The sequence below is a fragment of the uncultured Corynebacterium sp. genome, assembly GCF_902489365.1.
Classification (GTDB): Bacteria; Actinomycetota; Actinomycetes; order Mycobacteriales; family Mycobacteriaceae; genus Corynebacterium.
On the sequence record NZ_CABTZR010000015.1, the window covers coordinates 1 to 42,611 of the forward strand.

A 42,611-nucleotide genomic window follows, 5' to 3' on the forward strand; every position below is an offset into this window, starting at 1 on the left:
TCTGCGTCGACAACCACGTCGACATCAAAATAACCGCCACCGGGGCACAAATCGCCGCCTACACACTCACCGAAGAAAAGATCTATTACAACAAGAAAGACAACGAACTCAACCCCCAACGGGGCAACTAAAAACTAAAAATCTCGAGACACCGACCGGAACGATGTCTCGAGACTTCACAGTTGTACCCCGTACGGGATTTGAACCCGTGTTACCGGCGTGAGAGGCCGGCGTCCTAGGCCGCTAGACGAACGGGGCTCGCTTAGCTGTCCGTTGCGGACTTGCTAAACACTATAGGATCCCCGAAAGGTTGCACAAATCGGCACGTAGAAGCACCTTTTACACAGATAAAATCCCGAACCTCGTTGCCGCTTTCGGCTGCGATGGAAACATGGGCTCTCAAGGCCTAGGCGCGGATCGAATCAGTGGTTATTCCGCTGGCGTGCCGTGGGCAGCTGGGGCCGGAGCACTCGTTAGTCATCGCTAGAGGTTCGGGAGGACACGTGCGCTAACAGCATGTGGTGCAAGGCTCCTACTTCGCTCGAGTGTTGGCTTTAAGAAGTTGTGGATTATGGCGATGCCGCCTAGTACTATCTGCTAGAGTCGCGTCGGCGATAGTGATGATTTTCAGCTTCCGCCATCCGCTCTCCTTTCTGTCGGGAATGCGTTGTATCTGCAGTGTATGACCAGAAAAGGCATACCGGTAGGACTTAGACCAATTGGGAACTGGTTCACCCCCTGGTACTCCTCCACCCCTCCCGACTACCTCGCCGAAGACGCAAGCCGGTATGGGGTAGAACCAGACCACTCCGGGGCAAGAGCTATTCGCACTCCTTTACTTGCCGCCATTGCAAGCGTTAAGCTTGCACTAGTTGCAAATAAGGAAGGCAAGTTATGAGCCACGAACTCAAAGTCATTGAAGAGGTTCAACAACGTACAGCCTGGAAGCAGAGCGAGTGGGCGGTAGCACTTGTAGCGCTCGGCATCGGCAGCAGCCTCGCAATCTCTAAGCTGTCGTGGTGGTACACCCTCGCAATCCTCATACCAACCTTCATTCTCGGCTACCTCCTCAAGGACAAAGTCGCGAACCCTTTTGTTCGCCCCAATCCCAACAAGGGGCCAAGGAACGATCGCGCCACGTGGTCACGCGTACTGCTTCCCGCCGCAATGATTTTCTCCACCACGCCGACACCTGATACATGGCCTTGGATGATCACCAGCGGGGTCGTCGTTTCCGCAGCGACGGCTTGGATGCTCTACGAGAACCGCAACGCGGCCATAAAGGGCTCCAATGCCTAAGGACGTACCCAACCAATCCCCTGAGCTGGATCCAGTTATCCACCCGATTAACCGCCTCAGAATCTGTGCCACGCTCTACTCCGCCGGTGCCACCGACGGTCGGCAGATGAAGTACAGCACGCTCGCCGAGTTGACCGGGCTTCCCGCCGATACGCTTTCCAAGCAGCTAAAGCACCTCGAAGGCCACGGCTACATTAGCCGCACCAGAGAGTACGGTTCTACCCGCGCCAAGGACGCCGTGTGGGTCACGCTTACTGAGGCGGGCACACAGGCTTACGTGCAGCACGTAGAGGCGCTCAGAGCTATGACTGAGGGACTATAGACTTCGCAGCCACTGCGTGATGCGATCCACTAGCTGAGGAAACTCGGTATAGCCGTCATCTTCAAGGAAATGTCCCGCGTCGTGGATAGTGATGGGCGCGGCCGAGAGGGCGTCGGCAAGCTGCTGCGTGAGGGCGGGGTCAACCAGGACATCGTTAGTGGACACGAAGACCTCTGTGTGAGCGATGTGGGGTTTGACAGCAGGCACGTCGACGCGGGCCTGGCCAATGAATTCGTCAAGCTCTGGGATGACGCGAAGCTTGTCCACAAACCCCGAGACGATGAAGAGCCCAGGAAGCTCCCACTCGCCCTCCAAGGCCGTGAGATAGTGCAGCAGCGCGGTGCCGCCCAGGCTATGCGTGATGATGCAGGTATTAGCGTTCGGACGCTCAATATCGTTGCGTATCGCCTCTACCCACTCATCAAGCTTCGGTGCGTTCGGTTCCGGCAGCGCGATGGTGTGAACGGTGTGGCCATCGGCGGTCAACAGGCGCTCGAGCCACGGGAACCAGTGACTGTCAGGGCTGGCTTGGTATCCATGAACAATGTAGAAGTGCATGGCCGCCAATCATACGAAAAAGAGCGACAAGCTCATCGTGCTTGCCACTCTGTGGTGGTACCCCGTACGGGATTTGAACCCGTGTTACCGGCGTGAGAGGCCGGCGTCCTAGGCCGCTAGACGAACGGGGCTTAGAACTGTGACGACGTACTGTAACGTGCAGTGCCACGTTACATCGCTATCACTGCTGGCCTACCAGGACTCGAACCTAGAATGACGGTACCAGAAACCGTTGTGTTGCCAATTACACCATAGGCCATTATTGCTGTGAACTAGCTCGGGGCTTTAACCCCTCGCTGCTCGCTGCAACGGTTTATTACTATATCCAGCACTACCGATACACACAAATCGCCAGGCCAGAAAGCATTTTCGGGGCGTTAGGAGTGACACCTAACGCCCCGAAATTACAGCTCTGTGAGACTGCCCAGGAAGACTACTCAGCGCTCCACGGCGTGAGTGCCTGCGCAGCCTTAAGGCGAGCCAGAGTGGACTCCTTGCCCAGCAGCTCCATGGACTCAAACAGCGGCGGGGAGACCTGCTGACCAGAGATAGCTACGCGCAGGGCGCCGTAGGCCTTGCGGGGCTTGAGGCCGAGGTCGTCGATAAGCGCGGCGGAGAGCACCTTCTCAATCTCCTCCGTCTTCCACTCCCCGAGCTCCTCCAGCTTGGCAATGGAAACCTCCAGCGGCTGCACCGCATCCTCCTTGAGGTTCTTCCGGGCTGCCTTCTCATCCAGCTCCAGTTCGGCATCCGGCGTGGTCAGGAAGGACATGAGGCCATAGGCATCGGATAGCGTCTTGATGCGGGTCTGCACTAGATCTGCAGCAAAAGCGAACTTCTCCTCCGGATAGTCGGCCGGGAAGTCGGTGTATTCGGTGAGGTAGTCGCGCAGGCGCTGCGCAAAGTCTGCTGGCTCCAGCAAGCGAATGTGATCCGCATTGATGGCCTCCAGCTTCTTCTGGTCGAAGCGAGCTGGGTTACCCAACACGTCGTGAACGTCGAAGTTGGCGATGAGCTCGTCAACGGAGAAGATGTCCTGGTCCGCAGACAGGGACCAGCCCAACAGCGACAGGTAGTTGAGCATGCCCTCCGGGATGATGCCGTTGTCGCGGTGATTGAACAGGTTGGACTGCGGGTCACGCTTGGACAGCTTCTTGTTGCCCTCACCCATCACGAAGGGCAGGTGGCCAAACTCCGGAGTCTGCTTAGCAATCCCCAACTCAATGAGTGCCTCATAGAGGGCAAGCTGGCGCGGCGTGGAGGACAGCAGGTCCTCGCCACGCAGGACGTGGGTCACGCCCATCAGCGCGTCATCAACCGGGTTAACCAAGGTGTAGAGCGGCGCACCGTTCGAGCGTGCCACGACGTAGTCCGGCTGGGTCTCCGATTTGAAGGTCATTTCGCCGCGCACCAGATCGGTCCAGGACCAATCCTTGTCCGGCATGCGCAGGCGCCACACCGGCTTGCGGCCTTCCGCCTCGAAGGCGTCAATCTGTTCCTGAGTGAGGTCGCGGTCGAAGTTGTCGTAGCCTAGCTGCGGGTCGCGGCCGGCTGCCTTGTGGCGCTCCTGCACCTCTTCGTTGGTGGAGTAAGCCGGATAGACATAGCCGCCATCCTTCAGTTTCTGCAGGACGTCGGCGTAGATGTCCATGCGCTGCGACTGGCGGTAAGGCTCGTCCGGGCCACCGACGTTGACGCCTTCATCCCAGCCGAGGCCAAGCCAGTTCAGGGAGTCGATGATGGCCTGGTAGGACTCCTCGGAGTCACGGGCGGCATCAGTGTCTTCAATGCGGAAGATCAGCGTACCGCCAGTGTGGCGGGCATAAGCCCAGTTGAACAGAGCCGTGCGGACCATACCCACGTGGGGCGTGCCGGTAGGTGAAGGGCAAAAACGGACGCGGACGTCGGATGTTTTTTCAGTCATGCCCACCATCGTAGTTCAGCGCCGCATCGCCGCACCGCCCGCCCCACTTGGGGGTAGTTGAACTCCGTTTCCACTAAGGCTGAGCAGCGCCTTTCCCCCACGCTTAACGGTATTGGTTTCCATTACCTATAGTGAAAAATCTCGATCAAGAACTGAAGAAAGGTCTCCCATCGTGCTTCGTACCCGCTACGCGGCTCTGCTTACGTGCGCCGCACTCCTCGCCTCTCCCGCCACCGCCGTTGCCGGTCCCGACGACGGCAAGCACGTGTCCACCCAAACGCACATCGACTCCCCCAAGGCATTTTGGGAGGGTAATTCTCTGACTCTCAAAAGCCATTCCGCAGAAAGCAACCACGACTTAGCCGACACCGTCACCTGGGTGGGCAAAGGCTGGGACCAGAACGGAACCAACCAATACCAGTTCACGGTCCCTGAGGACCCTGCACTTTCCTTCCTCGGAAAGGCTGGCACGACCTACTACATGGCACCCGCCCGCGTACAGGGCAGCCTGGACCCAGTATGGATGGGCTTCGGTGCGGACACCGAGCTGCCTGTCGATGACTTCCGCGACAACATCGCTTCTCTCGACCTCCTCAGCGTTGATGGCCCCGGCGAGGTAGAGATGTTTGGCTACTACCCCGGCCCCGGCGGCCTGCAGCGCTTCTTCGGAACCACCGAGGGTGCCCCGCATTCTGCCTGGCTGACGAGCGGCACGCACACCCACAACTACACCGTCTTCACCAAGCCTGGGCGCTACCAGCTGACCTACCGCACCACCGCTCGCGACAAGGACGGCAAGCTCATCGCTTCCGCACCAACCACCACCTCCATCCAGGTGGGCGGTCAGCGTCCGGCTGCCGATCCAACACCGTCACTCAAGGAGCGGTTCGACAAGGCCACCGCGGGAAATGCCAGCGCACAGGACTACCGGTTGACCATCACTCCGAAGAAGTCCGGAGACAAGGACGGGGATGAGCGCCTCTCCTCCATCGACTTCACCGGCGGCAGCAACGGCACGCTCACGCTGCTGATCGACGGCTACTTCCTCACCGATCTGCCCGTGAAAGACGGTCAAGCGCACTTCGATGAGTTCCTAGGCCCAGAGTCCTCAACGATCCAGGCTGTCTACACCCCAGAGGACGGCAGCCCACGCTGGATCACCGAGGAGCTCGCCTACTCCGAGAACGCAGAGCTTTCCACCACCTCGAAGAAGTCAGCGGAGTCCTGGGCAGAGACCACCAACCCCCGCCAGCTCTCCTCCGATCAAGAGGTCTCGGTATCTAACCCGGAGCTGTCCGCGCGGGCCGTTCCGGAGGGCGAGGGCGCAACGCGCATCATCGTGGAGGCCGCCGATAAGAAGCTCGAAGGCTACGTCCATGGTGGCTTCTTCAGCAAGGGCAGCGAGCTTCCCGACGTGGAATTCGACGGAGTCATCACCCACGGCCGCGCGGAGTTTGTGGCCGGCGCAGACGCAAGCTTCAACGGCACTACCGTGCGCCTGGATATCCTTCCGCACCCGAGCATCAAGCAAGATTCCGGCAGTATCACGCTCACCGAAAACTTCTCCTTTGGGCAGAAGTACGAGGGCCGCGGCGCACTCGGCACAACCTCCAAGGCTCCCTCCACCAGCCCGGACAATAACACCAAGCCAGAGTCAGGAAAATACACCGGTACGTGCGTTGACAAGGCGGTGCTCGACCATGGCCATGTCGATATCGCTGTCACTCGTGACGGCGATACGTTCCGTACCCGGCTCAAGGATGAGACGGCCATCGTAGACAAGAAGACCGTCGAGCGCCCGCTTGATGACGTTGTCTTCGCCATCCACAACAACGCCCTGCGCCCCCGCCCGGAGGCGCTCAAGGGCAAAGACTTCAACTACCTGGGCGAGGATAAGTTCTTCCTGCTCCCCCAAACCCAAGAGCAGAGCATCATCTGGCCGGGTTATAACACCCAGGCGCTTGACTACCAGGACTACAAAGACGGCACGGTCACCCTCAACATCAAGCCCGTTGAGATGCCCGACGGCGCACAGGTGGGCCTGTTCACCACCGAAGGGTTGGGCAAGGGCTTTACTCCCTTGATCAATTCCGCCGAAGGTGACTACTCCATAGAAACCACCTTCGCCTCTCACACCCACACCAACTGGGCGTTTACGAAGCCGGGCATGTACAAGCTCGAGGTCAGCTACTCGGCCACCACTACAGATGGCAAGCAGATCACCTCTGAGCCCCAGACGCTCACCGTGGCCGCCGGCGACGCCGCGATCAAGGACTGCGTGAGCGCGAAGGGCGGAAACAAGGGCGAGGGCAACGACAAGCCTGGCAGCACCAAGCCGAACGACAACAAATCCAGCAGCGAGAAGGACATGAAGTCCTCTATGCCCAAGCTCGAGGGTTTGTGGGGCCTCGTGCTTCCCGTTGTCTTGGCCATCGTGTTTCAAGGTTTCCTCAACTTCTACAACAACCACCGCGGCCAGATTGAGTCTCGCCTCAACGGCCTGCTTCATCGCTAGAAAGGACATAGCGTGCACCGCACCACAGAGCTGCACAGAGTCACTGCTGCCCTCTGCGCCATCGCCGTGGCGCTGGCAGTCGTCTTCACGGGCCATCCGGCCCCGGCCCGCGCCGATGGCGAGGTTTTCGACACCGGACACGTTGACGCCTTTTATGTCTCCGCCCCCGGCGGTGAGCTCACCTTGTCGATGAAGGAAGACATCACCGGTAGCGGTGTCGTCCGCCCTGGCAACGATGTCGCCCTCAAAGTGGCCGAAGAGGCCTGGAGCGAGGCCACAGAGGGCATCGATGGGATTGGCGTACCGACGTATTACCTCCCCCAGACCCAGGACAGTTCGCTGCTCTGGCCGGGATGGGATACGCAAGCTGCACAATCGGCTGGCTACACAGACGTCAACTTCGAGTTCGTTGAGGTCACCGGCCCCGGTGATATCTTCGTCTTCGAAACGGCAGGCTTCGGCGATATCCAGCCTGTCACCGACGCCGGCGCGCTGGACCTAGTGTCCGGGGATGTCATCAACCAAGCCTACCCGGCACATCGGCACGTCAACTGGGCTTTTAGCGAGCCCGGTATCTACACCATGACGGTGCAGGCAGAATCCAACGGGGACACGAGTAACCAGGTCACCTATACCTGGGATGTCGGTGACGGTGACGCCGCACCCCAGGAGTCCGGCGACGGGGAACACGACACTGATGATGGTGATGGCGGTGCTGAAGACAGCGACGAAGCGCTGGGCGACGCCTCCCCTGAGCACCCTGCTGTCTCCAACTCCGGATCACGCTCTGGAGCTGGAAACGCTGGAGGAAATACCCGCGGTTCGGCATCCACTGCCGGAACCAAGAACGAGAAACAACGGGCAAGCAGCAAGGAGAGTAAAGACCGCTCCGAGCGCAAGGAAAGGAAGGAGCGCAAGCCTGCCCGCGCAGCCGACAAAGCCACGCCAGCCGCGGAGAACGTGGACACGGTCGCTGCTGCCGGCTATTACGACAGCGGGCAAAACCTACTGCCGTGGGGCATCGGAATCTTGGGCCTCGGCATGCTCGTGCTAGGCCTAGCCCTAGCACGTCTCGCACTCCTTAAGGGTCGCGACTAATGCCGCACGGAGTACGCACCCGGACGCCCCACATCGCGCTGCTCTCGGCGGTACTTATCAGCGCGTCCACGCTCAGTGGTTGCGCGAGCACCACCAGCGGGGACGATGCGAAGCTCAAGGTGGTGGCGACGACGCCGATTCTCGGGGACGTCGCCAAGCACGTGGCCGGGGACGATGCCGCGGTGACCACGTTGATTCCCGCGGGCAAGGACCCACACACCTTTGAGCCGAGCTTGCGCTCGGTGCGAGATGTCGCCAACGCGGATGTGCTGCTGGCCAATGGTTTTCTCCTCGAGCCGCAGAACCTGCTGAAGACGCTGCGGGAATCATCGGATGTGCCGGTCACCGAGGTAGCGGACCAAGCGTCCACGCGCGGGGCCCGTCTCGTGCCGTTGGTGGAAAACGTTGTTCTCGATGCCGTGTGGCTGGGGCTGCGCGTGCGCAATGCCCCGCCGGGTACAACGAGCGTCGACATGCGCCTGCTCGATGCCGAGGGGCCAGGCGATGTTGCGGCCTACGTCGTATCCACATTTGGCACGCCCGAAGCACTCTTCAACACGGCTGATGGTCGGGATGAACGCGACGATTCCACAACGCTGCCAGCCAACGCCCACACACACGTCTCGTGGGCTTTCACCAAGCCGGGCATATACCGTCTCACTTTTGGCGCAACGGATAGCTCACCGCAGGAATTCACGGTGGCCGTGGGCGTACAGCCACCTGATGGAATGACTTCCCTGGATGCGGGCCACGTAGATATCACCGCGGACCTGTCCACGGGCGAGCTCGACTTGGAGGATCAAGGCGAAGGTTTCGACCCGCGCGCCACGGCGTTGAGCATTCCCAACTCCACCCTGCAGCAGATACCACCGGACCCGGCCTACCGCTTCCTGGGGCGCTCGGGTGAAGAGACCTACCTGCTGCCTCAGGCTGTCCTGGGCAAGCACATCCATGGCGAGGTTGACCCGCACCTGTGGCACAACGCGGCCAACGGCATCAGCTATGCCGAGGTCATCGCCGAGCAACTGGCCTTGGCGGATCCATCCCACGGCGCGGAGTATCGGGAGCGCGCTCAGATCTACATCGAGCAGTTGCACGACGCGGACGCGGAGGTGCGGCGGCTCATCGAAGACATCCCGGAGCGCAATCGGCACTTGGTCACACCTCATCACGGCTATGCCTACCTGAAACAAGGTTATGGACTTGACATTGCAGGATTCGTCACCCCCAACCCGGCCATCGAGCCTTCACCGCGGGACGTCATCGCCCTGCGCCGCACGCTGGAGAATCTCCAACTGCCCGCGGTCTTCGTCGAACCTACCCAACAGGCCAGCGCCGATGTCATCCGTGAGGCTGCCGAATCCCTAGGGATCGCGGTGTGCCCCATCTACGGCGACACTCTCGATGACACCGTCCCCACGTATCTCGACCTCCTGCGATTCAACGCACACTCACTCAATCGCTGCTTAGGCAGCACCACGAAGGAAACTCATGTCTAATCGCACCATCCACACACTAGGCACGTCCCTGGCGGCAACGCTGACCGCTGCGGCGCTGGCTTTCGCGCCGGTGACTGCTTCGGCCGGTGATCTGGCCCAGGTTGTGAGCGCCGATGAAGAGGTAGCCGCACCTGGGACAGAGGCCACCATCGACCACGGTCACGTGGACCTCGGGCTACTGCTTGTCGACGGGCAGGCCCAGTTCCTCGCCCGCGACGATTCGGCAGCCACGCCGGTATGGCGTGATCCTGCTGACGTGGTCTTCGACGTCGGCGACAATGCCCAGCTCACCCTTCCGGAGGACAAAGCCTTTTCCTTTGTCGGCGCCGAGCCTGGATCGCAGGTGTGGGTCGTTCCCCAAACCGAACAAGCCGACGTGCCCTGGCTGGGCTGGAATACCCAGGCGCCTTCCTTAGAAGAAAACGTCGAACGCGGAGTAACTATGGAGTTCCTTGGACACCAGGGGCCGGGCGAATTCTCCCTCTTCCTACAGAACGGCGGCTTCGAAGAACCGCAGCTGCTGTGGTCCACCGCGACCGAGGCCGCGGACGGTTTCTGGGTGGACCTGGGCACGCACACGCACGCCAACTGGGTCTTCACCGAACCCGGCATCCACCAGGTTCGGGTCCGCATGAGCGGTGAGGGCGCGGGCGAAAGCGCGGGCAGCGAGGTGGCAGCCGAGGCCACGTTGACCTTCGCCGTCGGTGCAGGCACCGACGGCGCGCAGGCACACGCCGCACAATGGGATCCGAGCGCCGAGTTCTCAGATGCCTCGGCGGGCACCGCGGTTCCGGTGTGGGTCTGGGCGCTCGCCGGCGCGGGCCTACTCGTCCTCGTCGGGGCTGTGTTCGCGGTGCTACGCGCGAAAGGCGGGCGCCGTGGCTAATCCCTTCATCTCAATCAACGACCTAGCAGTGTCGCTCTCTGGCCGCCGAGTCATCGACGGCGCATGCTTCGACGTCGACCCCGGCGAGTTTATTGGACTTCTCGGACCGAACGGGGCCGGTAAGACCACGCTGATGCGCGCCGTCCTGGGGCTGGTCCCCTTCACCGGCACCATCGACGTCACCACCTCGTTGGGATACGTCCCGCAACGCCACGACGTGGAGTGGGACTTCCCCATCAGCGTGGCCAAGGCGGTGCTCAGCGGGCGCACGGGAATGGTGGGCTGGTTCCGGCGGCCGGGCCGTGCTGACAAGCAGGCTGCCCGCCGCGCCATCGAGTTGACCAACTTGGAAGAGTTCGCACAGCGCCCCATCGCGCAACTGTCCGGCGGCCAACGCCAGCGCGTCCTCATCGCCCGCGCTCTGGCCTGCGAGCCCGAGGTGCTGCTTCTCGACGAGCCCTTTACCGGCCTCGACGCTCCCAACACCGAGGAGCTACTCACTCTTTTCCAGAATCTCACCGACCAGGGAAGCAGCGTGGTCATGTCCACGCACAACCTCTCCGAGGCCGCGCATTCGTGTTCGCGCCTCGTGCTCTTTAACCGGGGGATCGTCGCGGACGGGCCCGCGGAAGCCCTGCGCCTGACCCCGCAGCCGTGGAGCGAGACCTTCGGGGTATCGGCCTCTTCACCGCTGCTCTCTGCGATTGGGGTGGCGGCATGATCGACATTTCGCTTGTTGAGTTCTTCCAGGACCTGGCCAATCCGCACCTGGACTTTTTGGCCCGCGCGGTCGGCATCTCCATCCTCGCGGCGATCGTGTGCGGGGTGGTGGGGTGCTACGTCGTGCTGCGCGGCATGGCCTTTATCGGCGATGCCGTCTCCCACGCGGTGTTCCCGGGGCTGGCTATCGCTTTCGTGCTCCAGGGCTCAGTGCTGCTCGGCGGCGCCGTGGCGGGCTGCACCGTCGCCGTGCTCATCGCATGCTTCTCCCAGCGGCGCACGGTCCGCGAGGACTCCGTCATCGGTATCTTCTTCGCCGCATCCTTTGCGCTGGGCATGGTCATTATCTCCCGGGTGGAGGGCTATACGGCCTCGCTCACGAGCTTCCTCTTCGGATCGCTGACGGGTGTCTCCCGTGCCGATCTCTACACCGCGTTCGCCGTCACGGTGCTCATCGTTGGGGCCGTGGTCTTGCTCGGCCCCCAGCTCACCGCCACGTGCCTGGACAAAGAGACTGCCCGCGCGATGGGGCTGCCCGTCTTTGCTCTGGACATCGTCCTCTACCTCTGCGTCACCGGCGCGGTGGTCATCTCTGTGGGCACCATCGGCAACGTCCTCGTGCTCGCCTTACTCATTACCCCAGCGGCCACGGCGCGGCTGCTCTGTGACTCGCTGGGGTCGATGATGATCGCCTCCGCGGCCATCGGTTCGCTCGGCAGCTTCTTCGGCATCTATCTGGCGTGGGCCATCGATCTTCCCGCTGGGGCGACCATCGTGCTGCTGCTTACTGTTTGCTTCCTCGCGGCGTGGGCGCTGTCCCCTCTTCTGCATTCTCGTCGTGCCACGGCGTCCTCCCCGCACCCCTCTGATTCAAAGGAGTCCCTGTCCGCATGAATATCCGTCCCCTCACCTTGACCGCTGCCGCCGCTATCGCCCTGAGCTCGCCGACGATGATTGCTTCTGCAGCGCCCGCTGTCGCCGCGGAGCGCGCAAGCGAGTCCTCCTGCGATGCCAGCTCTCTGCATGCCTTTAGCCGCGGGCACCAGGACCTCGCGCTGGTGGGAGATTCTGGCAACATCTCCTTTATCGCCCGCGACGATGAGTCCGGCAAGGACTACGACTCTGGCGAGTTCTACATAGAGGTCGGCAGCAACGCCGCCTTCGATGAGTCAGCCGGAAGCGATATCCCGTCGAGTGGTTGGCAGATCCCCCAAACCCAAGACCCGGCCATCCCCTGGCTTGGTTTCAACACCAGCTACCTCGACCCGGCAACCGCTGAGGGCGCTACCCTGTCGCTGACGCTGCACAGCGCACCGGAAGGCGGACGTATGGTCGGTTTCCAAAACTCCCTGGGTGCAGCACCCACCGTCCTCTTTGACTCGGAAGACCCAGACATCACCTGGAACTACCCCGATCATTTCCACAGCCACACCGGGATCATTTTCACCGAGCCAGGCGCCTATGCCGCAACCTTCACGTTTACGCTCAACGACGGCGCGGAGCATTCCATCGACGTGCCCTTCCTCGTAGGTGGATCAGACTCTGACGAGCTGTGTCAACTGGACTGGGGTGCCAGTGCCGGTGCTGGACAGGGCTCTGGTTCGGGCAGCGCGAAGAACCGTCCGCAGAAGTTGGCCAAGGAGATCAACGACACCTCCAAGTCCATCGCTCAATTAGACAAGACGATGGATAAAACCTTCAAGGAGGCCGAGACCGTCCTCAACGGTGGCAAGCCCTCCGCGGCGAGAGACGCCAAAGACTCGAAGCAGTCTGAGCGCTCCGCGCGAAGTACCGAAAAGAAGCCCGCCGCAGATGCTTCTGAAAGAAGCCAACGTCCTGAGACGCAGGGCCAGCGCGCCCCTCAGAACGGACCATCCCACACTGTGGAACAACAGAGAGATTCCACACATCGGAACACCTCGAACGGGCGCTCTGCTACTCGTGCGAAAGAGTCCGAGAGTACCGCTGCGCCCAAGAAGGAACGAAGCACCAAGCATGCCGCCGCGGCGCAGCGCCCCGCCCCGGGCACGGAGGAACAGCAGGCTGGAAGCGCAAACATCCAGGCTATGAGCTATGGCGCACCGATGGCCGGCTTCTGGGCGGGCTTCCTTGCGGGCATGGGTTCCCTTGCTCTTCTCCTCGGTATTGGGCTGTTCATCGCTGTGCAGTTCTTCCGCCCGCGCAACCGCGACTAGTCCCCTAAGGGCGGGCACCCCGCATAAGGAGTGGATCTGGTTTCGGTAAGAAGGAAAGAAGGAACTAGAGTTATTCCTTATGTGTGAAAACAGACCCTCCACCGCCCCCGACTTCCTCCTGTCCCGCGCGACTGGGTCTGTGCGTACCCAAGGTTCGGCTGCGACCTTCAGCGATGTCGATGCCGCCGTAGCCCAGCTGCGTGCGGGCACAGTTCCGATGATCGTCGGCGCGCTTCCCTTCCACAAGGGAGATCCGGCCGCCTTGACAGTCCCGCGCAGCATTATCCGCGAGGACGGACCGCTCGAGCCGCACGCCTACTACCGCAGCGGCACGCTCAACGCGCGGGTTACCGGTTTCGATCCGGAACCGGAGGAACACCTGCGCCGCATTGAAGCAGCCATCGCCACCATCGAAGCCTCCAAGCTGGACAAGGTAGTCCTCGCCCGCGCCGTTGACATTGAGTTCAACGCCCCTGTCGATCCGCTCCTCGTCGCCGCGCGGCTGATCGACCTGTCCTCCCATCGCGATGGTTTCATCACCGACCTCACCCCGGCGGGACGACCCGGAGCGATGCTCGTGGGCTCTTCCCCGGAGGTGCTCATCAAGAAGCAGGGTTCAACGGTCACGGCCTTCCCCCTGGCCGGATCCGCGCCCCGGCAGGCGGATAAAGCACGCGACATCATGGCAGGTCAGGACCTGCACAATTCCGAGAAGGATTTGCGCGAGCATGCCTTCGTCGTGGACCATATCCGCCGGATTCTGCAGCCGCTGTGCGCGACCCTTGACGCCCCCACCACCCCGCAGCTGACCTCCACGAACGAGATGTGGCATCTGGGAACCCCGATTGCGGGAACACTGAAGAATTCGGACATCACCGCGCTCGAACTCGCGGAGCTGGTCTACCCCACCCCCGCTATCTGCGGCACCCCCACCGAAGCTGCGCAGGCGCTCATCGAAACTGCTGAGACCGACCGCGGCTTCTACGCCGGAGCAGTTGGCTGGTGCGATGATTCCGGTGACGGCGAATACATGGTGGCCATCCGCTGCGCAGAGGTCGCGGGCGATGGCCTGTCCGCCCGCGCGTGGGCGGGCGGAGGAATCGTTGTGGATTCCGACCCGACGGCCGAGCTTCAGGAAACCACGGCGAAGCTGCGCACTATCCTCCGCGCGCTCAACCTCTAGAGCAGCGCCTAAGCGCGCTCAATCGGGTTGGTCAGGCTGCCCACACCAGGGATCTCAATTTCGATGGTATCGCCCGGAACCATCGGGGCCGTACCCGCCGGGGAGCCGGTGGTGATGACATCGCCCGGCAGCAGGGTGTAGGACTGCGAGATCTCAGCGATAACATCGCCCATCTTCACAATCATCTGGTCGGTGTTGGAGTCCTGCTTCTGCTCGCGCTGGCCATCGTGCGTGAGGTACGCGTTGATCTTCTGATCGTCAAGATTGATGCAGTCCAGGTCCGTCTCAATCCACGGGCCCAGCGGGCAGAAGGTGTCGATGCCCTTCGCGCGTGCCCACTGGCCATCCTGGAACTGCAGGTCACGCGAAGAAACATCGTTACAAATGGTGTAGCCGACGACGTGGTCGCGCCACTTCTCTGGGTCGATATTCTTCGAGACCTTGGAGATCACCACGGCGAGCTCGCCCTCGAACTCCACGTTGGTGGCGAACTCCGGAATCTTGATGGGCGCACCCGGGCCAATGACCGCGGTGGAAGGCTTGATGAAGATCGTCGGCGGCAGGTGCTCGGCAGACTCCTTGAAGACCTCCGCCACGTGGTCGGCGTAGTTGCGGCCGAGCGCTACGACCTTGGTCGGCAGGGTCGGCGCCAGCAAGCGCGCCTCACTCAGCGGCCACTCGCGGCCAGTGGGCTCCGGTGGCGTAAACGGGGTGCCGGAAATTTCCTTGGCCACCAGCTGATCCAGCGGGGCGTCGGCGGGACCATCGATGATGGCAAAACAGATACCTTCGGTGTGAGCAATTCGTCCTAAACGCATAACGGCCATACTACTCGCAAGGATTTTTAACTCACGATCAGGGGTCTGCAGTAAAGGTTGCAAAGAAAGCATTGTCTATCTCAGCGCTGGACGACGTCCCCCAGGGTCACCGCTCGCGTGCTCCCCCGCTGCGCTAGGTATAGCTCTGCGCAAGCCAGGGCGTCGCTGAGCGCATTGTGGCTACCATAGCGCGGCAGACCATAGCGCTCACGGACGCGGGGAAGGCGTAGGTCCTCGCCGCGCGGGTAGGTGCCCATGCGCTCCATGTGGCGCCGCTCCAACGCAAAGGTATCCACCACGCTCAGCCGCGGGCGCTCTCCGAACACCGCGCGGGATGCCGCCTCAATGAATCCCACCTCCAGCGCTGCGAAATGCGCGAGCAACGCGCGTCCCTGCACCGCCTGGCGCAACTGCTCCATAGCGCTCTCCAACTTCTCGCCGGCATCGATGACGTTTTGAGTCAGCAGGTGGACATGCGCGTCGTCGGCCACCTGCGCGCCGCGCACCACGATATATCCAGCACCAGATAAATCGATGGTGTTCCCATCAACCGGAACCCAGCCGATAGAGACAATCTTGCCCGTGCGGGGGTTAAGGCTGGTCGTCTCCATGTCCACGGCCAGCAAGCCCACGTCATCAAGGCATGTGGTGCGCGGGGGCGCGCCCCAATCCGCCCGACGGCTCCAGCGATTCCACATCTAGATATTCCTCACTGGGTACTTGGTCGCGAGGGCATTCTGCATCGACTTGATCGCCCGGAAGGCATCGCGCAGGTGCTCGCGTTCCATGCGCCCCAGGCCCTTGGGGTCGATGTTGTAATTGGGCTGCTGACCCTCGCGCAGCTGGTGGGCTTGGTGTTGGAAGGAGAGGGAGCGTAGGTAGTCGAAGGCGTCGAGAAGCTCCTGCGCTCCCTGTTGGCTCACCGCGTTACCGGCGGCTTCCCTGAGACGCTGGCGGGTATCCACCACCGTCGAACCGGAAGCCAAGGCGAAGAGCCGGGCCATCTGCACGATTCCCGCAGTACCGCCCTTCTTGATGTCGAGGGTGTTGGCGTAATCGCCATCGCGCTCCACCACCAGCCCCCGGAAGAAGGTTAGCGGCGGCTCGCGGCGCGCTGCCAAGCTGGCCAGGTGCGCGTGCAGGCGCGTTGCCCCTTTACCCATTTCTACGGCAGCAGTGTGGACTTCCCGGCCCAGCTCCTCGCTGCCATAGAGCACACGGAAATCGAAGAAGATTTGCGCGTTGAGCAGCGCCTCCGGTTGGGGCTCTCGGATCCACCTGCGGAAGGTGTCGATCCAGTGGGTCCGGGCCATCCGCCATTCTTCGTTCATCGCCATCATGTTGCCGGGGCAGAGAACTTGGCCGGCGTCGGCAAGCCCCTCGCAGACGAAGGAGCTGAGCTGTGCAAAGTAGTTGCCGTGTACCGCGGCATCGTAGTCATCAGCAAGGACCAGAGCATTGTCCTGATCCGAGGCGAGCGCCATCTCCCGTCGGCCCTGCGAACCAACGGCCACGAAGGCATACTCGACTGGCGGAGGTCCAAGTTCCTCCTCGGCCAGCGTGCACAGTCGGCGGGCCACGGCATCGGCGGCGAGCGTGACCAGGCTGGAGGCTTCCGCCGGGGTGGAGCCACGCTCCACGTAACGCCCGGCCAAGCGCGTGGCTTCCTGAAAAGCCCCACGAAGCTCAGCGGCACTGCTGCGCCGTGAGAGGTCCGCGGTGAGGTAGAGCGGGTCGTTATGGAGCAGACGCGTAACGTCCGACTGCGTGACGATGCCCTGCAATGCGCCCTCGGTGACCACCGGCAGGTGGTGGATACCTCGCTCGGCCATGTGCAGCAGCGCCTCCATGGCGGGGGCATCGGCAGATACCGTCAGCGGGTTGGGCGTCATGATCTCCCCTACCGCCTGGCCGGGATCGCGGTGAACGGCGAGCACGCGCGAGCGCAGATCGCGGTCCGTCACGATGCCTTTAAGGCGGGTGCCGTTCTGGTTCCCAGGCTCCACGACGAGGAGCGAGGACACACTCCGGTCTGTCATCATCCCAGCGGCTTGCGCGATCGTTGTGGTGGGCGGAGCGGTGAGCACGTCGGTGCGGATAAGGTCCTGCAGCGGCGTGCGGAGAACATCCGTCGGTGCGGAATCGGACTGCTCCCGGGCTGCTGCCCGGATCTGGCGCGACTTGGCCGAAAAGAACCGTGCGATGTCTGGGTTGCGGTGGGCGCACTCGCTAAAAGCTTGCTGTGGCAGGGTGAATACCAGACTGTCTTCGACCGCGATCATCTCGTAGACGGAAACCGGCTCACCCTGCAGCGTGGAATAGCCGAAGGTCAGCCCAGGTTCGCGACGATCGAGGAGGACGCCATCCTCCCCCAGGACATCTATTGCCCCAGTGCGGATGATGTGTAGGAACGCGTTTTCTTCCCCGAGCCTGACGGGGATGTCCCCGCGGCGCAGGTAGATCATGCTCAGTTGTGAGGACAGCGCGGTGAGCTCTTCCTCCGGTAGGCGGGAGAAAGGCTCGTGCTGTGCGAGGAAACTAGTGACCTCGTCTATTTCGACGCTCATGCGCCAACCATACAGTGCTAGGCGCTCAGCGCGGAGGCGATTCGGTCACCAATTTCGGTGGTCTTCGGCTGCGCGTCCCCGCGGGAGGAGACGTCGGCAGCAACGGCCTCTTCGATGCGCACAGCGTTGTCCTCGTCACCGAGGTGGCGCAGTAGCATCGCTGCCGAGAGGATCGCCGCGGTCGGATCCGCAATCCCCTTGCCCGCGATGTCCGGGGCAGAGCCGTGGACCGGCTCGAACATGGAGGGGTTAGCACCGGAGGCGTCAATGTTTCCGGAGGCGGCCAAGCCGATGCCACCGGTGACAGCACCGGCCAGGTCAGTCAGGATGTCACCGAAGAGGTTATCGGTCACGATGACGTCGTAGCGAGCGGGATCGGTGACCATGTAGATGGTGGCGGCATCGATATGGTTGTAGTCCACGGTGACCTCCGGGAACTCCTGTGCCACCTCGTTCACAGTGCGCTGCCACAGCCCACCGGCGTTGACCAAAACATTGGTCTTGTGCACCAGCGTGACATGCTTGCGGCGGGACATCGCACGCTCGAAGGCATCGCGCACCACGCGCTCAACGCCGTAGCGGGTGTTCTGGGAAACCTCCGAAGCCACCTCGTGCTCGGTGCCCTCGCGCAGCGTGCCTCCGTTGCCGCAGTACAGGCCTTCGGTGCCTTCACGAACGACGACAAAGTCGATATCGCCCGGGTTCGCCAGCGGCGAGGTAGAAGTCGGGTACAGCTTGGAGGGACGCAGGTTAACATGGTGATCGAGCGCAAAACGCATCTTCAGCAGCAGGCCGCGCTCCAAGACGCCGGGCGGAACCTCACCGGGGGCGCCAATCGCACCAAGCAGGATGGCGTCGTGCTCGCGCAGGGAGGCCAGGTCGGCGTCGGTAAGCAGCTCTCCGTTGCGCAGGTAGCGTCGAGCACCTAGGTCATAGTCGGTCACCTCAATGTCCTCGCGCACCGCGCGCAGAACCTTGAGCGCCTCCGCGGTTACCTCGGGGCCAATGCCGTCGCCGCCTATCACTGCAAGTTTCATTTTGTGGGATTCCTTTCTCACATATTGGATACTTGTGAGAGTACCACCCTCATGCCTTCCATGAAGCCGAAACCCCCTGAAGAACCAAGGCTGGCTCTGCAGGGGGCGGTGGGCTCCACTGAGGTGCGGTGTGGATTAGGCATCCAAATCGAGCTGGTGGCAGGTAGCCCCCAGCGCCGCGTTGATCTCCTCAACGAGCTCCTCCGGTACCTCACGCTCGACGCGCAGAATAAGCACAGCGTCAGAGGCGTCCTTACCCTGGGTCAAGGCGGCGGCGACAATGTTGATGCCGGCAGCGCCCAGCTTGGTGCCCACTGTGCCCAACGCACCCGGGGCGTCCTTGTAGGAGAAGAAGAGGTTGCGGCCGGTAGCGCGCATATCGACGCCGCGACCGTTGATGCGGATAATCTTCTCCACCCCGTCGATGCCGGTCAGGGCACCGGTCAACTGCGATACCTTACCGTTGGGGCCAATCACCCTGACGCGGACCGAGGAGCGGTGGCCCTTCGATTCGACGTTGGTCTTCACGTCCACGGTCACGCCACGGCTTTCGGCGATCTTCATTGCGTTGACGAAGGTGACCGCCTCCGAGACCACGCCGGAAAACAGTCCACGGACAGCGGACAGACCAAGAGCCGAGACGTCCTCGTTGGCCAGCTCACCGCAGGCCTCGACCTCCACGGCAACCGGCGCTGCATCCAGCAGGTTGCCGGCTACCAAGCCCAGCTTGCGGGTCAGGTCCAACCAGCCGGCGACTTCCTCGCCGACCCGGCCGCCTTCAACGTTGACGGCATCCGCGACGAACTCACCGGCCAGTGCCTTCAAAACGGAGGCGGCGACGTCGGTACCGGCGCGATCCTGCGCTTCGACCGTGGATGCGCCCAAGTGCGGGGATACGGTAACTTGCGGAAGCTCAAACAGCGGGGAATCGGTGCAGGGCTCTGAAGCATAGACGTCGAAGCCTGCGCCGCGGTGGTGGCCGGACTTGATGGAGGCAGCTAGCGCTGCTTCATCGACGAGACCGCCGCGGGCAGCATTGATGATGATCTGGCCCTTCTTGGCCTGCGCCAAAAGCTCGGCATCGAACATGCCGGCGGTCTCCGGGGTCTTGGGCAGGTGGATCGTCACAAAGTCAGAGCGGGACATGAGCTCCTCAAGGCTCACCAGCTCCACACCCAGCGCTGCCGCACGGGCCGGGTTGGCATAAGGATCGTGCGCGATGATGGTGGTCTCAAAGGCCGCCAGGCGCTGGGCAAAGAGCTGGCCGATGTGTCCGAAGCCCACAATGCCGATGGTCTTGCCATACACCTCGACGCCCTTGAAGGACGAGCGCTTCCACTCGCCTTGGCGAAGAGACTGATCCGCCGCCGGCACCTGGCGCGCGGTGGCCAGAAGCAGGGCGATGGCCTGCTCGCAGGCGGAGTGGATGTTGGAGGTCGGCGCGTTGACGACCATGACTCCGCGCTCGGTGGCGGCTGGGATGTCAACATTGTCCAAGCCAACGCCAGCACGGCCGACGATCTTCAGGTTCTCTGCGGCGGCCAAAACCTCCGCGTCCACGGTCGTGGCGGAGCGGACGAGGAGCGCATCGGCCTCAGGCACTGCGGCGAGAAGTTCCTCGCGGTTTGGGCCATCAACCCAGCGAACCTCAACGGTGTCACCGAGGGCATCAACAGTGGATTCGGCAAGCTTATCGGCGATAAGTACGACCGGCTTCGACATAACTTCCTTTACTAGTCAGAATTGGAGATGCCGAGAAGTGTAGTTTATTCTTTCCAGCCCTGAGTGATTTTATGCGTGAATTCTGTCACTGAACCGAATTCTGGTCCGAGGGCCACGATAGGCCCCTCCGACAGCCCTGCCGTTAACGCCGCGCCGGCCTTCGTCGCCGACGGATCCGGATCGGTCATGACGAACACCGTGCCACCGTAGGCAGTGGCGTTAACCACGTTGGCTAGAGGGCTTTCCGCGGTCGCCACAATGACCGGCGCCATTTGTGCGTCGCGGCGCGCCTGGGCTGGAATAGCCGGCATCTTTTCCTTCGTTATGTGCTGCGGCAGGGGCTCCCAGGCGGCCTTGAGCTCCGTCTTCGTGGAGGAATCCAAGTGCGCAATGTTGTCAACCATGCGCTCACGTTTCATGACCACCTTCGATGTGAAGCGAAAAGCGGTGTACTCCCCCAGTGCCTTAGTGTTTCCTGGGTCGTGGATAACCTCACGTTGCCCGTTCTGGCTAGCCCACGGAACGTTACCGATAACGAGGAGCTGGTCTACGTCGAGATCAGCGAGCAGCTGTGAAATCTGCGGGCGAATCGACGCATCATACGTCACCATGGGCACGCGCTGGGACACGCTCAACGTCGCCGCGCGCAGGGCCGCGGCGTCCGTCTCTTCGGCAAGGATCAGAGTATTGCTCTCCTTGAAGAACAAGCGCGCAGAGTCAATGCCCCAGCGGTCCCCCACCACGGTGACCTCGTTGGCGAATTGGGGGTCGATAAGCCGCAAGCGGTTCTCCTCGCTCGCGCGGGCTAGGTCGATGTCCGCTTCGGGGATGGCGGTGATGTCCTGCGTGAGGATCGGCTCGCCCCGCCCCAGCGAGGAACAGCCTGCAGCGCCCAGGCCCGTCATGGCTAACAGCGCTGCGACGGATAGGGCTGGCATCCCTGCCAGCGGTGAAACCTTAGCGCACAAAGGCCTGCGGGCCCTCCTCGCCGCCGGAAAGGTTCGCCTCATCCACGTCGCGCACCACCTGCTTATTGAGTGCGTATTCGACGATGCCGACAAAGCGCTCGCGGCGATCGGCGAAGAACTGGTGCGCGGTCTTCGCAGTCAGCAGCTCCGGTTCTAAGTCGTGGGAGGCCAACACACTATCGAATTCGGCATCCTCCATGATCGACTTCGACTGCACGCGCGGCAGATAGCGCTCCGGCGAATGCCCGTCCAGGACTACCTCAGTGCGCTTGCCCATCGGCGTGCGGTTGAGCACGGAGTTTGCCAACACGCCGCTGATACCGTGGCGCTCACACCAGCGGAGCGGAAAGACGGGGAAGAAGCCCGGCTGCAGCTCCTCGAAGCTATGACGATTGAAGGCGCGCCCCGTCCGCCAATCTTTAGCGCCGCGGGCCATGAGCAGAGCGTAAAGGCCGTGCCATACGCCGTCGTTCTCCCCCACGGACAGCAAGCGGGACTCGCGGAAGGAAGCATCGCGCACCGTCTTCGGGACGTCCTCGGTATCGCCGGCGACCCAGGAGGTCACCTCGTCAACATCACGGGCAGCGCGCAACTTGACGGCCGAGGAACCGTAGAGCTCACCAAAGACACCGCTCCAGAACCACTGGTTGAGGCGGTCCCAGGATTCCTGGCTGGATAGCACGCCCTTCTTCTCAGCCAGACGTGCCAAGATGACCGCCAGCGGGATGATCTGCTCGGAATAGGGAACCTGCTCCAGGGACAGGATGCAGCGCTCAGCCAAGAACTCGGCGACCTCACGGAAGGTAATCACGAGGGTCTCCGCGGCCTTGCGGTATTCAGCGAGCGTCAGTTGCAGGATGTCCTCCCGCTGACCACCGGCATTGCCCTTCTCCCCCGACACCAGCAAAGACACGGCCGAGAGAAACTCGTTGCGGCCAATGCCATCGAGCGCCGGGAAAGAACGCAGCTGCTTCTCGACGGCCGCCCAATCCTCCGCCAGGTGGAAGTCCGGGTCCTCGGAGGCAAAGACAGCCGTGAGCAGATCGAAGACATCCATCTGCAGACCAGCGGAGTTTACCTGCGCAAAGATCGAGCCGATGCCGGCGCTTGCTGTCTCCCGGGACAGGCGGATCATCGGCACGGTGTAACCAGACAGTGGGCGCAGAATGCGGTTGTTGAAGGCTGCAACCACATCACGGGTGGCACCATCGTTGGCGGCTGCGAGCTCGAAGAGCATGCTGGTGCCTTCCTCGCTCAGCAGGGCTGAGACCGGGATGCAGCACTCCTCGATTGCGGCCTCGCGGGTGTTCAAGGAACCTTCGATATCCGGCGCGAAGTGGGAGCGCAGCTCGCCATGCTGGTTGACGGCGAAAACGGCCTCGTCCGGCATGATGTCCTCCGAGGTCGCTATGCGCAGGTCCACGTAGTACTTGCGGGAGACCTTCTTGGAACGAAAATCAGTGGTATCGACGAAGCCCTCGCCGCGGAAGCAGTGATACAAGGTGGTAAGGCGCTGCTGCCCATCAAGCAAGAGCAGGCCCGGGTTCACCCCGGTATCCGGAGCACCAGCCAATGGGCGGGGGCGGAAGCGCATGGTTTCGTTGCGGGTATCCAAGGCCATGAATGCGCCGAGCGGGTAGCCGCGCAAGACGGTGACGATCAGCGATCTAATGCGGTCCTCATCCCAGGCATAGGAGCGCTGGAAATCTGGAAGCTGAATATCACCGCGATCGATACGAGCGAAAAGGTCATTAAGGTCATAGCTTGGCGTAGAGAAACCCATGGCCTCGAGCCTACCGCCAAATGTGGGAACGTGCCCGTTTGTGCGCGAACATCACATTGCGGGCACGAAGACCTGGGTAACGAAAACTCCCGCCAGCCGGTGGCCAGCGGGATTGCTCAGATCCAGTGCGATTTAGGCAGTTGCGTCCAGCGGATTCTTTACCCAGCTCATGAGATCGCGCAGCTTCTCACCGGTCTTCTCGATCTCGTGATCGTTGTAGCTGGCGCGCAGCTCCTCCAGCTCCTTGTTGCCGCCCTCAACGTTGGCGATCAGGCGCTTGGTGAAGGTTCCGTCCTGAATGTCGGACAGGATGTCCTTCATGCGCTTCTTGGTGTCGGCGTCGATGACGCGCGGACCAGAAATGTAGCCGCCGAACTCTGCGGTATCGGAGACCGAGTAGTTCATGTTCTTAATGCCGCCCTCGAACATGAGGTCAACAATGAGCTTCAGCTCGTGCAGGCATTCGAAATAGGCCATCTCCGGCTCATAACCGGCTTCCACCAGCACCTCGAAACCGACCTTCACGAGCTCCTCGGTGCCACCGCACAAAACGGCCTGCTCACCGAAGAGGTCGGTGACGGTCTCGGCCTCGAAGGTGGTCGGGATAACGCCAGCGCGGGCACCGCCGATGGCTGCGGCATAAGACAGGGTCAGCTCGCGGCCCTCGCCCTTCGGATCCTGCTCGGTAGCGATCAGGCAGGGCACGCCCTTGCCATCGACAAACTGGCGGCGGACCAGGTGGCCCGGCCCCTTCGGCGCAACCATACCGATGGTGATGTTCTCCGCCGGCTTGATCAGTTCGAAGTGAATGTTGAGGCCATGGCCGAAGAACAGAGCGTTGCCGTCCTCCAGGTTCGGCTCAATGTCCTCGGTGAAGATGGTCGCCTGGGACGTATCAGGGGCTAGCAGCATGATAACGTCAGCCCACTTGGAAGCCTCAGCGTTGCTCAGGACCTTAAAGCCCGCCTCTTCCGCCTTCTCGCGGGACTTGGAACCCTCGCGCAGGCCGATCGCCACCTCAACGCCAGAGTCACGCAGGTTCATTGCGTGGGCGTGGCCCTGGGAGCCATAGCCAATGATGGCGACCTTGCGGCCCTGGATGATGGACAGGTCGGCATCGGAATCGTACAGAGTCTCAATAGCCATGTTCTTGTTCCTTCTCTCTGTGGTTCGTCGTCACTACTCAGCGAATAGTGACGTGGTCTACTGAATTTGTATCACATTTTGGGACACAATGTCCACAATGTGAGATTATTTATTTGCTCGGTGCCATCGCCTTCGGGCCACGCCCCAGCGCGACGTTTCCGGACTGCACTAGCTCACGAATACCGAAGGGCTCGAGGACGTCGAGAAGCGCCTGCAGCTTGCCGGGCGTTCCGGTAGCCTCGACCACCACGGACTCCGGCGATACATCCACGATGCGCGCGCGGAAGATGTTCACCGCATCGACCACCTGGGGGCGGTTGGAGTTATCCGCAGCCACCTTGACCAGCATGATGGAGCGCGCAATCGTGTTCTCTTCCTCGAGCTCAACCACTTTGAGCACCGGGACGATTTTGTTGAGCTGCTTCGTCACCTGCTCGATGATGACCTCGGAGGCATCCACGACGATGGTCAGGCGGTTAATGCCCTCCGTCTCGGTCCGAGCGGACACCAGCGAAATGAGGTTATAGCCACGGCGGGTGAACATGCCGGTCACGCGGGAGATGATGCCCTCAATATCCTGAACCCGAACGGAGAGGATGTGTCGGGTGATGTCGTCTTTAGCCATTATTTTCGGCCTCCTCGAGAGATTCGTGGATGTCGGCCGGTTCCTCGGCCGCTGACTCATTGTCATCAAACAGCGGGCGCAAGCCCAGGGCGTACTGGATTTCCTCATTCGAGGCACCACCGCCAATCATCGGCCACACCTGGGCGTCATGCCCGACGATGAAGTCAATGACCACCGGACGGTCATTAATTGAGCGCGCACGCTCAATAGCGGGGCCAATTTCTTCTGCCGTGGTTACGCGAATGGACTCGCAGCCCAGGGCCTCGCTGAGCTTGACGAAGTCGGGGACGTACTCATCGTGCTCACGCAGCTTGGTATTCGAATATTTATTGTCATAGAACAGCGTCTGCCACTGGCGCACCATGCCCAAGTTGCCGTTGTTAATGACAGCCACCTTGATGGGGAATCCCTCCACCGCAGCGGTGGTGAGTTCCTGGTTGGTCATCTGGAAGCAGCCATCGCCGTCAATCGCCCAGACTTCACGCTCCGGGCAGGCGGCCTTAGCACCTAGCGCTGCAGGTACGGCGTAGCCCATCGTGCCGGCGCCACCGGAGTTGATCCAGCTGCGCGGGTGCTCGAAGTCAAGGAACTGCGCCGACCACATCTGGTGCTGGCCCACGCCCGCACAGTAGATGGCCTCCGGGCCAACAATGGAGCTGAGTTGCTGAATAACCTCTTGCGGGTTGAGCAGGCCGTCCGACGTCGGCTCGAAACCGCGCGGGTAGCGGCGCTGCAAATCTCCCAAGTACTCCATCCAGTCGCCGAGGTTCGGAACGTCCAACTCCGCATCGTTGGCATAAGCCTTGGTCAGGCGAAGGAGCACCTCGCGCGCATCACCCACGATGGGGACGGCAACCTCACGGATCTTGCCGATCTCGGCCGGGTCGATGTCAGCGTGGATGACCTCGGCGTTCGGAGCAAAGGTATCGGTATCACCGGTCACGCGGTCATCGAAACGCGCGCCCACGGCGATAATAAGATCCGCACGCTGCAGCGCCGCCACCGCCGGCACCGTACCGTGCATTCCGGGCATGCCCATGTGCTGCGGATGGTTATCCGGGAAGGCACCGAGCGCCATAAGCGTGGTCACCACCGGGATGCCGGTCAACTCAGCAAACTCGCGCAGCTCGCGGGAAGCCTCGGCCTTGATGACGCCGCCGCCAACGTAGAGCACCGGACGTTCGGCGCGCGCGATGCGCTGGACAGCCTGGGTGATCTGGCGCGGGTGCGGGGTCGTGGTGGGCTTATAACCCGGCAGGTCCGGCATCACCGGGCCGGAGTACTCCATCAGGGCGTTCTGGACGTCCTTCGGGATATCCACGAGGACCGGGCCCGGCCGTCCGGTGGAAGCTAGGTGGAAGGCGGCAGCAATAGCTCCCGGGATGTCCTCTGCATTGGTGACGATGAAGTTATGCTTCGTAATCGGCATGGTCACACCGCGGATATCGGCCTCTTGGAAGGCGTCGGTGCCCAGCAAGGAGCTGCCCACCTGACCGGTGATGGCCACGACCGGAACGGAGTCCAGGTTGGCGTCCGCCAGCGGGGTCACCAGGTTGGTGGCACCTGGACCGGAGGTAGCAATCATGACGCCGACTTTTCCGGATGCTTGGGCATAGCCTTCGGCTGCGTGACCGGCCCCCTGCTCGTGGCGGGTGAGCACGTGGCGCAACTTCGTTGATTCGAAGAGGGCGTCGTAAAGCGGAAGCACGGCGCCACCCGGAATGCCGAAGACCAGCTCGGTTCCGAGATCTTCGAGGGTGCGGACAATGGCGTGTGCGCCCGTGATGCGCTCGGGCGCCCGCTGTGGCGGAGTGGAAGCTGTCACGGTTGTTGTGCTCCTTCAGTGGGGATGGATATCGGAGAGATCATCCAACGAATAACGCCCCCGCTGTCCTTCCTGGGTGTGAAGGTAACGGGGGCGCATGCTGGTCGACGTCACTAGTGGACTCGCTACGGCTCGCGCCGCCCGGGTACTACTACGAGGTGAAGTCGAATAATGATCATGGGATAAACTGTACACTGATAGAAACGTCACCGCAGGCCTTTACCCCCATTTTTGGGATCTTTTTCTCATTTTGCGAGATTGCACAGGTGGGGCGGTTCGCCACCGCACCACAACGTCAATTACGATGACCCACTATGACGTCCTCACACCCGCAGAACGCATCTTCTCGCGCCGAACACCCCACGGCCGAAACGTTCAAGCCCACCCGCGAACACCTCCTCGGCATCGGCATCCTCGCCGCCATCGCTTTTCTCAGCATTGGCTGGGCCCCGAAATACCTCTTCTGGATCCTCATCTTCCCGGTGCTGGCCATCTGGTGGGTCCTGCGTGCCCGCACCACCGTGGACACGAAGGGCATCCACATCACTTATGGCTTCCGCGGCCCCAAGGACATCGCGTGGAAGGACTTTAAAGGCATCGGTTTCCAACGCTCGAAGGCCTACGCTCGCACCAGCAGCGGCGACAATCTCAACCTGCCGGGCGTGACTTTTAACTCTCTCCCCCGCCTTGCCGCCGCTTCCAACGGGCGCATCCCCGACGCCCTGACCGCTGGCCGCGAAGCCGCCGATGACAAGGTCGTCATCGTCCACCGCGATGGCCAACAGATCCTCCTCACCAAGGAGGAATACGCCGAGTACCTCAAGAAACACCCCGAACTGAAGGATTAACCATGTACCCTCTCCGCTCTAAAGTCACCACCGTTGGCCGTCAGGCATCCGGTGCGCGCGCGCTGTGGCGCGCTACCGGATCCAAGGAGAGCGACTTTGGCAAGCCGATCGTTGCCATCGCCAACTCCTTTACCCAGTTCGTCCCCGGCCACGTCCACCTCAAAAACGTCGGCGACATCGTGGCCGATGCCGTCCGCGAAGCCGGCGGCGTGCCCAAAGAATTCAACACCATTGCTGTCGACGATGGCATCGCCATGGGCCACGGCGGCATGCTGTACTCCCTGCCGTCGCGTGAAATCATCTCCGACTCCATCGAGTACATGGTCAACGCCCACACCGCCGACGCCCTGGTGTGCATCTCCAACTGCGACAAGATCACCCCGGGCATGTTGAACGCGGCCCTGCGCCTCAATATCCCCACCATCTTCGTCTCCGGTGGACCGATGGAGGCCGGCAAGGCCGTCGTCGTCGACGGCGTAGCACACGCACCGACGGATCTGATTACAGCCATCACGGCGTCGGCCAGCGATGCTGTCTCCGATGAAGGCCTGGCTCAGGTGGAGGAATCCGCCTGCCCCACCTGCGGTTCCTGCTCCGGCATGTTCACCGCCAACTCCATGAACTGCCTCACCGAGGCGCTCGGCTTGGCCCTGCCGGGCAATGGCACCACGCTGGCTACCCACAGCGCCCGCCGCGATCTCTTCGAGCAGGCCGGTCGCACCATCGTGGACCTGTGCCGACGCTATTACGGCGAGGAAGATGATGCGGTCCTCCCGCGCTCTATCGCCAGCAAGGAAGCTTTCAGCAACGCCATGGCACTGGACATGGCCATGGGTGGCTCCACCAACACCATCCTCCACACGCTGGCCGCCGCGCAGGAGGGCGAGGTGGACTTCACTCTCGAGGACATCAACGAGATCTCCTACCGCGTCCCCTGCCTGTCCAAGGTGGCACCCAACGGCACCTATCACATTGAAGACGTGCACCGCGCTGGTGGTATCCCCGCCATCCTGGGCGAGCTGCGCCGTGCCGGTCACTTGAACTTGAAGGTCCACACCGCGCTCTACGACAACGCCGAAGAGTGGCTCGACGATTGGGATATCCGCGGCGGCAAGGCCACCGACGCTGCCCGCGAGCTTTTCTTTGCCGCCCCCGGCGGCGTGCGCACCACCGAGCCTTTCAGCCAGTCCAACCGCTGGGATGAGCTCGACACCGACGCGGCCAATGGCTGTATCCACGACGCCGAGCACGCTTTTTCCTCCGATGGCGGCCTGGTCGTCCTGCGCGGCAACCTCGCCCCCAACGGGGCCATCGTCAAGGCTGCCGGCGTGGAGGAAGAGCTCTGGACCTTTACTGGTCCCGCCCGCGTGGTGGAGTCCCAGGAGGAGGCTGTTTCCATCATCCTCAAGAAAGAAGTCCAGCCCGGCGATGTCATCGTCATTCGCTACGAGGGCCCCGCAGGTGGTCCCGGAATGCAGGAGATGCTGCACCCGACTTCCTTCCTCAAGGGCTCCGGCCTTGGCAAGGCCTGCGCCTTGATTACGGATGGCCGCTTCTCTGGCGGCACCTCCGGCCTCTCCATCGGTCATATCTCCCCTGAGGCAGCCCACGGCGGCCTCATCGGCCTGGTGGAAAACGGGGATCCCATCACCATCAACATCCGCGAGCGCCAGCTCTCCCTCGACGTGGACGAAGAGGTCTTGGAACGCCGTCGCGCCACCGAGGAGCAACGCGAGAAGCCCTGGACGCCGAAGGACCGCAACCGCCCGGTCACCAAGGCCCTGCGCGCCTACGCCAACATGGCCACGTCCGCCGACCGTGGTGCGGTGCGCGTGGTTGATGGCTACGTCAATTAGAGTATGGGGCGATGAATTTCGCCACTAACGCCGCACGGCGCACACTCCTGACCGCCGCCGGGCTCATCATTGGCCTGGTGGGCGTCATCCGCCATGTCCTCCACACGGACTTCCCGGTGGACATGATCATCTACCGTGAGGGCGTCCGCGCCTTTATGGAAGGCCGCTCGGTCTACTCGGATCCGATGTACGCCGGGGACTTGGCGCTCCCCTTTATCTACCCGCCCTTCGGGGCGCTAGTCATGGTTCCGCTCACCGCCTTCGACTGGATGAGTGACGCCCTGGCGGGCGATATCATGATCGTCCTCTCGGACGCCCTAGTCTTTGCCTGCCTCTACGCGATCTTCCGCGCGCTCAAGGTGCCGCACCTGTGGCCCACCGTGGCGATCGCGTGGGCCGCGGCCATGTTCTTTGAACCCATCCGCCTCAACAACGGTTTTGCGCAGATCAACATCGTCATCATGGCGTTGGTCATCTTCGATCTCGTCCCCCGCAAGCGCAAGCTTCCGCAAGGCTGGCTGATAGGTCTCGCGGCGGCCATCAAGATCACTCCATTGGCCATGCTGCTGTACTTCCTTCTGCGCCGCGAATGGAAGCCGATCCTCACAGCCTTCGCTTCCGCCGTCGTGGCGACACTGTTGGCCGCAGCCTACCGCTGGGAGGCTTTCGTTGAGTTCTTTAGCTCAAAGCTTCTCGATATGGGCAAGGGCGCAGATTTCGGCGTGGCCACGGACTACCAGTCCAACTCCTCGCTCAAGGGCGTCATCCAGCGCCTCTTTACCTCCCAGGAGGCCATGGACAACCACGGCACGCTCATCAACGTGCTGTGGCTCGTGGCGGCGCTCGTGATCATCGGCCTTGGCTCCGCCCTCATCCTGGCGCAGATACGGCGCGGCCTGCTTGTCGACGCCCACCTCACCACCGCCACGACCATGCTGCTCATCTCCCCCGTGTCGTGGTCGCACCACTGGGTGTGGCTGTCGCTAATCGTGCCGGTTCTGGTCTACCGCGCCTGGTCCTGGCGCAATTCCACCTGGGTCGCCGGCAGCCTGCTGGCTGTTCTCGCCGCTTGGGTGGGCATGCTGCTGACCGTTCCGCCGAAGTGGTGGTTTGGTGACAGCATCGATGTCCACGCGATGCCGCTGTACCAGAAGTTCTTGGTCGATGACTTCGTGTGGCTAGCACTCCTGAGCTGGATTCTCTACGCTATCTGCCTCAAGGTTAAGGGCACTCAATCCGACAAGCCACATACTGAACTCGCTGCGGCCCAAACCAACTAAGCCCCGAAACGCAAAACTGCCCGTTCTGCCAAAGTTATGCGCCGCCTGCGGCGGGTGGGAAAACTTTGGCAACAAGGGCAGTTGCGCTCCGGCTGAGCTCAGCTGACGAGTTGACGTTCGTGTGAGCTCGATTTCCTAGCTCAGCGGGTTAACGCCCGCGCCAAACCACCAGATGGCAACGAGCGCGGCCACGCCGATGACGACGAAAATCCAGGACGTGGCCAATGGGCGGCGGGTCCAGGAGCGGTTGAAGTCCAGGGAGATGAATCCCGGACCGGTGAACTGCAGGGCTACTGCGATAACGAAGAGGACGAGGCCCAGCCAGACGCTCTCATTCCAGGCAAAGACATCCAACCCGGCACCGGAGGCGTTGAGGCCGTGGATGGCAGAAAAGCCAGTTACGATAAGGCCGAACATAGCGGCCAACGGGGTCACCAGGCCGAGAAGCAGGAAGGCGCCGGCGATGAGCTGGACAGTCGGCACGCCGATGGCCAAGGCTGCCGCCATGGTGTACTCGCCGAACTCGTTCTCCAAACCAGACAGGCCTTCGTTGCCGCCGAGCTTGAAGAAGGTGGACGCACCCGCCACGAGGAGATAAACGCTGAGAGCAAGGCGTACAAATAGCAGACCAAAGTCAATGGTGCCGCGGCGTGCGGGCTCCGGCTTCTCCTCCACCGCTGCAGCCTCGGAGTCCACGGCGGGGTCGGCAACAGCAACCGTGCTTGGCACCTCTTCATAGGTCTCATTTGCCACAGGCTCAGTTGTGGTGTCAGCGGCTGCGGTTGCCGATACCGGCATTGCAGTTGTCTCCGTATCGGTTCCTGCCGTCGCCTCCGCGCGTGGGAAAGCAGTAGTTTCAGCATCAGCGGCGGAGCTGTCGAAAGACAGGGAGTCCTTGGAGGTGCTTTCAAAGGTTTCGGTCTTCGCCTCAGGTTCGGCCGCAACGGCTGGTTCGCCAACCTTCTTCGGCTTGATCACCTGCGGCTCGGCGCGTCCGGGGCGCTGGAAGAGGCTGCTCTTCTTCGGCTTATCGGTAGCGTCTTCTTTAGGCGTGCTGTCCTTCACAGAGTCTTTCCCCGTGTAGGTCGGGATATCGTCATCAAAGTCGGTGGCTTTATCTGGGGTTTTATCGCTCATACCTCCAACTTAAGGCAGTACATCCCCCTTATGGTGCATCTCTATCGGCGCGGCGCGAAGCTAAAACCGCACGGCCTGCATCTAAGACGTCTGCTGTGAGGTCCGCAAGCAACTCCGACTCCAACCGCCAGCGTTGCCAGTAGAGGTCAATGTCGAGCGGGAAGTCGTCGAGAAGCACCAGCTCCCCTGACTCCAGCAAAGGCTGTGCCTGCAGGCGCGGCACTAAGCCCCATCCCAGGCCATAGCGCACTGCTTCGACATAACTCTCCGAAGAAGGAATCTGGGACACCCGCGCACGCAGAACATGGGAATCAATGAAGCGCTCGCGCATGGCGTCGTCCAAGGTGGCGTCGTTCGGCCCGAAACCCACGATGGGCAGGGTCTCCCAGTCATCGAAAGTTTCCGCTAGCTCGGGCGCGGCGACGGCAAAGTAGCGCATGGTACCGAGGTACGTGGATTCGCAGCCGGAGACCGGCGTTTGCTCGCGCGTGACCGCGCCAAGTACGTCGCCGCGGCGCAGCATCGCGAGCGTACGGGCCTCATCTTCGATACGGATGCGCAGCGCCGCCTCACCGCGCTCGGCGGTGCGCTGGATTACAGGCCGGAACCACGTGGCCAGGGAATCCGAGTTGATGGCAACAGTCAGTGGCACGCGGGACAAACGCTCAGTAAGCCGCGCATCCGCTTCCGCCTGGACCAGCGCCATGCGCCGTGCGGCTTGGGCGACGATCTCCCCTGCCTCGGTCACGGTGACGGGAGTGCCGCGGCGCAGAAGGATTCGACCAGTCGATACTTCCAGCGCCTTGATGCGCTGACTCACGGCCGAAGGAGTGATTCCCAACACAGCCGCAGCGCCCTCGAAGGAGCCTTCATCGATGATGGCCAGCAGTGTTTCGGTGTGTAGCGGGTTCATGAAGCAATATTAAACCAGATGTAGAACATTTAACTGGACTTCATATGTCGCTATACGCACACTGGAACTCATGTCAGTATTGCTCGCAGGATTTGCGCTGGGCCTGTCCCTCATCATCGCCATCGGACCGCAGAATGCCTACATCATCAAGATGGGCATTAAACGCGATCATGTCGGGCCCATCCTGTTGGCATGCCTGCTTTCCGACGTCATCCTGATCACCGGCGGCACCGCCGGCGTCGGCGTCCTCGTCGAACGCTTCCCCACCGCGCTCATCGTGGTCAAGTACTTGGGCGCGGCCTACCTCATCTACTTTGGTTTCACGTGCTTCCGCGACGCGTTTAAGAAAGAACAGGACTCACTGGTCATTGAGGAAACTGCACCGGTAGCACAGGTCGTTGAAGAGAACTCGGGTGATTCGGGAGCACCAGGGGCCTCCGTGCTCACCAAAATTCGCCCCCGCGTGCGCTCGAATTCCTGGGTCAAGCCGGTCCTCGGCGCATTGGCGCTGACGTGGCTTAATCCCTTGGCCTACGTCGACGCATTGGTCATGCTGGGCTCCATTGCAAACCAGTATGGTGACCAGCGCTGGGTGTTCGCAGCCGGCGCCATCACGGCCAGCGCAGTGTGGTTCCCCTCCTTGGGCTTTGGCGCCTACAAACTCTCCCACGTGCTGGCCAAGCCGACGACGTGGCGCGTAGTCAACATCGTCATCGGCTGCGTCATGCTTGCGCTGACGGCGAAACTCCTGCTCCTCTAATTCTTCTGCGAGTCTTCGGGCAGGTTTTCGTCTTCGGTGGGGTCTCCCACCGCACCGGTTTCCTCGACCCAGGCCTTGATTTCTTCGTCGCTGCGGTCCTGCTCCACGCCCTCGCGCCCGGTGTAGTAGGAGTGATCGTTGCGATTTTCCTCCCACTTCTCCTTGTCGAAGTCGAGGTTGTCATCTGAATCCAATTCATCGACGACGTCGGAGACAAGATCCTCGAAGAGGGCTTCATCATCCATGTTGGAATCGGCGATCTGCTGTCCAATCTCGTCGTCGTAACGCGCGGCGTCATACTCCGAATCGGGGTGCAGCTTGAGGTGCAGCAGTGCACGGATGCGCTCACGGCGCATACCCTCATCCTTGATTTTGCCCAGGGAACGCAACCAGCCAATAACCAGGATGGCTACTAGAACGATGCCCATGTAGCCCAAGACCGGGTAGACATACTGCATCAACGCCTTGAAGCCGGCGAAAGAGACGGCAAAGCCAGCAAGACAGCCTGCGATAAAGATGATGCGGTACTTCGATTCCTTGCCAGAAGACAGACGCTTACCCAGCGCGTAGAACATGCCAATGGCTGTGTTGAAGATCATCAGGTAGATGATGATGGCCATGATGACGCCGAGTGTCGGGTGGATGTTATCCACCAAGGTCAGCATTGGAATATCGGAATCGCCAACGTTCTCCGCGTTCATCAGCAGGGAGAAACCGGCGATGGCCATGAGCACCGCGTACACCGCGCCGCCCACGATGCCGCCGAGGCCCGCCTCGCGCGGGCTGATATTATCGCCGCCGATCACCAGGGACATCGATACAGCCAGAATGAGGGCTAGGCCGTTGTAGTTCAGCGCGGAGATAAGCCAGTGCGGGATTGGGGATTCAATCGCCTCAGAGGCAGCAATCGCAGCGTCGACATTGTCCGGCATGTGTAGCAGCGTGTAAGTACCAGCAAAGAGTACAGCGATAATGAGAGTCGGCGTGAGAAGGCCAATGATCTGGGACACCTTATCGACATCGAGCATGCCCGTGATGAGAACCAATACGAGCATGAGCAGCGAGCCCACCCAGGCGGGCCAGCCGAACTGCTGCTGCATGTTGGATCCGGCACCGGCCAGCATGACAAAGCCCACCGCAAAGAGCGTGAGAATCACCGCGACATCCAGAATGCGCGAAATGATGGGGTGGGTGATGTTGCGGAACACTTGGTTGTGTTCGCTGGCATGAAAATAGCTTCCTAGCTGGAGGAAGACTGTACCGGCGAGAGTCATCACCAAACCGGCAACCAGGATTCCCCACATGCCGGAAATACCGAAGGACGTAAAGTACTGGACAACCTCCTGTCCCGTGGCAAAGCCCGCACCCACGAGCAAGCCAATGAAGGACAAGGCGATGCCTATGACGTTTTTATAAGACACGTTTCCCTATCTGTTTTCTAGTTTCTTCTCTTTATGCTTTATGGCTAGCGCATAAAAACGCGCCATACCTTTGATGAAGTACGGCGGCACACTACTACCACGGTACTCCATCACGACAGGAAAACATGTGTGCGGCCGTGGAGAGCTTGCTCCAAAGGCCGCTAAATCATGAGGCGGCTCACCTCTTAATGCTCGGCAAACGTAGCGGTATCAATGACAAATCGGAATTTCACGTCACCCGCAACGACGCGCTCATAGGCGGCATCGACGTCATCGACGCCGACCTTCTCCATGACCGCTCCCAGGCCGTGCTCGGCGCAGAAATCCAGCATTTCCTGGGTTTCGGCGATGCCACCGATATTATTTCCGGTGAGCACCTTGCCACCGCCTACCAGACGGTTGAGGCGCAATGGCAGGGCCTCCGGTGGGAGCCCCACGACGGACATGATGCCACGAGGTTTGAGCATCCGCAGGTAGTCCTCGAGACTGTACTCTGCCGAAATGGTTGAGAGGATGAAATCGAACTCCCCACGGTGGTTCCTGAAGAAGTCCTCTTCTTCGGTGGTGGCGAGGAGGCGAGTCGCCCCCAGCTTCAAAGCCTCCTCAGCCTTGCGCGAGGTGCGCGAGATGACAGTGACATCCGCGCCCTTGGCAGCGGCAATCTGCACGCCCATGTGCCCCAAACCGCCGAGGCCCACGACGGCCACTTTCTGTCCTTCCTTGACGTCCCAGCGAGCCAGAGGAGAGTAGGTGGTAATGCCGGCGCACAGCAAGGGCGCGGCTACATCAAAGTCAAGGGCATCCGGGATACGCAGGACGAAATCCTGGTTCACCACGACCTTCTCCGCATAACCACCTTGGGTAATCGTTCCGTCGACGTCGGTGGAATTATAGGTGCCCACACCACCCTTGAGACAGTTCTGCTCCATTCCAGCTTGGCACTGCTCGCACTCGCCGCAGGAATTCACTAGGCAGCCAACGCCGACGCGGTCACCCACCTGAAACTTGGTGACGTCCTCCCCCACGGCGGAAACCACGCCGGCGATCTCATGACCAACGGTCAACGGGAAGTGCGCCTCGCCCCATTCGTTGCGAATGGTGTGAATATCCGAGTGGCAGATGCCCGCAGCCTTGATGTCGATGACGACGTCATCGGCGCGCGGCTCGCGACGCTGGATGGTCACAACCTTAAAAGGTTCGTTTGGGCCTGTTTTTTGTAGTGCTTTAGTAGAAATAGTCATGGCGACCACGGTACCCCGCAGCCGCCTGACCTCGCCTAATGGAAATCGCTACCGGCTAGGAGAGCTTCTTAGCGATCAGCTTATTGACCTGTCCCGGGTCAGCCTTGCCCTGGGTAGCCTTCATGACCGCACCAACAATGGCACCGGTGACCTTCTTGTTGCCGGCCTTGTACTTCTCCACGATGTCCGGATTGGCAGCCAGGGCATCATCAACGGCCTTCTCAATAGCGCCGTCATCGCGCACGACCTCGAGCCCGCGCTTGGCGACGACCTCGTCGACATCCCCCTCGCCTTCGAGGACGCCGTCGACCGCCTTGCGAGCAAGCTTGGTAGTCAGCTTGCCTTCCTTGACCAGCTCGACAACGCGCGCGACCTGAGCCGGGGTGATGTCGAGAGCGCTCAGCTCGACGCCGGCCTCATTGGCCTTACCGGTCAGGTAAGAAACCCACCAAGAGCGGGCCTCATCCGGGCTGGTTCCGGCTTCGACGGTTTCGATGATGAGGTCGAGCGCCCCGGCATTGACCAGGTCACGCATCTCCTCGTCCTTGAGGCCCCATTCTTCCTGGATGCGTGCGCGGCGAATCCACGGCATCTCCGGCAAGGTTTGGCGGATCTCTTCTACCCACTCGCGGGAAACGATCACCGGCGGCAGGTCCGGGTCGTTGAAGTAGCGGTAGTCCTCCGCGGTCTCCTTCGGGCGGCCCTTCGAGGTCGAGCCATCCGTTTCCTGGTAGTGGCGGGTTTCTTGGACGATCTCTCCGCCGTCGACAAGCACCTGTGCCTGGCGCTGCATCTCAAAACGCACCGCCTGCTCCACCGAGCGCAGGGAGTTGATGTTCTTGGTCTCGGTACGGGTGCCGAATTCCTCCTGGCCCACCGGGCGCAGAGACACATTGGAGTCCACGCGCATTGAGCCCTGATCCATGCGGGCATCGGAAACGCCCAACGCTGCGACGAGCTCGCGCAGTGCGGACACATAGGCACGGGCGACCTCGGGGGCACGCTCGCCGGCGCCGATAATCGGCTTGGTCACAATCTCGATGAGCGGGATGCCCGCGCGGTTACAATCCACCAGCGAGGATGTAGCACCGTGGATGCGGCCATCGGCGCCACCCAAGTGGGTGAGCTTTCCAGTGTCCTCTTCCATGTGCGCGCGCTCTATTTCCACGCGCCACTCGGTGCCGTCATCGAGGACGACGTCAAGGTAGCCGTCGTAGGCAATCGGCTCATCGTACTGGGAAATCTGGTAGTTCTTCGGCTGATCCGGGTAGAAGTAATTCTTGCGGGCAAAGCGCGACGATTCCGCAATCTTGCAGTTCAGCGCCAGACCGATCTTGATCGCGCCTTCCACGCCCTTAGAATTCACTACGGGCAAGGCTCCCGGTAGACCAAGGGATACCGGGTCAACGTTAGAGTTGGGGGCTGCGTTGAAATTCGTGGGAGAGGTGGAGAACATCTTGGTTTCCGTATTGAGCTCCACGTGAACTTCCATGCCCATTACGGGTTCGAACTTGTCCAGGACCTCGTCGTAGTCCATCAGGTCATACATCGCAGCAGTCATGCGTGCCATCTTAGTATGTCAACGCGACACCGTGCGCAACCGCCTAACCCAACAAGGTGATGCCGTGCGTAATAAGAATTTTGGCAATCATGGCCGCCGGATACACCATGGCATAGCCCAAGGACACACGCTGATCCGTGCTTGTCCGATTATTCACAAAAGCGAGAACTGCTGGTTGAGTCTGAGCCCCGGCCATAGCGCCCGCAGTCTTGGTAGCGCCCACGTGCAGAAAGCGGCGCATGACGAAGGCAAACCCGAATGCGACCAGCGTGGTGATGATGATGCCTAGGAGAAGAATCTTCCACCATGCACCGCCTGTAAAGGCACCGGCGATCTCCCCGCCCGCATTCGTTCCGGCCTGGGCCAAGAAGAGCAACAGGCCGAGCTCGGAAAGAATCGTATTAGCTGAGTGCGGCAATGCGGTCACTGTGTTGCCGATTCGCCCAATGCGTGCCATGACCAACGCGACGATGAGAACACCGGCGGCGGCACCGAGATTGAAGGAAGAGCCACCCGGAAGCGGAATATCGATATGTCCTACAAAGATGCCAAGGGCCAAGCCGAGGCCGAGGGATACGGGGTTGATATCCGTCAGGCCTTGCGAAGAATCCCCAAGAAAATTTGAAATCTCGCGCAGCGACTTCTTTGAGCCTACGACGCGCACGCGGTCACCCAGCTCCACGATGTGTTCGGGGATAGCGACCTGATCGTTATCCGCACGGCGAACACGCGAAATGCGCGCGCCCCACCGGTCAGACAGCTGGTTGTTCAGCTCCGCAATAGTCATGCCGGCCAAGCTGTGTTCGGAGATAGTAATGCGACGAAAGTCAAGCTCGTGGCGGTCATCGTTGAGGATCTGCGGGGATTCACGGCCAGCGCGCTCAATGATATTGTCCAGATCTTCCGGGGCACCGACGAGCGTGACCACATCACCTGGGTGCAGCACATCGAAAAACTTTGGCAGGACGATGTCATTGCTGCCGACGCGCCGCAGGCGGGTCACCTGCACTTCCCCGTTGCCGATGTCTGCAATCTCCGCCACCGCGATTTCTCTCAAAATCTGCATGTGCTGGCGCGTGACGGGTGACAGGGTGTCGTCGTCATTACCGGCGTCGCGAAGCACGAGCACCGTGGCCGCGAGCATGCCGATGACGCCAAATAAGTAAGACACCGCGTAGCCCACGGTTGCTGCGCCGGGATCACCCGTCGCTTCCGACGCCGCTGCCAACGCGGGGGTATTCGTCACCGCACCGGCAAAAGTACCTGCGATGGTGGCATTCGATAGCCCAAAGACATAAGTACCCAACCCCCACGCGGCAAGCGCCGCGACGATGAAGACCCCGATCATCGACAGCACTGGGCCCGTCGCGGTTTTGAGCGACGTAAAGAAGGACACTCCAGAGTTATTGCCAATGCCAAAGGCGAAGAGCACCAAGCCGAGCATTCCCAAAATGGGAGGTACGGAAGCTTCCACGCCTACGGCGGACGCGGCGGCCGAAAAAGCAATACCGAGGAAGAGAACGGCGGCCGCACCCAAGCTAATTCCCCGGGTTTTGATGCCACCGAGCGCCATGCCGATGCCAATCAGCAAAAACACCAACAGGACCGGCTGCTCAGCAAGGAAAGCTAATACGCTTGTCATCGAAACCTTTATTAACTATGGACGACCTTGTCGCGGCGTTTAACCGAAGAGGGCTTGAGCGTTGGCATAACGCTTTGCCGGAACCACCTTCAGCTTGCCCACGGCATCCTCGAGCGGGACGAGGTCGATGTTTTCACCATGGAGGGCAACACACATTCCGGACTGACCATTGTGCGCAGCGCGGGCGGCGTGGGTGCCGTAGCGGGTTGCTAGGACGCGGTCATACGCCGTCGGCGTGCCGCCGCGCTGGATGTGGCCGAGGACGGTCGTGCGCACGTCGTAGCCGGTGCGCTTCTTGATCTCATCACCGATGACCTGGCCAATTCCGTTGAAGGTCTGGTGGCCGAACTGGTCCACACCGCCCTCTTCAAAGTCCATGGTGCCCTCCTTCGGCAGCGCGCCCTCAGCGACGCAGACGATGCCGTACTTCTCACCCATCTGGAAGCGGCGCTCCATCGCCTTGGTGATATCGGCGATATCGAATGGGACCTCAGGGATCACCGTGTAGTGCGCACCGCCGGCCATGCCTGCATGCAGCGCAATCCACCCAACGTGGCGGCCCATGACCTCCACGATGAGGATGCGGTTATGGGACTCAGCAGTGGTGTGGAGGCGGTCAATTGCATCGGTGGCCACGGACACTGCCGTGTCGAAACCGAAGGTGTAGTCCGTTGCATTGACGTCGTTATCGATGGTCTTTGGCACACCGACAACTGGGATACCGTTGTCAGAAAGCCACTTAGCGCCCTTCAGAGTTCCCTCGCCACCAATAGCGACGAGCGCATCGACCTCGGCATCGGCCATATTGGCCTTGATGGTGTCCAGCCCAGCCTTGAACTTATCTGGGTGGAGGCGGCCGGTACCAAGGATGGTTCCGCCGCGAAGGAGGATGCGGTCAATTTCAGCGTCGTCATAAAGGTCACGGCGCCGGTCTTCCATCAGACCAACCCAGCCATCCTCGTAGCCGACGACCGTATCACCGAACTCGTTGGATGCGGTGCGAACGACCGCGCGGATAACAGCATTCAGACCGGGGCAATCACCACCGGATGTCAGTACAGCAAGACGCATGACATCCAATCTACTCGCTTCCCTATAGGCTCGCAGTTTCCACGCCAGCGTGCAGGGTATCCCGGAAGAAGAGCGAAGCACTACACCCGACAAAAAGGATCACAACGATAATGACCAGAGAGTCCGCCGCGCTGGCGACCTGCATGACTGCTGATACGCCGGCCACACCAATCACTGAACCCACTTGTCGCGATGTGTTATAGACACCGGAAGCGGCTCCCATGAGATGTGCATCAATATCGCGCATCGTCGTCGCAGCATTGGATCCCCAAATAAAGGACTGCCCGGCACCTAGTGCTGCGCACGGCAGGCTCAGCCACCACCCCGAAACACCCGCGTGCATGAGGAACCACAGCACAGTGAAAGTGGCAATCAAAATGCCGAAGCCCGTGAGCGCCAATCGTCGTGGATGCAGCTTATCTGCCAAAATGCCCGCTAGCGGTGACACACACAAGGAAACCAGAGCCATCGGCGTGACGATCATTCCGGCATCGCCCGCCGATATCCCCTGCTCGACCTGCAACCACATCATGATCGGAATCATCATCGACGCAGCCATAAAGCCCATGGACACGATGGCCACCGTGCCCACGGAGTAGTTACGATCCTTAAACAACCGAAGAGGAACGAGCGCTGCCGCCCCACGGGATGATTGCAGGCGCACGAAGATAGCCATGCCACCTATCCCGACGACTAAGAGGGCCCAAATCCACCACGGCCAGCCCGTCTCTGGGCCTTGTTGCACGGCAAAGACGAAGCAGGTCAACGCGACAAACGACGCCCCTACCGACACGAAGTCAATCTTCCCGGCCGCCGTCGGTAAGGCAGGCACCCACAGACCGGAGAGGACAATCGCTGCAATGACAATGGGAATGTGGATCCAAAAAACTGCCTGCCACCCAAACGCGGCTACAACGAGGCCTCCCACAAGCGGTCCAGCAAGAGTGGCTAGCGAACCCACCACGCCCCAGGCGCCCAGCGCACGGCCGCGCCGCTCACGAGGGAAAATCCGGTTGATCACTGCCATGGTCTGCGGCATCTGAATGGAGGCACCTAGGCCTTGTAGCGACCGCGCGGCGATGAGAAACTCTACAGATGGCGCCAGCGCACAAAGCAGTGCACCAAGGCCAAAGAGCCCATTGCCTAGCTGAAACATTCGCTTCTGTCCGTAGATATCCCCTAACCTTCCGGTAAACAGGAGGGGCACGACCACGGCGAGCAAATAAATAGCGGAGACCCACAGCACCTGATTGACGTCGGCGCTGAACTCACGACGGACGTCGGGAAGCGCAACTGCAATCATGGATTGGTCGAGCAACGACATAAAGAAGCCCAGCGACAGCGCCGCCATGGCGAGCCAAGCTTGCTTTTCTGACGTGGGCGTTGCTGCGTGATTCATGGAGGGAAGTCTAGCCACCGTCCATGCAGGCGGCCTAAACTAAAGCGCATGGGAATGATTGACATCAAGAAACCACAGGACGTATCGACGGCTGCGACCGTCACGCTAGGCCTTATCGGCGGCTGGCTCACCGCCCGGGAGACTGGCATTCGCCCGCTTGGCGGCGTGGTGCTTGCCGCCGCTGGCGTCTGGGCCGGACGCAGCTGGTGGGCTAAGACGAACCCAGCCACTACCGCTGGTCTGGCAGCTCTGTACACCGGCGCGTTTGGCCTCTCTCACCCGCTGGCTAAGAAGATTGGCGCCTGGCCGGCAGTGCTGACCGTCACCGCCGCAAGTGCTGGCGCTGCCTACGCGCTTTCCGACGCCCAGTAGATCCCCCGCGCCCCACGTGCCACCGACAACGCGCGTGGGGCATTAATCGTCTTTACCCCCGTCGCCGCCGTCGATTGAGGATCGAACACATCAACTAACCCGTGGTGGCTACCCCCGTTTATAGTAATGACTTGACGGGAATTTACCACTAGCTATAGCCATGTGTGGCGGTGGCCGCTAGGATTATGTTTAGAACACTTCTTCTAATACAGGTTTATCTCGGGGGAAATGCCCATGACCACTGTCACACGCCCACCTACCTTTTTCTTTTCCACCACCAACCCGAATAACCCACACGCCATAGCCCGCGCCAAAGCACGCCGGCCCACCTATGACACCTGGCAGGCAGCCATGCCCAGCCTGCACGCCGATATCAACACCACCGCACTATCCCTGGTCGCAGCCTGGTCACTGCCGGAA

At 61.3% G+C, this 42,611-nt stretch carries 35 protein-coding genes, 3 tRNA genes and 2 pseudogenes; 17 read left to right on the top strand and 23 right to left on the bottom strand.

Features of this window, described 5'->3' with window-relative positions; genetic code table 11:
* Nucleotides 1-131: pseudogene (locus RDN59_RS03745) on the top strand (IS481 family transposase); the annotation flags it as partial.
* 54 nt (nucleotides 132-185) lie between these two features.
* Here the strand turns inward: RDN59_RS03745 and RDN59_RS03750 are convergent.
* Nucleotides 186-258 (bottom strand) — tRNA-Glu (locus RDN59_RS03750).
* Nucleotides 259-894: 636 nt separating this feature from the next.
* Here RDN59_RS03750 and RDN59_RS03755 point away from each other — a divergent pair.
* Together RDN59_RS03755 and RDN59_RS03760 are read left to right on the top strand one after the other, a co-directional pair.
* On the top strand, nucleotides 895-1,299 hold the full coding sequence (locus RDN59_RS03755; protein WP_308606672.1) for a hypothetical protein: 405 nt from the start codon (nucleotides 895-897) through the stop codon (nucleotides 1,297-1,299).
* Nucleotides 1,292-1,621, top strand: a complete 330-nt coding sequence (locus RDN59_RS03760) for a transcriptional regulator (RefSeq protein WP_308606674.1) — start codon at nucleotides 1,292-1,294, stop codon at nucleotides 1,619-1,621. Before RDN59_RS03755 ends, RDN59_RS03760 begins: the two co-directional genes overlap by 8 nt.
* On the opposite strand, the gene RDN59_RS03765 is transcribed toward RDN59_RS03760, so the two are convergent.
* The 4 genes from RDN59_RS03765 to gltX form a co-directional block, all read right to left on the bottom strand.
* Entirely contained in the window at nucleotides 1,616-2,179 is a 564-nt protein-coding gene (locus RDN59_RS03765) for an alpha/beta hydrolase (RefSeq protein ID WP_308606675.1), read from the bottom strand. The genes RDN59_RS03760 and RDN59_RS03765 overlap by 6 nt on opposite strands.
* Nucleotides 2,180-2,234: 55 nt before the next feature.
* A tRNA-Glu gene (locus tag RDN59_RS03770) sits at nucleotides 2,235-2,310 on the bottom strand.
* Between the two features lie 56 nt (nucleotides 2,311-2,366).
* A tRNA-Gln gene (locus RDN59_RS03775) sits at nucleotides 2,367-2,438 on the bottom strand.
* A gap of 174 nt (nucleotides 2,439-2,612) precedes the next feature.
* Nucleotides 2,613-4,112: a glutamate--tRNA ligase gene (gene gltX, locus RDN59_RS03780; RefSeq protein ID WP_308606676.1), complete on the bottom strand. Its 1,500-nt coding sequence runs from the start codon at nucleotides 4,110-4,112 to the stop codon at nucleotides 2,613-2,615.
* Between the two features lie 163 nt (nucleotides 4,113-4,275).
* Here gltX and RDN59_RS03785 point away from each other — a divergent pair, with 163 nt between their 5' ends.
* From RDN59_RS03785 to RDN59_RS03820, 8 genes are all read left to right on the top strand, one after another.
* Nucleotides 4,276-6,618: a choice-of-anchor M domain-containing protein gene (locus RDN59_RS03785; RefSeq protein ID WP_308606677.1), complete on the top strand. Its 2,343-nt coding sequence runs from the start codon at nucleotides 4,276-4,278 to the stop codon at nucleotides 6,616-6,618.
* Between the two features lie 12 nt (nucleotides 6,619-6,630).
* Nucleotides 6,631-7,716 (top strand): choice-of-anchor M domain-containing protein, encoded by a 1,086-nt coding sequence (locus RDN59_RS03790; RefSeq protein ID WP_308606678.1) that lies wholly within the window; start codon nucleotides 6,631-6,633, stop codon nucleotides 7,714-7,716.
* On the top strand, nucleotides 7,716-9,215 hold the full coding sequence (locus RDN59_RS03795; RefSeq protein WP_308606680.1) for an anchored repeat ABC transporter, substrate-binding protein: 1,500 nt from the start codon (nucleotides 7,716-7,718) through the stop codon (nucleotides 9,213-9,215). Before RDN59_RS03790 ends, RDN59_RS03795 begins: the two co-directional genes overlap by 1 nt.
* Nucleotides 9,208-10,101, top strand: a complete 894-nt coding sequence (locus RDN59_RS03800) for a choice-of-anchor M domain-containing protein (protein ID WP_308606681.1) — start codon at nucleotides 9,208-9,210, stop codon at nucleotides 10,099-10,101. Before RDN59_RS03795 ends, RDN59_RS03800 begins: the two co-directional genes overlap by 8 nt.
* Nucleotides 10,094-10,822 (top strand): anchored repeat-type ABC transporter ATP-binding subunit, encoded by a 729-nt coding sequence (locus RDN59_RS03805; RefSeq protein ID WP_308606682.1) that lies wholly within the window; start codon nucleotides 10,094-10,096, stop codon nucleotides 10,820-10,822. The genes RDN59_RS03800 and RDN59_RS03805 overlap by 8 nt, the downstream gene beginning before the upstream one ends.
* Nucleotides 10,819-11,715, top strand: coding sequence for an anchored repeat-type ABC transporter permease subunit (locus RDN59_RS03810; RefSeq protein ID WP_308606683.1), 897 nt, complete (start codon nucleotides 10,819-10,821; stop codon nucleotides 11,713-11,715). Before RDN59_RS03805 ends, RDN59_RS03810 begins: the two co-directional genes overlap by 4 nt.
* Nucleotides 11,712-13,016, top strand: a complete 1,305-nt coding sequence (locus tag RDN59_RS03815; protein WP_308606684.1) for a choice-of-anchor M domain-containing protein — start codon at nucleotides 11,712-11,714, stop codon at nucleotides 13,014-13,016. The genes RDN59_RS03810 and RDN59_RS03815 overlap by 4 nt, the downstream gene beginning before the upstream one ends.
* 79 nt (nucleotides 13,017-13,095) lie before the next feature.
* A complete protein-coding gene (locus RDN59_RS03820; protein ID WP_308606685.1) occupies nucleotides 13,096-14,199 on the top strand; it encodes an isochorismate synthase in 1,104 nt (367 codons plus the stop codon).
* A gap of 8 nt (nucleotides 14,200-14,207) precedes the next feature.
* Here the strand turns inward: RDN59_RS03820 and RDN59_RS03825 are convergent, their stop codons facing one another.
* The 10 genes from RDN59_RS03825 to RDN59_RS03870 form a co-directional block, all read right to left on the bottom strand.
* Entirely contained in the window at nucleotides 14,208-15,017 is an 810-nt protein-coding gene (locus RDN59_RS03825; protein WP_308606686.1) for a fumarylacetoacetate hydrolase family protein, read from the bottom strand.
* Between the two features lie 80 nt (nucleotides 15,018-15,097).
* On the bottom strand, nucleotides 15,098-15,715 hold the full coding sequence (locus RDN59_RS03830) for an exonuclease domain-containing protein (protein ID WP_308606688.1): 618 nt from the start codon (nucleotides 15,713-15,715) through the stop codon (nucleotides 15,098-15,100).
* Entirely contained in the window at nucleotides 15,716-17,584 is a 1,869-nt protein-coding gene (locus RDN59_RS03835; RefSeq protein WP_308606689.1) for a DUF294 nucleotidyltransferase-like domain-containing protein, read from the bottom strand.
* Nucleotides 17,585-17,601: 17 nt separating this feature from the next.
* The gene (locus tag RDN59_RS03840) at nucleotides 17,602-18,621 is read right to left on the bottom strand and encodes a 3-isopropylmalate dehydrogenase (protein WP_308606690.1); all 1,020 of its coding nucleotides are present in this window, start codon (nucleotides 18,619-18,621) and stop codon (nucleotides 17,602-17,604) included.
* Between the two features lie 135 nt (nucleotides 18,622-18,756).
* Nucleotides 18,757-20,343, bottom strand: coding sequence for a phosphoglycerate dehydrogenase (serA, locus tag RDN59_RS03845; RefSeq protein ID WP_308606691.1), 1,587 nt, complete (start codon nucleotides 20,341-20,343; stop codon nucleotides 18,757-18,759).
* Nucleotides 20,344-20,387: 44 nt separating this feature from the next.
* The gene (locus RDN59_RS03850; protein WP_308606692.1) at nucleotides 20,388-21,281 is read right to left on the bottom strand and encodes a hypothetical protein; all 894 of its coding nucleotides are present in this window, start codon (nucleotides 21,279-21,281) and stop codon (nucleotides 20,388-20,390) included.
* A gap of 19 nt (nucleotides 21,282-21,300) precedes the next feature.
* Nucleotides 21,301-23,094, bottom strand: coding sequence for a DUF262 domain-containing protein (locus tag RDN59_RS03855; RefSeq protein WP_308606693.1), 1,794 nt, complete (start codon nucleotides 23,092-23,094; stop codon nucleotides 21,301-21,303).
* 132 nt (nucleotides 23,095-23,226) lie between these two features.
* Entirely contained in the window at nucleotides 23,227-24,240 is a 1,014-nt protein-coding gene (ilvC, locus tag RDN59_RS03860; RefSeq protein WP_308606694.1) for a ketol-acid reductoisomerase, read from the bottom strand.
* Nucleotides 24,241-24,349: 109 nt separating this feature from the next.
* Nucleotides 24,350-24,865: an acetolactate synthase small subunit gene (gene ilvN, locus RDN59_RS03865; protein WP_308606695.1), complete on the bottom strand. Its 516-nt coding sequence runs from the start codon at nucleotides 24,863-24,865 to the stop codon at nucleotides 24,350-24,352.
* Nucleotides 24,858-26,690: an acetolactate synthase large subunit gene (locus tag RDN59_RS03870; protein WP_308606696.1), complete on the bottom strand. Its 1,833-nt coding sequence runs from the start codon at nucleotides 26,688-26,690 to the stop codon at nucleotides 24,858-24,860. The genes ilvN and RDN59_RS03870 overlap by 8 nt, the downstream gene beginning before the upstream one ends.
* Nucleotides 26,691-27,004: 314 nt before the next feature.
* Here RDN59_RS03870 and RDN59_RS03875 point away from each other — a divergent pair, with 314 nt between their 5' ends.
* From RDN59_RS03875 to RDN59_RS03885, 3 genes are read left to right on the top strand one after another with little or no spacing between them, the layout of a single operon-like run.
* Nucleotides 27,005-27,538 (top strand): PH domain-containing protein, encoded by a 534-nt coding sequence (locus RDN59_RS03875; protein WP_308606697.1) that lies wholly within the window; start codon nucleotides 27,005-27,007, stop codon nucleotides 27,536-27,538.
* A gap of 2 nt (nucleotides 27,539-27,540) precedes the next feature.
* The gene (gene ilvD / locus RDN59_RS03880) at nucleotides 27,541-29,394 is read left to right on the top strand and encodes a dihydroxy-acid dehydratase (RefSeq protein ID WP_308606698.1); all 1,854 of its coding nucleotides are present in this window, start codon (nucleotides 27,541-27,543) and stop codon (nucleotides 29,392-29,394) included.
* An 11-nt stretch (nucleotides 29,395-29,405) separates the two neighbouring features.
* Nucleotides 29,406-30,674 carry a glycosyltransferase 87 family protein gene (locus RDN59_RS03885; RefSeq protein ID WP_308606699.1) on the top strand — a complete coding sequence of 423 codons (1,269 nt, stop codon included), beginning with the start codon at nucleotides 29,406-29,408 and terminating at the stop codon, nucleotides 30,672-30,674.
* Between the two features lie 135 nt (nucleotides 30,675-30,809).
* On the opposite strand, the gene RDN59_RS03890 is transcribed toward RDN59_RS03885, so the two are convergent.
* Together RDN59_RS03890 and RDN59_RS03895 are read right to left on the bottom strand one after the other, a co-directional pair.
* Nucleotides 30,810-31,811 (bottom strand): DoxX family membrane protein, encoded by a 1,002-nt coding sequence (locus RDN59_RS03890; RefSeq protein WP_308606700.1) that lies wholly within the window; start codon nucleotides 31,809-31,811, stop codon nucleotides 30,810-30,812.
* Between the two features lie 28 nt (nucleotides 31,812-31,839).
* Nucleotides 31,840-32,724: a LysR family transcriptional regulator ArgP gene (locus RDN59_RS03895; RefSeq protein WP_308606701.1), complete on the bottom strand. Its 885-nt coding sequence runs from the start codon at nucleotides 32,722-32,724 to the stop codon at nucleotides 31,840-31,842.
* 70 nt (nucleotides 32,725-32,794) lie between these two features.
* Between RDN59_RS03895 and RDN59_RS03900 the strand changes: the two genes are divergently transcribed.
* Complete coding sequence (locus tag RDN59_RS03900; RefSeq protein ID WP_308606703.1) at nucleotides 32,795-33,484, top strand: LysE/ArgO family amino acid transporter; 690 nt, start codon at nucleotides 32,795-32,797, stop codon at nucleotides 33,482-33,484.
* On the opposite strand, the gene RDN59_RS03905 is transcribed toward RDN59_RS03900, so the two are convergent.
* The 6 genes from RDN59_RS03905 to RDN59_RS03930 form a co-directional block, all read right to left on the bottom strand.
* Complete coding sequence (locus RDN59_RS03905) at nucleotides 33,481-34,905, bottom strand: hypothetical protein (protein ID WP_308606704.1); 1,425 nt, start codon at nucleotides 34,903-34,905, stop codon at nucleotides 33,481-33,483. The genes RDN59_RS03900 and RDN59_RS03905 overlap by 4 nt on opposite strands.
* A gap of 185 nt (nucleotides 34,906-35,090) precedes the next feature.
* Entirely contained in the window at nucleotides 35,091-36,146 is a 1,056-nt protein-coding gene (locus RDN59_RS03910) for an NAD(P)-dependent alcohol dehydrogenase (RefSeq protein ID WP_308606705.1), read from the bottom strand.
* Nucleotides 36,147-36,201: 55 nt separating this feature from the next.
* Nucleotides 36,202-37,716 carry an Asp-tRNA(Asn)/Glu-tRNA(Gln) amidotransferase subunit GatB gene (gene gatB, locus RDN59_RS03915; protein WP_308606706.1) on the bottom strand — a complete coding sequence of 505 codons (1,515 nt, stop codon included), beginning with the start codon at nucleotides 37,714-37,716 and terminating at the stop codon, nucleotides 36,202-36,204.
* Nucleotides 37,717-37,750: 34 nt separating this feature from the next.
* Complete coding sequence (locus RDN59_RS03920; protein ID WP_308606707.1) at nucleotides 37,751-39,349, bottom strand: TrkA C-terminal domain-containing protein; 1,599 nt, start codon at nucleotides 39,347-39,349, stop codon at nucleotides 37,751-37,753.
* A gap of 39 nt (nucleotides 39,350-39,388) precedes the next feature.
* Nucleotides 39,389-40,420, bottom strand: a complete 1,032-nt coding sequence (locus tag RDN59_RS03925) for an ATP-dependent 6-phosphofructokinase (protein ID WP_308606708.1) — start codon at nucleotides 40,418-40,420, stop codon at nucleotides 39,389-39,391.
* A 22-nt stretch (nucleotides 40,421-40,442) separates the two neighbouring features.
* Nucleotides 40,443-41,819, bottom strand: coding sequence for an MFS transporter (locus RDN59_RS03930; RefSeq protein WP_308606709.1), 1,377 nt, complete (start codon nucleotides 41,817-41,819; stop codon nucleotides 40,443-40,445).
* Between the two features lie 48 nt (nucleotides 41,820-41,867).
* On the opposite strand from RDN59_RS03930, the gene RDN59_RS03935 reads away from it, so the two are divergent.
* Together RDN59_RS03935 and RDN59_RS03940 are read left to right on the top strand one after the other, a co-directional pair.
* Nucleotides 41,868-42,191, top strand: a complete 324-nt coding sequence (locus RDN59_RS03935) for a hypothetical protein (RefSeq protein ID WP_308606710.1) — start codon at nucleotides 41,868-41,870, stop codon at nucleotides 42,189-42,191.
* Nucleotides 42,192-42,425: 234 nt separating this feature from the next.
* A pseudogene (locus tag RDN59_RS03940) lies at nucleotides 42,426-42,611 on the top strand (HNH endonuclease); the annotation flags it as partial.

Coding starts and splice junctions, on each gene's coding strand:
- RDN59_RS03755 (WP_308606672.1), top strand. CDS start 895: ATGAGCCACGAACTCAAAGTCATTGAAGAGGTTCAACAACGTACAGCC.
- RDN59_RS03760 (WP_308606674.1), top strand. CDS start 1,292: ATGCCTAAGGACGTACCCAACCAATCCCCTGAGCTGGATCCAGTTATC.
- RDN59_RS03765 (WP_308606675.1), bottom strand. CDS start 2,179: ATGCACTTCTACATTGTTCATGGATACCAAGCCAGCCCTGACAGTCAC.
- gltX (WP_308606676.1), bottom strand. CDS start 4,112: ATGGTGGGCATGACTGAAAAAACATCCGACGTCCGCGTCCGTTTTTGC.
- RDN59_RS03795 (WP_308606680.1), top strand. CDS start 7,716: ATGCCGCACGGAGTACGCACCCGGACGCCCCACATCGCGCTGCTCTCG.
- RDN59_RS03800 (WP_308606681.1), top strand. CDS start 9,208: ATGTCTAATCGCACCATCCACACACTAGGCACGTCCCTGGCGGCAACG.
- RDN59_RS03810 (WP_308606683.1), top strand. CDS start 10,819: ATGATCGACATTTCGCTTGTTGAGTTCTTCCAGGACCTGGCCAATCCG.
- RDN59_RS03815 (WP_308606684.1), top strand. CDS start 11,712: ATGAATATCCGTCCCCTCACCTTGACCGCTGCCGCCGCTATCGCCCTG.
- RDN59_RS03820 (WP_308606685.1), top strand. CDS start 13,096: ATGTGTGAAAACAGACCCTCCACCGCCCCCGACTTCCTCCTGTCCCGC.
- RDN59_RS03825 (WP_308606686.1), bottom strand. CDS start 15,017: ATGCGTTTAGGACGAATTGCTCACACCGAAGGTATCTGTTTTGCCATC.
- RDN59_RS03830 (WP_308606688.1), bottom strand. CDS start 15,715: ATGTGGAATCGCTGGAGCCGTCGGGCGGATTGGGGCGCGCCCCCGCGC.
- RDN59_RS03835 (WP_308606689.1), bottom strand. CDS start 17,584: ATGAGCGTCGAAATAGACGAGGTCACTAGTTTCCTCGCACAGCACGAG.
- RDN59_RS03840 (WP_308606690.1), bottom strand. CDS start 18,621: ATGAAACTTGCAGTGATAGGCGGCGACGGCATTGGCCCCGAGGTAACC.
- serA (WP_308606691.1), bottom strand. CDS start 20,343: ATGTCGAAGCCGGTCGTACTTATCGCCGATAAGCTTGCCGAATCCACT.
- RDN59_RS03850 (WP_308606692.1), bottom strand. CDS start 21,281: ATGCCAGCCCTATCCGTCGCAGCGCTGTTAGCCATGACGGGCCTGGGC.
- RDN59_RS03855 (WP_308606693.1), bottom strand. CDS start 23,094: ATGGGTTTCTCTACGCCAAGCTATGACCTTAATGACCTTTTCGCTCGT.
- ilvC (WP_308606694.1), bottom strand. CDS start 24,240: ATGGCTATTGAGACTCTGTACGATTCCGATGCCGACCTGTCCATCATC.
- ilvN (WP_308606695.1), bottom strand. CDS start 24,865: ATGGCTAAAGACGACATCACCCGACACATCCTCTCCGTTCGGGTTCAG.
- RDN59_RS03875 (WP_308606697.1), top strand. CDS start 27,005: ATGACGTCCTCACACCCGCAGAACGCATCTTCTCGCGCCGAACACCCC.
- ilvD (WP_308606698.1), top strand. CDS start 27,541: ATGTACCCTCTCCGCTCTAAAGTCACCACCGTTGGCCGTCAGGCATCC.
- RDN59_RS03885 (WP_308606699.1), top strand. CDS start 29,406: ATGAATTTCGCCACTAACGCCGCACGGCGCACACTCCTGACCGCCGCC.
- RDN59_RS03890 (WP_308606700.1), bottom strand. CDS start 31,811: ATGAGCGATAAAACCCCAGATAAAGCCACCGACTTTGATGACGATATC.
- RDN59_RS03895 (WP_308606701.1), bottom strand. CDS start 32,724: ATGAACCCGCTACACACCGAAACACTGCTGGCCATCATCGATGAAGGC.
- RDN59_RS03900 (WP_308606703.1), top strand. CDS start 32,795: ATGTCAGTATTGCTCGCAGGATTTGCGCTGGGCCTGTCCCTCATCATC.
- RDN59_RS03910 (WP_308606705.1), bottom strand. CDS start 36,146: ATGACTATTTCTACTAAAGCACTACAAAAAACAGGCCCAAACGAACCT.
- gatB (WP_308606706.1), bottom strand. CDS start 37,716: ATGGCACGCATGACTGCTGCGATGTATGACCTGATGGACTACGACGAG.
- RDN59_RS03920 (WP_308606707.1), bottom strand. CDS start 39,349: ATGACAAGCGTATTAGCTTTCCTTGCTGAGCAGCCGGTCCTGTTGGTG.
- RDN59_RS03925 (WP_308606708.1), bottom strand. CDS start 40,420: ATGCGTCTTGCTGTACTGACATCCGGTGGTGATTGCCCCGGTCTGAAT.
- RDN59_RS03930 (WP_308606709.1), bottom strand. CDS start 41,819: ATGAATCACGCAGCAACGCCCACGTCAGAAAAGCAAGCTTGGCTCGCC.
- RDN59_RS03935 (WP_308606710.1), top strand. CDS start 41,868: ATGGGAATGATTGACATCAAGAAACCACAGGACGTATCGACGGCTGCG.